The organism is Salinimicrobium soli (genome assembly GCF_048323655.1).
GTDB classification, from domain to species: domain Bacteria; phylum Bacteroidota; class Bacteroidia; order Flavobacteriales; family Flavobacteriaceae; genus Salinimicrobium; species Salinimicrobium soli.
The window spans coordinates 1-57671 of the sequence record NZ_JBLUWW010000003.1 but is presented as its reverse complement, the minus strand read 5'-3'; the positions used below and the strand labels follow the sequence as shown (position 1 = coordinate 57671).

The 57671-nt window shown below is 41.5% G+C and carries 49 protein-coding genes and 1 rRNA gene (1 of these 50 running past the window's edge); 32 read left to right on the top strand and 18 right to left on the bottom strand.

Annotated features, from left to right (window positions below; translation table 11 throughout):
* Positions 1 to 369 carry the 3' portion of a hypothetical protein gene (locus ACNORC_RS09680; protein ID WP_418335440.1) on the top strand. 66 nt of this gene lie to the left of the window's left edge, so only the last 369 of its 435 coding nucleotides appear in the window; the start codon falls outside the window, past its left edge; its stop codon occupies positions 367 to 369.
* A 63-nt stretch (positions 370 to 432) separates the two neighbouring features.
* On the opposite strand, the gene ACNORC_RS09675 is transcribed toward ACNORC_RS09680, so the two are convergent.
* The gene (locus tag ACNORC_RS09675) at positions 433 to 1473 is read right to left on the bottom strand and encodes a WD40/YVTN/BNR-like repeat-containing protein (protein ID WP_418335439.1); all 1041 of its coding nucleotides are present in this window, start codon (positions 1471 to 1473) and stop codon (positions 433 to 435) included.
* A gap of 74 nt (positions 1474 to 1547) precedes the next feature.
* Between ACNORC_RS09675 and ACNORC_RS09670 the strand changes: the two genes are divergently transcribed.
* Together ACNORC_RS09670 and purL are read left to right on the top strand one after the other, a co-directional pair.
* Positions 1548 to 2759, top strand: a complete 1212-nt coding sequence (locus ACNORC_RS09670) for an RsmB/NOP family class I SAM-dependent RNA methyltransferase (RefSeq protein ID WP_418335438.1) — start codon at positions 1548 to 1550, stop codon at positions 2757 to 2759.
* Between the two features lie 190 nt (positions 2760 to 2949).
* On the top strand, positions 2950 to 6618 hold the full coding sequence (purL, locus tag ACNORC_RS09665; protein WP_418335437.1) for a phosphoribosylformylglycinamidine synthase: 3669 nt from the start codon (positions 2950 to 2952) through the stop codon (positions 6616 to 6618).
* 50 nt (positions 6619 to 6668) lie between these two features.
* Here the strand turns inward: purL and ACNORC_RS09660 are convergent, their stop codons facing one another.
* Positions 6669 to 8273 carry a hypothetical protein gene (locus ACNORC_RS09660; protein WP_418335436.1) on the bottom strand — a complete coding sequence of 535 codons (1605 nt, stop codon included), beginning with the start codon at positions 8271 to 8273 and terminating at the stop codon, positions 6669 to 6671.
* Between the two features lie 437 nt (positions 8274 to 8710).
* Between ACNORC_RS09660 and ACNORC_RS09655 the strand changes: the two genes are divergently transcribed.
* The 3 genes from ACNORC_RS09655 (at position 8711) to ACNORC_RS09645 (ending at position 14339) form a co-directional block, all read left to right on the top strand.
* Complete coding sequence (locus ACNORC_RS09655; RefSeq protein ID WP_418335435.1) at positions 8711 to 10486, top strand: AMP-dependent synthetase/ligase; 1776 nt, start codon at positions 8711 to 8713, stop codon at positions 10484 to 10486.
* Between the two features lie 122 nt (positions 10487 to 10608).
* Complete coding sequence (gene mgrA / locus ACNORC_RS09650; RefSeq protein ID WP_418335434.1) at positions 10609 to 11607, top strand: L-glyceraldehyde 3-phosphate reductase; 999 nt, start codon at positions 10609 to 10611, stop codon at positions 11605 to 11607.
* 41 nt (positions 11608 to 11648) lie between these two features.
* On the top strand, positions 11649 to 14339 hold the full coding sequence (locus ACNORC_RS09645; RefSeq protein ID WP_418335433.1) for an SMP-30/gluconolactonase/LRE family protein: 2691 nt from the start codon (positions 11649 to 11651) through the stop codon (positions 14337 to 14339).
* 90 nt (positions 14340 to 14429) lie between these two features.
* Here ACNORC_RS09645 and ACNORC_RS09640 read toward each other — a convergent pair whose 3' ends face one another.
* Positions 14430 to 15404 (bottom strand): type I phosphomannose isomerase catalytic subunit, encoded by a 975-nt coding sequence (locus ACNORC_RS09640; RefSeq protein WP_418335432.1) that lies wholly within the window; start codon positions 15402 to 15404, stop codon positions 14430 to 14432.
* Positions 15405 to 15640: 236 nt separating this feature from the next.
* Here ACNORC_RS09640 and ACNORC_RS09635 point away from each other — a divergent pair, with 236 nt between their 5' ends.
* The 6 genes from ACNORC_RS09635 (at position 15641) to ACNORC_RS09610 (ending at position 23278) form a co-directional block, all read left to right on the top strand.
* Complete coding sequence (locus ACNORC_RS09635; protein WP_418335431.1) at positions 15641 to 16084, top strand: MarR family winged helix-turn-helix transcriptional regulator; 444 nt, start codon at positions 15641 to 15643, stop codon at positions 16082 to 16084.
* 33 nt (positions 16085 to 16117) lie between these two features.
* Positions 16118 to 18523, top strand: a complete 2406-nt coding sequence (locus ACNORC_RS09630) for a 3-hydroxyacyl-CoA dehydrogenase NAD-binding domain-containing protein (protein WP_418335430.1) — start codon at positions 16118 to 16120, stop codon at positions 18521 to 18523.
* Positions 18524 to 18611: 88 nt separating this feature from the next.
* Positions 18612 to 19802, top strand: a complete 1191-nt coding sequence (locus tag ACNORC_RS09625) for an acetyl-CoA C-acyltransferase (RefSeq protein ID WP_418335429.1) — start codon at positions 18612 to 18614, stop codon at positions 19800 to 19802.
* A gap of 42 nt (positions 19803 to 19844) precedes the next feature.
* The gene (locus ACNORC_RS09620) at positions 19845 to 20216 is read left to right on the top strand and encodes a four helix bundle protein (protein WP_418335428.1); all 372 of its coding nucleotides are present in this window, start codon (positions 19845 to 19847) and stop codon (positions 20214 to 20216) included.
* A gap of 68 nt (positions 20217 to 20284) precedes the next feature.
* Positions 20285 to 22099, top strand: coding sequence for an acyl-CoA dehydrogenase FadE (locus ACNORC_RS09615; protein WP_418335427.1), 1815 nt, complete (start codon positions 20285 to 20287; stop codon positions 22097 to 22099).
* A gap of 129 nt (positions 22100 to 22228) precedes the next feature.
* A complete protein-coding gene (locus ACNORC_RS09610; protein ID WP_418335426.1) occupies positions 22229 to 23278 on the top strand; it encodes a mechanosensitive ion channel family protein in 1050 nt (349 codons plus the stop codon).
* Here ACNORC_RS09610 and ACNORC_RS09605 read toward each other — a convergent pair.
* The gene (locus tag ACNORC_RS09605; RefSeq protein WP_418335425.1) at positions 23244 to 25061 is read right to left on the bottom strand and encodes a glycoside hydrolase family 15 protein; all 1818 of its coding nucleotides are present in this window, start codon (positions 25059 to 25061) and stop codon (positions 23244 to 23246) included. The two genes, ACNORC_RS09610 and ACNORC_RS09605, sit on opposite strands and share 35 nt — an antisense overlap.
* 94 nt (positions 25062 to 25155) lie before the next feature.
* Here ACNORC_RS09605 and ACNORC_RS09600 point away from each other — a divergent pair, with 94 nt between their 5' ends.
* From ACNORC_RS09600 to ACNORC_RS09590, 3 genes are all read left to right on the top strand, one after another.
* Complete coding sequence (locus ACNORC_RS09600; RefSeq protein ID WP_418335424.1) at positions 25156 to 27369, top strand: bifunctional alpha,alpha-trehalose-phosphate synthase (UDP-forming)/trehalose-phosphatase; 2214 nt, start codon at positions 25156 to 25158, stop codon at positions 27367 to 27369.
* A gap of 138 nt (positions 27370 to 27507) precedes the next feature.
* The gene (locus ACNORC_RS09595; RefSeq protein ID WP_418335423.1) at positions 27508 to 27774 is read left to right on the top strand and encodes a YtxH domain-containing protein; all 267 of its coding nucleotides are present in this window, start codon (positions 27508 to 27510) and stop codon (positions 27772 to 27774) included.
* A gap of 91 nt (positions 27775 to 27865) precedes the next feature.
* Positions 27866 to 29227: a M28 family peptidase gene (locus ACNORC_RS09590; protein ID WP_418335422.1), complete on the top strand. Its 1362-nt coding sequence runs from the start codon at positions 27866 to 27868 to the stop codon at positions 29225 to 29227.
* A 34-nt stretch (positions 29228 to 29261) separates the two neighbouring features.
* Here ACNORC_RS09590 and ACNORC_RS09585 read toward each other — a convergent pair whose 3' ends face one another.
* The gene (locus ACNORC_RS09585; protein WP_418335421.1) at positions 29262 to 30227 is read right to left on the bottom strand and encodes an App1 family protein phosphatidate phosphatase; all 966 of its coding nucleotides are present in this window, start codon (positions 30225 to 30227) and stop codon (positions 29262 to 29264) included.
* 65 nt (positions 30228 to 30292) lie between these two features.
* On the opposite strand from ACNORC_RS09585, the gene ACNORC_RS09580 reads away from it, so the two are divergent.
* The 5 genes from ACNORC_RS09580 to ACNORC_RS09560 all read left to right on the top strand — a co-directional run bounded on the left by ACNORC_RS09580 (position 30293) and on the right by ACNORC_RS09560 (position 34538).
* A complete protein-coding gene (locus ACNORC_RS09580) occupies positions 30293 to 31186 on the top strand; it encodes a diacylglycerol/lipid kinase family protein (RefSeq protein ID WP_418335420.1) in 894 nt (297 codons plus the stop codon).
* Between the two features lie 146 nt (positions 31187 to 31332).
* Positions 31333 to 31989 carry a hypothetical protein gene (locus ACNORC_RS09575; RefSeq protein ID WP_418335419.1) on the top strand — a complete coding sequence of 219 codons (657 nt, stop codon included), beginning with the start codon at positions 31333 to 31335 and terminating at the stop codon, positions 31987 to 31989.
* A gap of 13 nt (positions 31990 to 32002) precedes the next feature.
* On the top strand, positions 32003 to 32557 hold the full coding sequence (locus ACNORC_RS09570; RefSeq protein WP_418335418.1) for a PRC-barrel domain-containing protein: 555 nt from the start codon (positions 32003 to 32005) through the stop codon (positions 32555 to 32557).
* Between the two features lie 73 nt (positions 32558 to 32630).
* Positions 32631 to 33845, top strand: coding sequence for a bifunctional alpha/beta hydrolase/OsmC family protein (locus ACNORC_RS09565; RefSeq protein ID WP_418335417.1), 1215 nt, complete (start codon positions 32631 to 32633; stop codon positions 33843 to 33845).
* A gap of 90 nt (positions 33846 to 33935) precedes the next feature.
* Positions 33936 to 34538: a superoxide dismutase family protein gene (locus tag ACNORC_RS09560; protein ID WP_418335416.1), complete on the top strand. Its 603-nt coding sequence runs from the start codon at positions 33936 to 33938 to the stop codon at positions 34536 to 34538.
* Positions 34539 to 34600: 62 nt separating this feature from the next.
* On the opposite strand, the gene ACNORC_RS09555 is transcribed toward ACNORC_RS09560, so the two are convergent.
* Positions 34601 to 35911 carry an NAD(P)/FAD-dependent oxidoreductase gene (locus ACNORC_RS09555; RefSeq protein ID WP_418335415.1) on the bottom strand — a complete coding sequence of 437 codons (1311 nt, stop codon included), beginning with the start codon at positions 35909 to 35911 and terminating at the stop codon, positions 34601 to 34603.
* 121 nt (positions 35912 to 36032) lie between these two features.
* On the opposite strand from ACNORC_RS09555, the gene ACNORC_RS09550 reads away from it, so the two are divergent.
* Positions 36033 to 36527 carry an RNA polymerase sigma factor gene (locus ACNORC_RS09550; RefSeq protein WP_418335414.1) on the top strand — a complete coding sequence of 165 codons (495 nt, stop codon included), beginning with the start codon at positions 36033 to 36035 and terminating at the stop codon, positions 36525 to 36527.
* A gap of 5 nt (positions 36528 to 36532) precedes the next feature.
* Complete coding sequence (locus ACNORC_RS09545; RefSeq protein WP_418335413.1) at positions 36533 to 37171, top strand: DUF8845 family protein; 639 nt, start codon at positions 36533 to 36535, stop codon at positions 37169 to 37171.
* Positions 37172 to 37278: 107 nt separating this feature from the next.
* Here the strand turns inward: ACNORC_RS09545 and ACNORC_RS09540 are convergent, their stop codons facing one another.
* Together ACNORC_RS09540 and ACNORC_RS09535 are read right to left on the bottom strand one after the other, a co-directional pair.
* Positions 37279 to 38082: a lysophospholipid acyltransferase family protein gene (locus tag ACNORC_RS09540; protein WP_418335412.1), complete on the bottom strand. Its 804-nt coding sequence runs from the start codon at positions 38080 to 38082 to the stop codon at positions 37279 to 37281.
* Between the two features lie 48 nt (positions 38083 to 38130).
* Complete coding sequence (locus ACNORC_RS09535) at positions 38131 to 38772, bottom strand: NUDIX hydrolase (protein ID WP_418335411.1); 642 nt, start codon at positions 38770 to 38772, stop codon at positions 38131 to 38133.
* Here ACNORC_RS09535 and ACNORC_RS09530 point away from each other — a divergent pair.
* Positions 38771 to 39514, top strand: a complete 744-nt coding sequence (locus tag ACNORC_RS09530; protein WP_418335410.1) for a peptidylprolyl isomerase — start codon at positions 38771 to 38773, stop codon at positions 39512 to 39514. The genes ACNORC_RS09535 and ACNORC_RS09530 overlap by 2 nt on opposite strands.
* Here the strand turns inward: ACNORC_RS09530 and ACNORC_RS09525 are convergent, their stop codons facing one another.
* Positions 39515 to 40228: an RDD family protein gene (locus tag ACNORC_RS09525; RefSeq protein WP_418335409.1), complete on the bottom strand. Its 714-nt coding sequence runs from the start codon at positions 40226 to 40228 to the stop codon at positions 39515 to 39517.
* 32 nt (positions 40229 to 40260) lie between these two features.
* Here ACNORC_RS09525 and ACNORC_RS09520 point away from each other — a divergent pair, with 32 nt between their 5' ends.
* Genes ACNORC_RS09520 through ACNORC_RS09495 form a run of 6 tightly spaced genes read left to right on the top strand, consistent with a single transcriptional unit; the run spans position 40261 to position 46358 of the window.
* The gene (locus tag ACNORC_RS09520; RefSeq protein ID WP_418335408.1) at positions 40261 to 41229 is read left to right on the top strand and encodes a stage II sporulation protein M; all 969 of its coding nucleotides are present in this window, start codon (positions 40261 to 40263) and stop codon (positions 41227 to 41229) included.
* On the top strand, positions 41216 to 42097 hold the full coding sequence (locus ACNORC_RS09515; RefSeq protein WP_418335407.1) for a YciC family protein: 882 nt from the start codon (positions 41216 to 41218) through the stop codon (positions 42095 to 42097). Before ACNORC_RS09520 ends, ACNORC_RS09515 begins: the two co-directional genes overlap by 14 nt.
* On the top strand, positions 42097 to 42831 hold the full coding sequence (locus tag ACNORC_RS09510) for a DUF4129 domain-containing protein (protein ID WP_418335406.1): 735 nt from the start codon (positions 42097 to 42099) through the stop codon (positions 42829 to 42831). The genes ACNORC_RS09515 and ACNORC_RS09510 overlap by 1 nt, the downstream gene beginning before the upstream one ends.
* On the top strand, positions 42824 to 44038 hold the full coding sequence (locus ACNORC_RS09505; protein WP_418335405.1) for a DUF4350 domain-containing protein: 1215 nt from the start codon (positions 42824 to 42826) through the stop codon (positions 44036 to 44038). The genes ACNORC_RS09510 and ACNORC_RS09505 overlap by 8 nt, the downstream gene beginning before the upstream one ends.
* Complete coding sequence (locus tag ACNORC_RS09500) at positions 44028 to 45026, top strand: AAA family ATPase (protein ID WP_418335404.1); 999 nt, start codon at positions 44028 to 44030, stop codon at positions 45024 to 45026. Before ACNORC_RS09505 ends, ACNORC_RS09500 begins: the two co-directional genes overlap by 11 nt.
* A gap of 3 nt (positions 45027 to 45029) precedes the next feature.
* Complete coding sequence (locus tag ACNORC_RS09495; protein WP_418336156.1) at positions 45030 to 46358, top strand: DUF58 domain-containing protein; 1329 nt, start codon at positions 45030 to 45032, stop codon at positions 46356 to 46358.
* 5 nt (positions 46359 to 46363) lie between these two features.
* Here the strand turns inward: ACNORC_RS09495 and ACNORC_RS09490 are convergent, their stop codons facing one another.
* Genes ACNORC_RS09490 through ACNORC_RS09455 form a run of 8 tightly spaced genes read right to left on the bottom strand, consistent with a single transcriptional unit; the run spans position 46364 to position 53417 of the window.
* Positions 46364 to 47671, bottom strand: coding sequence for a cryptochrome/photolyase family protein (locus ACNORC_RS09490; protein WP_418335403.1), 1308 nt, complete (start codon positions 47669 to 47671; stop codon positions 46364 to 46366).
* Positions 47650 to 48435: a TspO-related membrane protein gene (locus ACNORC_RS09485; RefSeq protein WP_418335402.1), complete on the bottom strand. Its 786-nt coding sequence runs from the start codon at positions 48433 to 48435 to the stop codon at positions 47650 to 47652. The genes ACNORC_RS09490 and ACNORC_RS09485 overlap by 22 nt, the downstream gene beginning before the upstream one ends.
* The gene (locus ACNORC_RS09480) at positions 48435 to 49169 is read right to left on the bottom strand and encodes a lycopene cyclase domain-containing protein (RefSeq protein WP_418335401.1); all 735 of its coding nucleotides are present in this window, start codon (positions 49167 to 49169) and stop codon (positions 48435 to 48437) included. The genes ACNORC_RS09485 and ACNORC_RS09480 overlap by 1 nt, the downstream gene beginning before the upstream one ends.
* Positions 49169 to 49636, bottom strand: a complete 468-nt coding sequence (locus tag ACNORC_RS09475) for a sterol desaturase family protein (protein WP_418335400.1) — start codon at positions 49634 to 49636, stop codon at positions 49169 to 49171. The genes ACNORC_RS09480 and ACNORC_RS09475 overlap by 1 nt, the downstream gene beginning before the upstream one ends.
* Positions 49637 to 49693: 57 nt before the next feature.
* Positions 49694 to 50164, bottom strand: coding sequence for a hypothetical protein (locus ACNORC_RS09470; RefSeq protein ID WP_418335399.1), 471 nt, complete (start codon positions 50162 to 50164; stop codon positions 49694 to 49696).
* A 23-nt stretch (positions 50165 to 50187) separates the two neighbouring features.
* On the bottom strand, positions 50188 to 51024 hold the full coding sequence (locus ACNORC_RS09465) for a phytoene/squalene synthase family protein (protein WP_418335398.1): 837 nt from the start codon (positions 51022 to 51024) through the stop codon (positions 50188 to 50190).
* Positions 51008 to 52504: a bifunctional phytoene desaturase/3,4-desaturase gene (gene crtID / locus ACNORC_RS09460; protein ID WP_418335397.1), complete on the bottom strand. Its 1497-nt coding sequence runs from the start codon at positions 52502 to 52504 to the stop codon at positions 51008 to 51010. The genes ACNORC_RS09465 and crtID overlap by 17 nt, the downstream gene beginning before the upstream one ends.
* A gap of 7 nt (positions 52505 to 52511) precedes the next feature.
* Entirely contained in the window at positions 52512 to 53417 is a 906-nt protein-coding gene (locus ACNORC_RS09455) for a MerR family transcriptional regulator (protein ID WP_418335396.1), read from the bottom strand.
* A gap of 250 nt (positions 53418 to 53667) precedes the next feature.
* Between ACNORC_RS09455 and ACNORC_RS09450 the strand changes: the two genes are divergently transcribed.
* From ACNORC_RS09450 to ACNORC_RS09440, 3 genes are read left to right on the top strand one after another with little or no spacing between them, the layout of a single operon-like run.
* A complete protein-coding gene (locus tag ACNORC_RS09450) occupies positions 53668 to 53889 on the top strand; it encodes a DUF6095 family protein (protein WP_386779964.1) in 222 nt (73 codons plus the stop codon).
* 19 nt (positions 53890 to 53908) lie between these two features.
* On the top strand, positions 53909 to 56275 hold the full coding sequence (locus ACNORC_RS09445; RefSeq protein ID WP_418335395.1) for a TonB-dependent receptor: 2367 nt from the start codon (positions 53909 to 53911) through the stop codon (positions 56273 to 56275).
* Positions 56276 to 56278: 3 nt separating this feature from the next.
* Complete coding sequence (locus tag ACNORC_RS09440; protein WP_418335394.1) at positions 56279 to 57079, top strand: DUF4249 domain-containing protein; 801 nt, start codon at positions 56279 to 56281, stop codon at positions 57077 to 57079.
* Between the two features lie 491 nt (positions 57080 to 57570).
* Here the strand turns inward: ACNORC_RS09440 and rrf are convergent.
* A 5S ribosomal RNA gene (rrf, locus tag ACNORC_RS09435) occupies positions 57571 to 57671 on the bottom strand; the annotation flags it as partial.

Genomic DNA, 57671 nt, shown 5'->3' with positions numbered 1-57671 from the left:
GATGAACATCGGGAAAGAATAAAAGCTTTAAAAACGGCTTTTATCACCGAACAGATGAACCTGACCGCTCAGGAAGCTCAGCAGTTCTGGCCTATATATAACGAATTTGAAGAAAAGCGCAGAAACCTTTACCGAAGGGAGCATGCAGATGTAGAAAACCTGGAATGCCTGACAGAAGAAAAGGCAAATTCCAAATTGAACGAATACGTAGAATTAGAGCGGGAAGATTTTCTACTGAAAAAGAAATATTATGATGATCTTAAAAAGATCTTCTCGGCGAAAAGGATCATGCAATTAAAGCACGTAGAAGATGAATTCAATAAAAAACTGATGAGGGAATATCGTGCCCGTCGTGGCAATTCTCAATAATTACTTTTTAATTTTGGTTGGTTAGTTGTTATGGTCCGGACGCTCTTTAGCTCCGGACCATTTCTATTTAAAAATAAGCTTTGCCAGCCTGTTTTTTCCCGCCGCATAGGCTACTGAATCATTCAGGAACCTGATGGTATAGAAGCCTTCATCTGATATCTTTTCCCAGGTTTTACCGGAATCTGAAGAATAGTTGATCCCCGTAAAGCCCACAGCTACGACCTCTTCTCCGTCACTTCCCGGCACATACCTCACGCTGCTCTTATATCCCGGCTCCTGCCCTTCAGCGATTAGCTGCCAGGTTATTCCTCCATCATTCGTAATAGCCTTATTGGCTTTATTCTCCTCAGGCGCAGTATAATCTCCACCTATAATTATACCTTTTTCATTATTATAAAAATCCATAGAATAGGCGCCCTGAGTACTTTTTCCCTGTACTATTGGAGTGTCAAAAACCTTCCAGCTCTTTCCTTTATCAGGACTAAAGAAAACTCTTGATCTCATCCCTCCGGAAATGATCCACGTGTTATCCCCTTCCACCGCAATATTGGAATTGCTGGCTGCAAAGGCGGCTTCTCCCTCTTCTACTTCAGGAAGCGCTTCACAAGACAATTTCTTCCAGGTATTGCCACCATCACGGGTAATTATCACAGAAAGACAATTATCTACAGGATCTCCCATCGCAATTCCTTCCTTGTCATTCCAGAAGGTCATGGCATCATAAAACACCTTTTCGTTCTCCTCCTTATATACCAATTCCATTTGGCCACTTTCCCCGGTCTTGTAAAGCAACGCCGGATTTGCGACACTCAGCATGAAAAAATCATTGGAAGTACTGGCAACTGCCCTAAATTCTGGATAAATAGAATCGTACTTCTGCCTGTTCATCTTCACACGGTTCTCTTCGGAATTATACAGTCCGTAATACCCATTAGAACCGGCAAAAGCTACATTATTGCCCATGATCTCAATGGCCCGGATACTAACTGAATCCTCGAGAAGGGTTTGCACTTCCACTTCAGAAAACGGTAATTTTTCAGGCTTTTTTTCAGTTGAATTACAAGCTGTTAGTGCTACAGCTATAAAAAAAAGGAATTTCTTCATGTTCTTAATTTGCCTGTAAAGATAGATTTTTCCGACGTCAAAAAACCGTACCTTTGCGGCTTCAAACAAATTATATGCGCTTATACAGAAACCTGGTCTTTGCAACCGTAGATGCACTTGGAGAAATTTTTAATGAAGGAGAATACGCCGATAAGGTGATCGCAAAGACCCTGAAAAGGGACAAACGTTGGGGCTCGCGAGACAGGAGCTTTATTGCTGAAACTACTTATGATATAGTTCGCTGGAAAAGACTTTATGCCGAAATTGCGGAAGTAAAAGCACCTTATTCCCGTGAAAACCTATTCCGGATGTTTGCGGTGTGGGCCACATTAAGAGGAATTGAACTTCCAGACTGGAAACAAATAGAGCCTACCCCAACCCGTCGTATCAAAGGAAAATTTGATGAACTCAGCCAGATAAGAAAGTACCGCGAATCCATTCCGGATTGGTTGGATGAACTGGGAGTTAAGGAACTGGGAGAACAGGTTTGGGAAAAGGAGATTCACGCGCTTAACGAGCAGGCGCCGGTAGTACTAAGGACTAACACATTAAAGACCACCAGGGAAGAGCTCCAAAAAGAGCTTCAGAAAGAAGGATTTGAAACTGAATTTGTTAAGGACCATCCTTATGCATTACAGTTAAAGGAACGGGCAAATGTTTTTACATCAGAAGCCTTTAAAAATGGCCTTTTTGAAGTACAGGATGCTTCCTCACAGTTGGTAGCCGACTTTTTAGAAGTGGAACCAGGAATGCGGGTGGTAGACACCTGTGCCGGAGCCGGCGGAAAGACCCTGCACCTTGCTGCTCTTATGCAAAACAAAGGTCAGTTGATCGCCACCGACATTTATGCCAATAAATTAAAAGAACTGAAACGCCGTGCCCGTCGTGCAGGAGCTCATAATATTGAACCTCGAGCCATCGACTCCAACAAGGTTATCAAAAAATTATATGGTAGTGCCGACAGAGTTTTGATCGATGCTCCCTGTAGCGGTTTGGGCGTATTAAGCCGAAATCCTGATGCCAAATGGAAGTTGCAGCCCGAATTTATGGACACCATCAAACAAACTCAGGAAGAGATATTGAAACAGTATTCCAAAATTGTTAAAGACGGCGGAAAAATGGTGTATGCGACCTGTTCCATATTACCTTCAGAAAACCAGGAGCAGGTACAGAAATTTTTGCAGTCAGAGGAAGGCAGCAGTTTCAGCCTGAAAAAGGAAGAAAAGATCCTTTCCAGTGAAACCGGTTTCGACGGATTTTACATGGCCTTGTTAGAGAAAAAGTAAGATTTGGGCTAAAGCCCTTTTTTAAGATAATTCTTATTGCCTCCGGATAAATCCGGAGGCAATTTATTTTTAGCCAAACTCGAAAAGACCTCCGAAAATATCATTTTTGAGACCTCTTATTTTTGTTCTGAGAAGTATAGATGACTTAAAAAATGTAAATTTGCCGTTCAACAACACAAAACTATCCAGGATGATCCTATTCTTCGGAAATAAACCTAATAAGGTATATGCGGTTGAAACGCATAAGGCCGTCTCGGCCGAAAATATTGTCAAGTTAAACTGGCTTTTTGGAAATGCACAATACCTGGATAAATCTGCACTGGCAGATTTTTTTGTTGGTCCCCGTGCGGCCATGATCACTCCATGGAGCACCAATGCGGTAGAGATCACTCAAAATATGGGAATTGAAGGTATTCGGCGGATTGAAGAATTTATTGAGGTAGACGAGCATTTTCATGATTATGATCCAATGCTTTCTCAGAAATACAACGGGCTGGATCAAAAGATCTTCGAGATCAATATTGAGCCGGAGCCCATTCTTGAGGTAGATAATATTGCTGCTTACAACGAAAAGGAAGGATTGGCTCTAAATGAAGAGGAAGTAGATTACCTCGAGAAACTTTCTGGTAGGTTGGGAAGAAAACTTACAGATTCTGAAGTTTTCGGATTTTCCCAGGTGAATTCTGAACACTGCCGACATAAGATCTTTAACGGCACCTTCGTAATAGATGGCAAGGAAATGTCCTCGACCCTCTTCAAACTGATCAGAAAAACTTCCGAAGAGAATCCAAATGATATAGTTTCAGCGTATAAAGACAATGTGGCCTTTGTGAAAGGTCCGCGGGTGGAACAATTTGCACCGAAGACTGCGGACAAACCCGATTATTATAAAAAGACAGATTTTGATTCGGTTATTTCGCTGAAAGCCGAAACCCATAATTTCCCTACAACCGTTGAACCTTTTAACGGGGCAGCAACCGGAAGCGGAGGAGAGATAAGAGACAGGCTGGCCGGAGGAAAAGGTTCGTTGCCGCTGGCAGGAACCGCTGTTTACATGACCTCTTATTCCCGTTTGGAGGAAAACAGGCCATGGGAAAAAGCATTTCCCGAGCGCCCCTGGTTGTACCAGACTCCTATGGATATCTTGATCAAGGCTTCTAACGGAGCTTCAGATTTTGGAAATAAATTCGGGCAACCGCTCATCGCAGGTTCAGTTTTGACCTTTGAACATTCCGAAGACAGAAGAGCTTTAGGATATGACAAGGTGATCATGCTGGCCGGTGGAATTGGTTATGGTAAAGCAAGCCAGGCGATAAAAGATGTTCCAAAAAAGGGAGATAAGATCGTTGTTCTGGGAGGAGAAAATTACCGTATCGGAATGGGAGGAGCTGCCGTTTCTTCTGCCGATACAGGAGAATTCAGCAGTGGGATTGAGCTAAACGCCATACAGCGATCCAACCCTGAAATGCAAAAAAGAGCTGCAAACACCATTCGTGCAATGGTAGAATCAGAAAAGAACCCCATCGTTTCGATCCATGACCACGGTGCAGGAGGCCATCTTAACTGTTTGAGCGAACTGGTAGAAGATACCGGTGGAAATATCGACCTCGATAAATTACCTGTTGGGGATCCTACCCTTTCTGCAAAAGAGATCATTGGAAATGAATCCCAGGAACGAATGGGACTCATTATTTCTGAAAAAGACCTGCAGGAAATGCAGAAAATTGCTGAGCGCGAAAGAACACCACTATACGCTGTTGGAGAGGTGACCGAAGATCGACAATTCACTTTCAAGAGCCAGAAAACCGGTGCTAAACCAATGGACCTGGCACTGGGAGATATGTTTGGAAGCTCTCCAAAAATGATCATGAAAGATAAGACGGTCCGCAGAAACTATGAAGATGTGGACTATTACCAGGAAGACCTGCACGATTACCTCGAGCAGGTGCTGCAACTGGAAGCTGTAGCTTCCAAGGACTGGTTGACCAATAAAGTTGACCGCTGTGTGACCGGTCGCGTTGCGAAGCAGCAAACAGCCGGACCGCTGCAGTTGCCACTCAACAACTGCGGAGTGATGGCACTTGACTACAAGGGCAAGGAAGGGGTTGCAACTTCGATTGGCCACTCCCCTGTTTCGGCCCTTATTGATCCTGTGGCAGGATCCAGAAACTCGATCGGTGAAGCTTTAACCAATATCGTGTGGGCTCCGCTTGAAAAGGGATTGAAATCTATTTCATTATCGGCAAACTGGATGTGGCCCTGTAACAATGAAGGAGAAGATGCAAGGTTGTACCAGGCGGTACAGGGAGTATCAGATTTCGCGGTTTCACTTGGGATCAATGTTCCTACCGGAAAAGATTCGCTTTCCATGAAACAGCGCTATGAAGACGGCAATGTACTGGCACCGGGAACAGTGATCATTTCTGCCGCGGCTCATTGTGACGACATTACTAAAGTGGTCGAACCGGTCTTGCATGAGGACGGTGGCGACATTTACTATATCAATTTCTCGGGAGACAACTTTAAACTGGGAGGTTCCTCTTTTGGACAGATCAGGAATAAAGTAGGAAAAGAAGCTCCTACAATTGTTGATGACCAGCAGTTCGCGGCGAAATTCAATGTGATCCAGAAACTTATAAGGGAAGGTCTTATCCTTGCCGGGCACGATGTGGCTTCGGGCGGATTGATCACTACCCTTTTAGAAATGTGCTTTGCAGAGGTTGATCTTTCAGCGAAACTTGATCTTTCAGCTTTAGGCGAAAAAGACAGTGTGAAATTGCTGTTTTCAGAGAACTGCGGAATTGTATTCCAGGCAAAAAATGCTTCCGTAGAAAGCATTTTAGAAGAGCATAAGATCGAGTTCTTCAAGATCGGAAAAGCTACTGAAGGAAAGACTCTTAAGATAAAGAACGGGGAGCAGGAAATGGAATTTGATATTCCAAAGCTGCGTGATACCTGGAGCAGGACTTCTTACCTGCTGGATCAAAAACAAAGTGGAGTTGACAGCGCTACCGAGCGATATAAGAACTACGCAAAACAGCCACTACACTTCAAATTCCCCGAAGGTTTTGATGGAAAACTTCCGAAGATAGACCCTTCAAAAAAGCGAATAAAAGCAGCCATTATTAGGGAAAAAGGATCGAATTCAGAAAGAGAAATGGCCTACGCTATGGACCTTGCCGGATTCGATGTGAAGGATGTTCACATGACCGATCTTATTAGCGGACGTGAAACTCTGGAAGACATTCAGCTGATCGCTGCGGTGGGAGGCTTTTCTAATTCTGACGTCTTGGGAAGTGCAAAAGGCTGGGCCGGTGCATTCCTCTATAACGAAAAAGCGAAAACAGCTCTTGACAATTTCTTTGCAAGAGAAGACACGCTTTCCCTGGGAGTTTGTAACGGATGTCAATTGTTCCTGGAACTCGGATTGTTACACCCGGACCACGATGAAAAACCTAAAATGCTGCACAACGAATCGCACAAATTTGAATGTAATTTCACCTCTGTTGAAATTGCTGAGAATGATTCGGTCATGCTGCATTCCCTTTCCGGAAGCAGATTAGGTATCTGGGCTGCACACGGCGAAGGAAAATTCAGCTTCCCTTACGAAGAGGAGCGATATAAGATCATTGGAAAATACGGGTATGAAGGCTATCCTTCCAATCCGAATGGATCGCATTACAATACTGCGATAATTGTAAGTGATGACGGAAGACATCTTGCCATGATGCCTCACCTCGAACGTTCTACTTTCCCATGGAACTGGGCAAGTTATCCAAAGAACAGAAAAGATGAAGTGAGCCCATGGATCGAGGCTATGATCAATGCCAGAGAATGGCTTGAGAAGCATCAGAAATAAAAAATCAAAAGCTCCTGTACCAGATAGTACAGGAGCTTTTTTTATTTGATCTATTCCATAATTATTCCGGTCAATACCACTACTTCCACAAGTTCTCCGTCTTCATAGCCTTCTTCTTTTATCAGGCCAAACCCCGGAGCATAATATTTCAATTCATACACATTGGGTTCAAAAGGATTTACATCTTTTGTTACCAGCACGTTTTCATAGGTATCCATGTCGGTAACTACAGTTGCATCCAGTGCTACAACTTCAGCATAATCTTCAGCCTCTCCTTTATAGTATTCCTGATAATAGACCTGCCCTGCATAAGGATCGGCAGGCAACCAATATCCCGGTAAAGCTCCATCTACTCCTGCTTCCCATGAACCTTCGTTATTTACATATTCTCCGTTTTCGTCATAAGTCTTGGAATCTTCTCCCATGTACCAGATATTACCGGAATCATCCTGCGCCAACCAGTCATCGGTATCTTCACGAATAACTCCATCTTCATAAACAGCATCATGTTGAATGACCACAGTAATTCCCATAATTTCTTTGGTTTCTGATCTTCTCTCAATTAGGATCGTTTCTACAGCCTCTGAACCTATTTCCCCTTCTTCTACTTCATAGGCCTCATACTCATAAATTGCAAAGGCGGGTGGCCCATAATAGGGATTTGTAAGGTTAGTAGGATCTGAAAAAATGGCTTCTGAAAAATCAGGAACATCTTCCGGAATTGAGCCGTCTCCATCCTCACAACCAAAGAAAAGATGTTGATAGTCGAGATTGGAGTCACCTTCAAAATTGTCCATTATATCGTCCCTGCTAAGGCTTCCGGAAATAGTCATCTCATTGGCATCATACACGCCTTCCCAATCAAGAAGGGTTATTGTGTAATCAATATAATCCTCCTCATCATCAAACCGGGTCAAATTAGGAAGTTGAAGACACAAGGGGTCAGCATAAGGCTCACCTGCATTAGTTGTTCCTACTGAATTTTCAACACCCCGAAGGAAAGGTTCCCCGTCCACGTCAATATCAATAGAATATCTGGCAGGATAATGACGACCATTTTCATTGCAGTAGTTACCGAAGAAGCAATATTCAAAGACTTCGGTCGGGATTAGATCAAAAAATTCATAGCCATACTGATTAACATCACGGTTATCAAAACAAAGCACTGTGACATCAGTATACTGTTTTACTCCAGCCCGCAAACTGATATTATATGGAAGTACTTCATCCAAAAAATCGGCTAAAACACCTCCTCTTGGAGCCAACCATTTCAACACACCATTGGCATTATACACGGCAAAATACTCCAGAGAATAGTCCCCGGGAACCAATTCCAACTCGGGAACATATTTAGTGAACAATTGACCAGAAACCAGATCTATTCTAAAAGGATCGGCCATTGAACCCACTATTTCGGTATCTCCCTGCATGAGAACAATTTCCACATAGGCAGGTGCATCATCTGAACAATCGGGAAACTCCAAAAGGTCTGATTGTTTATTCTGAGTTCTTTCAGCCAGATCCTGCACTATGGTTCCAAAGGTTAAAGTTGCTTTATTTTGCATCTGATCATTCCCGCCATCATCCTTAGTACATGACGTAAGTGTTAGAGCAGCCATAGCCACACAGACCGCATAAAATTTCCATTTTTCCATAATTGAAACGGTTTAATTAATATTAATTAGAGTGGTTAATCTTCATTACATGTGGGAGGGCAGAATTGCAGTAGCAGCAAATGGAAGAAGCAGGACCTTTAAAAGTAAGTTTAAATATTTCCTCTTTCAATAAGGGAAAACCCTCCTTTTTTGGTCAATGTCCGTTGAACCTAAAAAGACTCTCTCGCTCAGTTGAAATTTTAGTATCTTAAAAAGGAAAAGAAGTGATTATGGTAAAAACAAACCGGAAGTCCTGAAAATGAAGAAAGAAAACTGTCATTATTATTCCTTTAAATCTTTTTATTTGATAGAAGATGGGCTTTAAATCCTTGAAATAGTTTAAAAAAACTACTTAAATATTCACATTCTGTAAATTTTATTTGATATAGCTGCTTCTTTTGCTATTTTGCACAGGCTATTTGTAATTAACCCTATAGATGATAGAGATAAAAAGACTTTTTGATTTCCCCTATTTCCAATTGGAAAATGCCCCTTTGGAGAAATCCCTTGTAACCAAAAAGAACGGAAAATGGGAAGCCGTTTCTTCACAGGAATATATTGACCGTGCTAATGCGGTAAGCCGTGGACTGTTGCGCCTGGGAATACAACCCAATGATAAAATCGCGGTTATTTCCTCCAGTAACAGGACCGAGTGGAATATTCTTGATATCGGAATCCTTCAGGTAGGCGCTCAAAATGTGCCTATTTATCCTACTGTTTCAGAAGATGATTACGAGTATGTGTTGAATCACAGTGAGTCCATCTACTGCTTTGTATCTGACAAAGAAATTCTGGACAAGCTGAATTCCATTAAAGGGAATACTTCCTTAAAAGGAGTGTATTCTTTTGATGAGATCCCCGGCTGCGACAATTGGTCTGAAGTTGAGAAATTAGGACAGGACAATTCGAACAATGAGGAGCTTGATAGCCGCAAAAAAGCTGTTCAGGAAGATGATCTGGCCACTCTCATCTATACCTCCGGAACTACCGGAAGGCCCAAAGGAGTAATGCTTACCCACAAAAATATTGTGAGTGATGTGTTACTGAGTTCAGAAAGAGTTCCTTTTGAATTTGGAGAATATGTCGCTCTGAGTTTCTTACCGGTGTGTCATATTTTTGAAAGAATGATCCTTTACCTATACCAATATTATAGTGTTTCTATTCACTTTGCGGAGTCAATAGATATGATCAGTGATAATCTTAAAGAAGTTAAACCACACGTTATTTCAGCTGTACCAAGATTATTGGAAAAAGTATATGATAAGATCATTGCTAAAGGGACTACCGTTGGAGGAATCAAGCAGAAGCTTTTCTTCTGGGCTGTGGAGCTTGGATTAAAGTATGAGCCATACGGGGCTAATGGTTGGTGGTATGAGACAAAACTAAATATTGCCAGAAAACTAATTTTCTCCAAGTGGAAAGAAGGTCTTGGAGGCCGTATTGAACTTATTGTATCGGGTAGTGCTGCATTACAGCCGAGACTTGCAAGAGTGTTTGCTGCAGCCGGAATTCCGGTTATGGAAGGTTATGGCCTTACAGAAACCTCACCGGTAATTGCTGTTAATGACCAGAGAAATCACGGCTTTAAAATTGGAACAGTAGGAAGAGTTCTGAAAGATGTGGAGGTGAAAATCGCTGAAGATGGAGAGATACTCACTAAAGGGCCTAATGTTATGAAAGGCTATTATAAAGACCCTCAAAAAACAGATGAAGTCATTAATAAGGATGGATATTTCCATACCGGGGATATTGGAGAAATAGATCAGGACGGATTCCTTCGCATTACCGACCGGAAAAAGGAAATGTTCAAGACTTCCGGCGGAAAATATGTTGCTCCACAATTGATCGAAAATCAAATGAAGCAGTCACGCTTTATTGACGAGATCATGGTGATAGGAGAAGGCGAAAAAATGCCTGCAGCTTTTATTCAGCCAAATTTTGAATTTCTAAGAGAGTGGGCGAAAAGAAAACATATACAGGTAGGACCTACTAATGAAGACCTGACCTCTAATAAAGAGGTGATTGGACGTATCCAGGAAGAAGTGGATTTCTATAATCAAAAATTCGGAAGTTGGGAAAAGATCAAACGCTTTGAACTAACCCCCGATGTTTGGAGCATTGAAGGAGAACACCTCACCCCTACTATGAAATTGAAGCGACGAAACATCATCAAGATGTATCAGAAATTATACGATAGGATCTACGAAAAATAGGTCATTTTGAATTCAAGAGATCCGGATCAAAAATCCGGATCTTTTTTTTATCCAGACCTTTCTGTTATAGGTATAAACCCTTAAAAAATCTGTATTTTAGAGGTGCTAAAAATTTCAGCCTCATGAATTCATATACAGCCGCCGAAGACCGCTATGAAAAAATGGAATATCGCCGTTGCGGAAAAAGCGGAATTCTTTTACCCCTTCTTTCACTTGGCCTTTGGCATAACTTCGGAGATATAGACGACTATGATAATGCCCGCCAGATCCTGCGTACTGCCTTTGACAATGGAATAACTCATTTTGACCTTGCTAATAATTACGGACCTCCTTATGGTTCTGCTGAAAAGAACTTCGGAAAGATCTTTGCCGAAGATTTTAAGCAATATCGGGATGAATTGATCATTTCCACGAAGGCAGGCTGGGATATGTGGCCGGGTCCCTATGGAAATTTCGGCTCCCGAAAATATCTTATTGCCAGTCTCGATCAATCCTTACAAAGAATGGGATTGGATTACGTGGATATCTTCTATCACCACCGTCCAGATCCCAACACCCCGCTCGAAGAGACCATGGGCGCACTCGATCACATTGTACGCCAGGGAAAAGCGCTCTACGTGGGTATTTCACAGTATTCAGCTGACGGTACTGCCAGAGCGGCTAAGATCCTGCGGCAACTGGGGACGCCGCTCCTCATTCATCAGCCCCGGTACAATATGTTTGACCGCTGGGTAGAAAAAAGCCTTCTGGACACTCTCGAGAACGAGGGAATTGGAAGTATTGCATTTTCGCCTTTAGAGCAGGGAATTCTGACCGATAAATACCTGAACGGAATTCCGGAAGACTCCAGGGCAGCCCGTGAAGGAGGATATCTGGATAAGGACATCATCACTCCCCAGGTGGTTCAAAAAGTGCAAAAACTGAATGATCTTGCTCAAAAAAGAGGTCAGAGCCTGGCTCAAATGGCAATTGCATGGCTGCTGAAAGATGAAAGGATCACCAGTGTACTCATAGGAGTGAGCAGGGAATCTCAATTGAAAGATAATCTTGACGTAATAAAGAACCGGTCTTTTACTGAAGCTGAATTAAAACAAATTGAACAGATCCTCAAAGAGGAGTAAACCCCGGAAAAAAATATTGCCTTAAAAATGCCCTTTTTGACATGAAATATTTCTCCACTTTTTTACTGCTTATTCTAATTATTCCCGCTGTCGCCCAGGAAAACCTTATCATGAATGTCGATGGAAGAAATCAGGTTTCCCTTAACGGCGAATGGAACTATATTATTGATCCATACGAAACCGGCTTTTACAATTACCGCTTCAGTGAAAGGCAGGAAGACGACCGTGAAGCTTACTGGAACCGGCCCACTGTAAGGAACATTTCTGACAGGTTGGAACATGGATACCAGGAGCCCTATACCATCAAGGTGCCGGGAGACTGGAATTCACAGGCCGAGGTCTTCAAGTACTATGAAGGCACCGTTTGGTATCAACAGGAGTTCGACCTGCCTCCGGTAAAAGATTCCGAAGAGGTGGTTTTATATTTTGGAGCGGTCAACTATGAGGCGCATGTATATCTTAACGGAAAGAAGCTTGGAATGCATAAAGGGGGATTTACACCTTTTAATTTTGAAGTTCCGAAAAGTCTGCTACAGGAGAAGAATAATTTCCTGGTAGTAAAAGTGGATAATAAAAGACATGCAGATGAAATCCCGACCTTGAATACCGACTGGTGGAATTTCGGCGGAATTACCCGCGATGTAAAATTGCTCCTTCTGCCGGAGACCTTTGTTCAGCAATATTCACTTCAGTTGGATCCGGAGCAGGATATCAAAAAGGCACATGAGAGTGGAATATATACTTTATCCGGAAGTATAAAACTAAATGAGCAGCCCAAAAATTCCGAAGTAACTATTGAAATACCTGAACTCAAAGCTAAGAAACAAGTTGAAATCACCGAAGATTCTGCCAACTTCACGTTTCAAGTAAAGGATCTTCAACTTTGGTCTCCCCAAAATCCAAAGCTGTATGAAGTCAAATTAAGTATCGCTGGCAACGAGATTCAGGATAAGATCGGGTTCAGGAAGATCGAGACATCAGGCAAAGACATTATGCTCAATGGAGAAAAGGTCTTTTTACGCGGTATCAGTATACACGAGGAAATTCCGCAGGAAATGCGCCGCGCTAACAGTCGGAAAGATGCCGCCAAGATCTTTGAATATGTGCGGGATCTAAATGCCAATATGGTAAGGCTGGCACATTACCCGCACAACGAAAACATGACCCGGATGGCTGATTCTTTGGGTGTGCTGGTGTGGTCTGAAATTCCGGTTTACTGGACCATTGACTTTGAAAATGAGAACGTCCTTGAAAAAGCAAAAAACCAGCTAAAGGAAATGATCATTAGAGACAGGAACAAAGCTTCGGTGATCATTTGGTCTGTGGGGAATGAAACCCCTGTTAGCGAAGCCAGAACAAAATTTATGAAATCCCTTATTGGTACTGCCCGGGAACTGCACGACACCCGGTTGATCTCGGCTGCTCTAGAGGTGACTAAAGATGATGAAGGGGTGCAGCACGTTAATGATCCTTTGGGACAGTTCACTGATATTGTAGCTGTGAATGAATACCTGGGCTGGTATGGAGCCCTTCCAGATGCCAAGGAAAATTCGACCTGGGAAATCGCTTATGATAAACCACTTTTCTTCAGTGAAACAGGAGCGGGTGCCAAAGCAGGGTTCCACGGAAAAAAAGAAGAACGCTGGACCGAAGAGTTCCAAAAATGGTATTATGAAGAGACTATAAAAATGCTCAGGAATATGCCTGATAACTATTCGGGTGTTTCACCATGGATACTTATGGATTTCCGCTCTCCGCGGCGTAATCATCCAGTCTACCAGGAGGGCTGGAACCGAAAAGGCCTCATCGATAATAACGGAAATAAAAAATTGGCTTTTGATATATTGAAAAGCTACTATAGTAATATAAAAAAAGCTTCGGAAGATAAAAACGAAAAACAGGAACAGCAGCTCATTGCCCCGGGCGCTGAGCTTAAACTTTTGGCCGATGGCTTCGCTTTCACCGAAGGTCCTGCCACAGATGCTGATGGCAATGTGTACTTTACCGATCAGCCTAACAACAAGATCCTAAAATGGTCTGCACAGGATGAAAAGGTTTCTGTTTTTATGGACAATTCAGGTCGGGCAAACGGACTTTATTTTGATAAGGATGGAAATCTTTATGCTGCCGCCGATAATAGATCTGAGCTGTGGAAGATCAGTGACCAAAAGAAAGTCACTATTATTTCTAAGGGCTTTGAGGGAAATAAATTCAATGGCCCCAACGATCTTTGGATAGCTCCCAGTGGTGGCATCTATTTCACCGATCCTTACTACAAAAGACCTTACCGGAATTTTCAAAAGCAGCCTATCAAGGAACAAAAGGTATATTATCTTTCTCCGGATCAAAAACAATTAAAGGTCGCAGCCGATGACCTGATAAAACCTAACGGGATAATAGGAACTCCAGACGGGAAAACATTGTTCGTGGCCGATATCGAAGACAACAAGACCTGGAAATATACTATCGCTGATGATGGAAGTCTTCAAAATAAGACTTTGTTCACGAACCTTGGATCAGACGGAATGACCCTCGACGAAAAAGGAAATCTATACCTAACGGGTAACGGGGTGACAGTATTTAATCCGCAGGGAGAAAAGATCCTTCATATTCCGGTGGAAAAAGAATGGACAGCAAATGTCACTTTTGGAGGGAAAGAAAACTGCACCTTATTCATTACCGCAATGGATTCAGTTTTTGGACTGCAGATGAACGTGAAGGGAGCGAAGTAAAAAAAGCCTTTTAATAATAGATCTCACAGGTTTTGGAAACCTGTGAGGTCTACTTTTTTTAAAACCTACAAGGTTTATAAACCTTGCAGGTTATTTGATATAAACTTCAAGCAGTTCAACTCCTGCTTCAGAATGGATCGCTACATTATTATTTTTGGCAGGTATAAGAACGGTCTCTCCCATCTGAATGGGCTCAGAGTTACCACTTACGGAAATTTCAGCCTTTCCGCTGACGCACATATATATTATAAAAGAATCTAATTGAGAATAGTCCTTTTCCAGCTTTCCCGAGACAGGAAGGTAGTTTGTGGTGAAATATTTACAGCTCGCAATCTCATTTGACGCATTCTTGTTTTTGGAATACTCTCTAAGAAAATCTTCCTTTTTCTCGAAATCAATGGCTTGCAATGCCAGCCCTGTATGTAATTCGCGGGCATTTCCATGCTCATCAACCCTATCCCAGTCAAAAATGCGATAAGTAATATCAGATGTTTGCTGTATTTCAGCCAATAAAACCCCTGTCCCAATAGTGTGAACCTTACCCGGATTGATAAAAAAAGCATCCCCTTTTTTCACTTTTTCAAAGTTCAGTAATTCAGTGATCCTTCCGGAATTTAGATGTTCAAGATATTCTGATTCAGAAATGCTCTTTTTAAAGCCAATATTTATCTCTGCTCCGTTGTCGGCCTGGACGATATACCACATTTCGGTCTTTCCGAAGGAATCATGCTTTTTCCTTGCGATCTCATCATCAGGGTGCAGTTGCACAGAAAGTTCTGTGTTGGCATCAATGAATTTAATAAGTAATGGAAACTCAGAGCTGAAATTTTCAAAATTCTTACTTCCTAGAAATTCAGCCTTGTAAGTTTTTAAAAGTTGGGTAAGAGTTTGGCCTTGCAAGGAACCGTTAGCTACTTCAGAAATGTCATTTTTGACACCCGATATCTCCCAGCTTTCTCCAAGGTCATTTCTGTCAGATCTTTTCTGAAGAACTTCTTTCAGTTTTTTGCCGCCCCAGATCTTCTCCTTTAGAATGGGCTTAAATTTTAAGGGATAATTGAGCATTTAAAAATATTGAAAAGCAAAGATAACCATTTTAGAATCTCATGATCACCTGCTATTACACCAAATAGAAGCCCTGCCCTAAAATTAAACATCTTTAATTATCTGTTAAACTATTAGGACTTAGACAGTTTTAAAGGTCTTTATCTCTTAAATTTATAAGTAGGATTTGCCAATCTCAAAATTTCTTCTATATTTACTATGCGCGCATAATAAATATTTTATAACTTTGAGATCCTATGAAAGACAAGACCATTGACTATGTACTTCGGGCCACCTGGATCTCAATTGCCAAGATGTACAATGAAGAAGCCAGCAAAGAAGGCAGCACTATGGCAACGGGCTTTGCCCTGTTAAGCATTGATCCTGAGAACGGCACCCCCTCTACTTCTCTGGGTCCTAAAATGGGTATGGAAGCTACCAGTTTATCACGTACGCTTAGAACCATGGAAGATAAAGGGCTGATTGAGCGCAAGAAAAATCCTGAAGATGGAAGAAGTGTTCTCATTTATCTCACCAATTTTGGAAGGGAAATGCGCGACTACTCCAAAAAAGTGGTGCTGACCTTTGACGAAGCAGTCAAAAATGAGATCCCTGAAGAAGATCTCGATAAATTCATAGATGTGGCCAATAAGATCATGGAACTTATTGCTTCCAAAAAGATCTACAAGGAAAAAATTTAGAACAGACCTGTTACAAAAAAATAGATTAACAACATGAAACGAAGAATCAACAAAGTTGCAGTTATAGGCTCAGGAATTATGGGTAGCGGTATTGCATGTCACTTCGCCAACATTGGCGTAGAGGTGCTTTTGCTGGACATAGTTCCGAGGGAATTGACAGACAAGGAAAAAAAGAAAGGCCTCACTTTAGAGGATGAAGCCGTGAGAAACAGGATCGTAAATGATTCCTTGCAGGCGGCCTTAAAATCAAAGCCGTCTCCTATATATCATAAAGACTTTGCAAAGCGTATCAAAACCGGTAACCTGGAAGATGATATTTCAAAGGTTTCGGAAGCAGACTGGATCATCGAGGTGGTCGTAGAGAGACTGGATATTAAAAAACAGGTCTTTGACAAGCTGGAAAAGCATAGAAAGAAAGGAACTTTGATCACTTCAAACACTTCCGGAATTCCAATTCAGCAAATGAGCGAAGGCCGAAGTGAAGACTTTAAAAAACATTTCTGCGGAACCCACTTTTTCAATCCTCCAAGATACCTGAGATTGTTCGAGATCATTCCCGGGCCCGAGACTTCTCCTGAAGTACTTGAATTCCTTAATGAGTACGGCGAGAAATTCCTCGGAAAAAAATCGGTGGTTGCGAAAGACACTCCCGCTTTTATTGGAAACCGCGTGGGGATCTTCAGTATCATGAGCCTTTTCCACATGGTAAAGGACATGGATATGACCATTGAAGAAGTTGACAAGCTTACAGGTCCGGTAATAGGAAGGCAAAAATCTGCCACTTTTAGAACGGTAGATGTAGTCGGACTTGACACCCTGGTACACGTTGCCAATGGACTACACAAAGGAGTTCCTACAGATGAGGCCCACAACCTTTTCGCCATGCCAGATTACATCAACACCATGGTGGAAAATGAATGGTTTGGAAGTAAAAGCGGCCAGGGATTCTATAAAAAAATTAAAAATGACGACGGTTCCAGCGAGATCCAATCACTTGATCTAAATACGCTGGAATACCGCCCACAGAAAAAAGCTTCTTTCGCGACACTTGAACTCACAAAAACTATTGATAAAGTAGAAGACAGGTTTAAAGTTCTTGTTGGAGGAAAAGACAAAGCCGGTGAATTTTATCGTAAGAATTTCGCAGCTCTGTTCGCATACGCTTCAAATCGTATTCCGGAGATCACAGATGAGCTCTATAAAATTGACGATGCCATGAAAGCCGGATTCGGCTGGGAACACGGGCCATTCCAGGTCTGGGATGCCATTGGTGTAGAAAAAGGTATTGAAATAATGAAGGCCGAAGGTAAAGAGCCGGCAGCCTGGGTTACTGAGATGCTTGAGAAAGGAAACAAAAGTTTCTATAAGGTTAAGGAAGGAAACACCTATTACTATGACATCCCTAAAAAGGAGTATGTAAAAATTCCGGGGCAGGATGCATTTATCATTCTTGACAACATCAGGGAAAGCAAAGAAGTATTTAAGAATAGCGGAGTGGTGGTCGAAGACCTTGGCGATGGAATCCTGAATGTAGAATTCCGCAGTAAAATGAACACTATCGGCGGTGATGTTCTCGACGGACTTAATAAAGCCATCGATCTTGCTGAAAAGGAATACCAGGGACTGGTTGTAGCTAATGACGGAAAGAACTTCTCTGTAGGCGCCAATATCGGAATGATCTTCATGATGGCCGTAGAGCAGGAATATGATGAATTGAACATGGCCATTAAATATTTCCAGGATACCATGATGAGAATGCGCTACTCTTCGATTCCTACAGTAGCAGCTCCTCATGCCATGACCCTTGGTGGCGGATGTGAGCTTTCACTTCACGCAGATAAAGTAGTTGCGGCAGCTGAAACATACATTGGACTTGTAGAGTTTGGAGTTGGAGTGATCCCCGGTGGAGGTGGATCTAAAGAAATGACCGTTCGCGCGGCCGATACTTTCCAAAAAGATGACGTGGAACTAAATCGTCTTCGTGAGCACTTCCTGACCATTGGTATGGCGAAAGTTTCAACCTCAGCATATGAAGCATTTGATACAAATATCCTTCAGAAAGGGAAAGATATTGTAGTAGTGAATCCAGACCGTCAGCTGGCGATCGCTAAAAAGCACGCCTTATTGATGGCTGAGAATGGATACACTAAACCAATTCCAAGAAATGATATTAAGGTTCTGGGTAAACAGGCGCTGGGAGCATTCTATGTAGGAACAGATCAAATGTTCGCCGGAAAATATATCAGTGAACACGACAAGAAGATCGCCAATAAACTGGCCTATGTGATGGCGGGAGGAGATCTTTCTGAAAACTCTTATGTGAGCGAACAATATCTTCTGGATCTTGAGAGAGAAGCCTTCTTATCTCTTACAGGAGAAAGAAAGACTCTGGAAAGGCTACAACATATGTTGAAAAAAGGTAAGCCTTTAAGAAACTAGTAGTGATAGACTCAAAAGAAGATTTTAAAAACCGTTAGAACAGTAAGTATTTCTGAAAACTTCACACTAACATCATAAAGATAAAGACATGAAAACAGCATATATAGTTAAAGCTTACAGAACCGCAGTGGGAAAAGCACCTCGCGGAGTGTTCAGGTTTAAAAGACCTGATGAGCTTGCGGCGGAAACCATTCAGTACATGATGGAGAAACTGCCCGAATTTGATAAGAAAAGGATCGATGACGTTATTGTTGGTAACGCCATGCCCGAAGCAGAACAAGGACTGAACGTGGGTAGATTCATTTCACTTATGGGGCTGAACATTAAAGATGTTCCCGGAATGACCGTGAATAGATACTGTGCTTCAGGTCTTGAAACTATTGCTATAGCAACTTCCAAGATCCAGAGTGGAATGGCTGACTGTATCATTGCAGGAGGAGCTGAGAGTATGAGTTATATCCCCATGGGAGGTTATAAACCGGTTCCCGATTACAAACTGGCTAAAGAAGGTCACGAAGATTATTACTGGGGAATGGGATTAACTGCGGAAGCAGTTGCTAAAAAATATAAAGTTAATAGGGAAGATCAGGATGAGTTTGCCTTCAACTCCCACCAAAAAGCATTGAAGGCTCAGGCAGAAGATCGTTTCCAAGACCAGATCGTTCCAATTAAGGTGGACCAAACCTATGTGGACGAAAACGGAAAAAAACAGACCCGATCATACACTGTGAACAAGGATGAAGGTCCCCGCGCAGATACTTCTAAAGAAGTTTTGGCAAAATTAAGACCTGTTTTTGAAGAAGGAGGAACTGTTACCGCCGGTAACTCGTCACAAATGAGTGATGGAGCTGCCTTTGTAATGGTCATGAGTGAAGAAATGGTCAAGGAACTGAATCTTGAGCCAATCGCCCGTCTTGTAAGTTACGCCGCTGTTGGTGTAGAACCAAGAATCATGGGAATTGGACCTGTAGATGCTATTCCAAAAGCAGTTAAACAGGCTGGTCTACAATTAAATGACATCGAATTAATAGAGCTGAATGAAGCATTTGCTTCTCAGTCTTTAGCTGTTATAAGAGAACTTGGACTGGATCCCGACAGATTGAATCCTAATGGTGGTGCCATTTCCATGGGTCATCCTTTAGGTTGTACCGGAGCAAAACTCTCGGTTCAGATCTTCGATGAAATGCGCAAACGCGAACTTAAAAACAAATATGCGATGGTAACCATGTGCGTAGGTACGGGACAGGGAGCTGCGGGAGTTTATGAATTTCTGTCGTAAAAAAGAACCACGAGATAAGAATCAAGAGACAAGACAGAGAAAGTGGGTAGACACAATTTCAAAAAATTGAAAATTTGGCAGGAAGGAATGGACCTGGTAAAAGACACCTACTTAATGACCAAAATGTTTCCGGAAATTGAGAGATTTAATTTAGTAACGCAATTAATAAGATGTGCAGTTTCCATTCCCTCTAATATTGCAGAAGGGACAAGCAAAAGAACAGACAAACATTTTATTCAATATTTGGATAGCAGCTTAGGTTCTGCATTTGAGTGGGAAACTCAACTAATTGTCGCATTTACTGAAGGTTATATTAAAGAAGATCATTTTAGAGAAATGGAAATGAAAGTTCAAAAACTTCAAAAAATGATCTCAGGCTTTCTTGACGGCCTTGACAATAAACCTGCATCGTGATCTTGGTTCTTGATTCTGAGATCTTGACTCTATATTAAAAAAATAATAAAACTAATACTACATATACAATGAGCACTGAAACAGAAAATAAAAAGAAAGACCTTATTCGGGGGGGACAATTCCTGGTGAAGGAAACTAAGGCCGAAGACGTTTTCACTCCTGAAGATTTTACCGAAGAACAACAAATGATGAAGGATTCGGTTAAAGAATTCGTCGACAGAGAAATTTGGCCGAAAAAAGAGGAGTTTGAAAAGAAAAATTACAAGCTTACAGAAGACCTCATGAGACAAGCTGGGGAAATGGGCTTTTTAGGAGTTTCTGTCCCCGAAGAATACGAGGGACTGGGAATGGGATTTGTAACGACTATGCTTGTTGTTGACTATATTTCTGGTGCTACAGGATCTTTCTCTACTGCTTTTGGAGCTCATACTGGTATTGGTACTTTGCCAATTACCCTTTACGGAACTGAGGAGCAAAAGAAAAAATACGTCCCTAAACTTGCTACAGGAGAATGGTTCGGTTCTTATGCCTTAACTGAACCGGGAGCAGGTAGTGATGCAAATTCAGGAAAAACCAAAGCGGTTCTTTCTGAAGATGGAAAGTATTACAGCATTACCGGTCAAAAAATGTGGATCTCCAATGCCGGTTTCTGTAATTTGATGATCGTTTTCGCCAGAATTGAAGATGATAAGAACATTACCGGATTCATTGTAGAATACGATCCTGAAAATGGCATTTCCCTTGGGGAAGAAGAAAAGAAATTAGGTATCCACTCCTCTTCAACCCGTCAGGTTTTCTTCAATGAGACCAAAGTACCGGTAGAGAATATGCTTGCCGGAAGAGGAGATGGTTTCAAGATAGCCATGAATGCATTGAACGTAGGACGAATTAAACTGGCAGGTGCCTGTCTTGATGCCCAACGCAGAACAATTACAGAAGGTGTGAAATACGCCAATGAAAGAGTGCAGTTTAAAACTCCAATTGCTCAATTTGGAGCAATTAAATCAAAGTTGGCAGAAATGGCAACTTCGGCTTATGCCGGGGAGTCCGCTTGTTATCGTGCTGCCAAAGATATTGAGAGCAGGATCGAAATTCGCAAAGAAGAGGGTGGTTCACATCAGGAAGCAGAATTGAAAGGAGTTGAAGAATTCGCTATAGAATGTTCTATTCTGAAGGTTGCAGTATCTGAAGACATTCAGAATTGTACCGATGAGGGAATCCAGATCCTCGGGGGTATGGGATTCTCTGCCGATGCACCAATGGAATCAGCCTGGAGAGATGCGAGAATCGCAAGGATCTACGAAGGAACCAACGAGATCAACCGAATGCTTTCTGTAGGTATGCTTATCAAAAAAGCAATGAAAGGTCACGTTGATCTTTTAGGACCTGCTACCAAAGTAGCCGATGAACTAACTGGAATTCCATCTTTTGACACTCCTGATTATTCTGCCCTTTTTGCTGAAGAAAAGGAAATGATCGCTAAGTTGAAGAAAGTATTCTTAATGGTAGCGGGAAGCGCCGTCCAAAAATTCGGACCTCAACTGGAAGATCACCAGCAATTGTTATTAGCATCTGCTGACATTCTTATCGAGATCTACATGGCGGAATCTGCAATTCTGAGAGCTGAGAAAAACGCAAAACGTTTTGGAGAAGAGTCCCAACAGGAACAAATAGCAATGGCTAAACTATATCTTTACCATGCTGTTGATTTAGTTAACCAAAAAGCTAAAGAAGGAATAGTTTCTTTTGCTGAAGGCGATGAGCAACGAATGATGTTGATGGGCTTGAAGAGATTCACCAAGTATAACAATCAGCCTAACGTTGTGAAATTGAGAAATCTAATTGCTGATAAGGTGATCGAGGAAAATAAATATCCTTTCTAAAATTTAATTTGCATCTTTTAAATCTGAGGGCCACCTGATTAGGTGGCCTTTTTATTTTGATAAATTCTTAACAGCCTAATCCGGCCGCATTTTATAGCTTACAGGAGAACAGGTCAACCCTATACCTATATGGAACCTCTTACCCGCTATGTTATTTTCACCGTTCTGGCCCTCATGGCCGTTTATTTTCTGCTTTTCTTTTTGCTTAAAAAACTAGGTAAAGACCCCAATAATGTCTTACCACAGAACATAGCCGGTCGAATAAAAGTTCCCCTCATCGTTTTACTTCTGGCCATTGGTATTCAGGTAGGTCTCATAAACAGGCAGATAATAACAGGAGAATATTATGTCGGTCTCTTTCAACAGATTCGTTCCCTTATGCTGATCTTTAGTTTTGCCTGGTTCATTATTGTTGCCATACGAATAGCAAAAAATCAATTTCTGAAAAGTTTTGATGTAAAGACGGCTGATAATCTTAGAGCAAGAAAATTCTACACCCAGTTCAATATCATTGAACGGATCGCAGTTTTTGTGGTGGTCCTTTTTTCCATAGGTATAGCATTGCTCACCTTCGAAGGTGTGCAGGAGATTGGCGTAAGTTTACTTACCTCAGCCGGAATTGCAGGAATTATTTTGGGTCTTTCGGCTCAAAAAGTAATTGGAGCCATCCTGGCCGGCGTGCAGATCGCCATTGCCCAACCCATAAGAATAGACGATGTGGTGATCGTTGAAGGAGAATGGGGCCGGGTGGAAGAGATAAAACTCACCTACGTTGTGATCAATATCTGGGATAAGAGGCGGTTAGTCCTGCCCACCACCTATTTCATTGAAAAACCATTCCAAAACTGGACCCGTAATTCTTCTGATATTTTAGGAACAGTATATATCTACACTGATTATAATTTACCTATTGATGAACTTCGGAAAGAAATGACCCGCCTCCTCAATGCCACAGATCTCTGGGATGGAAAGGTTAATGTCGTCCAGGTGACAGACCTGACTGAAAAAACCATGGAAATAAGGGCTTTAATGAGCGCAGTTAATTCCCCCACCGCTTGGGACCTTCGGGTATACATTCGGGAGCACCTGGTAAAATTCATTCAGAAAAATTATCCCGAAAGCCTTCCGCAGTCAAGAGTGGTGCTTAAAGAAAATCATCCTCCTGAAGAAGAGTCGTAAGTCTTTCTTCCGTCGAAAGTCCATGAGAGAAATTCATGGCAGTTTCAATTAGCGCCAAATGCGAATACGCCTGTGGAAAATTCCCGAGTAAACTCTTGGTCTTAAAGTCGATATCTTCACTAAACAGCCCCAGGTGGTTACTGTAAGACAGGAGCTCATCAAACATAGCTATGGCTTTCTTGGTTTCCCCGATTTTGTAAAGGCTGTTGATCAACCAAAAAGTACAAATAGTAAAAGATGATGAAGGAATACCAAAATCGTCTTTGTTCTTATAGCGAAACATCAATCCCTCATGGCACAATTCCCGTTCTGTAGCTTTTACGGTACTTACAAATCTCGGATCTTTAGCCTTTATAAAACCATAGGTCTCCATTAATAAGGTGGAAGCATCAAGATCTTTAGAACCATAGGATTGGGTGTAAGCCTGCATCTCTTCATTCCATCCATTCTCATAAATGTCATCGTAGATCTCTTTTCTGAGCTCCTTCCATTTATCGGCTTTTATTCCGTGGCGGAGGATCTCTCCTATTTTGACAGCCCTGTCAACCGCTACCCAGCAAAGCAATTTTGAAAATGTAAAATGTCTTTCTTCGGTTCGAAATTCCCAGATCCCTTTATCGGGTTGTCGCCAATGTTCTTCAACGATACGCACAATTCCGCGTACCACGGTCCAGATCTCTTCACTGTTCTCAAGGGTGGTTTCGAACTGAAGGAACTGTTGATAGATCACCTCCATTAAAATTCCGTAGATATCGTTCTGCTTCTGAATATATGCAGCGTTCCCGATCCTTACCGGCTTAGAACCTTCATATCCATCCAGATGGGTAAGAATGTGTTCTGTGAGTTCCTTTTCCCCGTTGATCCCATACATGATCTGAAGTTTTTCATCCTTATCGGGAATAAGGCTGAGGATAAAATCCAGAAATTTGTGCGCAGATTCTCTATGACCGAGTCCGGCCATTACTTTGATCACCATGGAGGCATCCCTGATCCAGCAAAAACGATAATCCCAGTTCCTGACTTCTCCAATAGTTTCGGGAAGCGAGGTAGTAGCTGCAGCTAATACAGCCCCGGTCTTTTCATAACTCAGAGCCTTCAATACCAAAGCACTCCGGTTGATCACCTCATTATAATGCAGATACTGGGTAGATTCCACGCTCCAGTTCATCCAATAGGTCTTGGTGCGCTGAAATTTCAAATAAGCCCTATCCAGATTCTGTTCCCTTAATTTTTCATGGTATCCCATTAAAAAATAGGAATTCCCCATGAGAGTGATCTCCTCACCATTCTTCACGTCATCAAGCCCAAGATTTGTATAGAGATACAGGGAATCATATTTACCCTCTTTGGTGTAACTCTTAAGATAATAACGGTGATTTTCTGTATAGGTCTTTTCCCGTGCATAATCCAGTTTCGGATTATATTCTACACGTATCTTAGGTTGTCCCTTCAAGATCCTTATAAATCTTATCACATCTGGCGGGGCATAAAAAGTGCCGTTCTTTTCCTTATAACGTGGCATGAAATCAATGAGCTGAAAACCTGCATCTTCAGATTCAAAAGTGGTGCTTAACACATTGGTTTGCCAAAGGTATTTTTGATCAATTGTGTAGCTGTCATCCACAACTATTTTAAAATGTCCGCCTTTTTCTTCATCCAACAACCTGGCAAAGACAGAAGCTGAATCAAAACTGGGCAGACAACACCAGTCCAGTGAGCCATTTTTGGATATCAACGCTGCACTTTTACAGTTTCCTATCATGCCATAATCTAACGTCCTCATAAGTCTTAAAGTTCTTTTAAAATGGTGGTCTCCCTCTTTAAAATTTCGGAAATTTAAGGAAAATGAATTAGATAGAACGCGCTGAAAAATCATTATGGGCAAAACAATAATTATCTCAAATCGCCTACCCTTGCAAATAAACATTTCCGATAACAAAATTGAAGTCACACCCAGTGTTGGTGGTCTGGCTACCGGTCTTAAATCCTTCCACCAGGAAGGGGATAGTATTTGGATTGGCTGGACCGGGCTTTCTTCGGAAGAAATTCCCGAAGATCTCCAGGACGAAGTGGAGAAAAAAGCAATGGAACAAAATTGTGTTCCTGTCTCCCTCACTACTGATGAAATAGAAAGATTCTATTATGGTTTTAGCAATAGGACCATTTGGCCACTTTTTCATTATTTCATGGAATACACCGAATTTCAACCCGAGCATTGGGAAGGTTATAAGACGGTGAATAAAAAATATTGCGAGGCAGTGGTGGAACGCTTAGACGATGGGGATACAGTGTGGGTCCACGATTATCAATTGTTATTACTCCCTGAAATGATCAGAAAAAAGAAGCCCAATGTTACCATTGGCTTTTTTAATCACATCCCTTTTCCTTCTTATGAAGTGTTTCGAACCCTACCGTGGAGGGAGGAAATTCTTCGCGGCATGCTGGGTTCAGATCTTATCGGGTTTCACACTTATGACTATGAAAGACATTTCTTAAGATCGGTGAACCGCATTCTGCGCCATGATATAAACTTTAATTCTGTAAACATTGGGAACAGGATCGTAAAATCTGATTCCTTTCCCATGGGAATCGATTATAACAAATTTCGAGATGCAGCTTTGGAACATCGCACGAAGCCGCGTAGTGAGAATACAGATATTCAGAAGAAACTTGACTATCACAAATACGTCACCCGTAACACCAAGCTTATTCTCTCTATAGACCGCTTGGATTATACCAAAGGAATTGCGAACCGTATCAGAGCTTATGGTTATTTCCTCGAAAAATATCCGGAATATCAGGAAAAGGTAAGACTGATCATGCTGGCTGTACCTTCCAGAACTAATGTTCCGCAGTATCAGCTGCTTAAAAAGGAAGTGGATGAACTTGTGGGAAGGATCAACGGAAAATTTGCAACCGTGAACTGGACTCCAATTTGGTATTTCTACAGGTCAATGCCCTTTGAAAATTTGATCGATCTGTATTGTTCGAGTGAAGTGGCCCTTATCACTCCTACGCGTGATGGAATGAATCTCGTGGCCAAGGAATATATATCTACCAGAATTGATAATACGGGAGTCCTTATTCTGAGTGAAATGGCCGGTGCGGCCCACGAACTGAACGAGGCATTGATAATTAATCCAAATAATTTCGAACAAATTGTTGACACTATAAAGCAGGCCCTTGAGATGCCTGAAGAAGAACAAATACGAAGAAACAAGGTGCTTCAAAGAAGGTTAAAACGCTATAGTGTCGAAAAATGGGCAGAAGACTTTATGACAAATCTGAAAAATACACGTAAAACACGTAAGGCCTTTAAAACGATTCAGCTAACAGAGAACATCAAAAAAGACCTTTTTGACAAGTATAATTCGGCACAGCGCAGAATATTATTCCTCGACTACGATGGCACCCTCGTAAATTTTGTAGACAAACCAGAAGATGCAAAACCGGATGAGGAATTGAAGGAGTTGATCAACAAACTTGGGCAACAGGAAAACACCAGGGTGGTCATGATTAGCGGCCGGGATAAGGAGACATTGGGGAGCTGGTGGAAAAGTATTCCCATAGAATTAATTGCCGAACATGGGGTATGGCTCCGACCAGTTGGGGAAGAATGGCAGCTTTCAGAAAACCTCAACAATAGCTGGATGAAAACAATCCGACCCGTTCTGGAAACTTTCGTGGACCGCACTCCAGGAACTTTTATTGAAGAAAAGAACTATTCCCTCGCATGGCATTTTAGGAAGGCCAATCCTGAACTGGGCGAAGTGCGAGCCAATGAACTCTCCAATGTTTTGAGGGATATGATCTCCAACCATGGCTTGAGTGTACTGCAGGGAAATAAGGTTCTGGAGATCAAAAATAGTGGTGTAAATAAAGGTAAAGCCGCCAACAAAAGGTTAACCGAAAAATACGCCTTCATTTTTGCCATTGGAGATGACTGGACAGATGAATATTTATTTTCTGAACTCCCAGATTATGCCACAACAGTAAAAGTGGGAATGAACAAAACCGATGCTAAATATTATTTAGAGAATGTAGAACAGGTAAGGGAGTTGCTGGAAGAATTTGCGAGTCTTACCCATTAAAGGGCTTACTTGTTAAAAATGAGTGAATTCTACTAAAATTTTAATTATACCTTAACTACGTAATCCCCTACAAAACCTCAATTTTGAAGTATCTTAGAGCATTGCTAAAACAGAAAATCTAACTTTAAAACAATTAAAATGAAAGCAGGAAAAATATTATTAGGCATCCTTTCAGGAGCTGCTGCTGGTGCGGCACTCGGTATGCTATTTGCGCCAAAAAAAGGTAAAGAAACCCGTAAACAAATTGCTGAAAAGAGCAATGAGTATATGTATGACACAAAAAGCAAATTCAATGATTTAGCTGATAATCTTTCACATAAATATGATTCTGTTAAATCTAAAGTAAGAGGATCGTCTAAAAAAGTTCAGGCTAAGATGGATGGAGATGATAAGATCATCTATTAAGCTTCGGACTAAAGTCTTTGAAAAAGCTGCTGTAAAGCAGCTTTTCTTTTTTTTTCAAAATTCACTACTTTGGAAAACCAAAAAAAATAAAATGAGTAAAACGTTCATCGCCCCGCTAATTTTTCTTTTTTCTTTTGCTTTAACCGCTCAGGAAAAAGCTCCACCGCAAGTTGATCTTCGGCTATATGACATAGTTGATGCTGTTTCTGCAGATAGTATTAAAGCAGATATTACAAAACTTGTGAGCTTCGGAACACGTAACACCTTTAGTGATACCGTTTCCAAAACACGGGGCATAGGCGCTGCCCGTCGATTTATAAAATCGGAATTCGACCAGCTTTCCAAAAAGTGTAATAACTGTCTCGATGTTTTTTATCAAAAGGATTTTGTCACAAAAGAAGGAAACGACCGGGTTCCAAAAGACGCCTGGGTAGTGAACGTTGTGGCTGTGCAAAAAGGGAAAAAATTTCCGAACCGCTATATCATCATGAGTGGGGACATTGATTCCCGCGCCAGTAATACGATGGATTTCACCACAGATGCTCCCGGGGCCAATGACAATGCCAGTGGAATGGCAGGAGTAATGGAAGCTGCCAGGGTTCTTTCCAAATATGAATTCGACAGTAGCATAATTTATCTGGGACTGTCAGGGGAAGAACAAGGCCTTTTTGGAGGAAAAGGATTTGCTGAAATGGCTAAAGATAAAGGTTGGGACATCATTGGGGTGCTTAACAATGACATGATAGGAAATATCAAAGGAGTTGACGGAGTAATCGATAATCGTACTTTCCGGATCTTTTCTGAACCGGTTCCTCCTACCGAAACGGAGCGAGAAAGAACTATGAGAAGATTTTACGGAGGAGAAGTAGACGGTATTTCCCGGCAATTAGCGCGGTATGTTCACAAAACCACCGAAACCTATATGCCGGAAATGAACCCGATGATGGTCTACCGGTTGGACCGGTTTGGTCGTGGCGGACATCATCGCCCGTTCAATGACCTTGGTTTTGCAGGTATCCGTATCATGGAAGCCCACGAAAACTATAACCAGCAGCACCAGGATATTCGTACAGAGAACGGTATTGAATATGGTGATGTGCTAAAACACGTGAATTTCGACTACGCTAAAAAATTGACAGCTGTTAATGCAATTAACCTGGCAGCATTAGCGTGGGCACCACCGGCACCAGAAAATGTGGCTATTGGTGGTATTGTAGAACCTTCGGCTAAATTAAAATGGAAAAAGGCTGGTGGAGATGACGTTGCGGGCTATAAGATCTACTGGCGCGATACTACCAATCCGCAGTGGCAATATTCCCGATATGTAGGTGATGTTGATCATTATACCCTGGATGGAATAGTAATCGATAATTACTTTTTTGGAGTAGCCGCCGTTGGAAAAAATGGCAATGAAAGCATGGTTGTCTTTCCTTCTGAAACCTTCAGGGACTAAACATAAATTCAAAACAAAAAAGAAGATAGGGATCCTAAACGATCCCTATTTTTTTTGAGTGATCAATGGCTTTTCCGCTTTCGTCAAAATAACAGGTGGCAACACCAAGATCTTCAATGTTCTGGAGAACTTCCTGTACTTTACGCTTCTGTCGGCGAGAAGTTTGCCTTATATAGATCGCTTTAATATTCTTCGGAAATATTTTACAGATCCGTTCGTAAAGGTGCGGATCCTGCTGAGAATCATCTCCCATCAATACATACTGAAGGTGGGGATAAAAAGAAACAATATCCTTGATCTTTATAAATTTATGGTCGTGCCCTCCCCTTCCGGTAAAAAGAAAATCGGCCAGGCCCGTCTTGATCTTTTTCAGCTTAATGATGGCTTTGGGTAACTCATGCATTCTGGCAAACTGAAGTATGAACTGGTAGAGATTCCATTCGCTGCTGGACACATAGAAGAAGGAATTAAATGCTCCTTCTTCCTCCTGTCCTGCCCGGCTCAAAGCCTGGTAGTGTGGCACCACATCATCATAGATCTCCCTGTTATTGATGTTTTGAGTGAGTATTACATAAAGTTTCTTGAAAATATTATTTGTGTGGGAGATAAGAAAGGTGTCATCAATATCAGAAATTATTCCCAGCTTACTTTTAAAGGGCTTTAGCAGCTCCCCCTGCTCCACTATTCCTTTCCCATTGATATAACATGAAACTGAATATTTATGCCAGCCACTTTCGAGAAATACATTATACGGAATAGTAAACCTGAAGTAACCATCATCAAGGGTCTTTGTGGTAACAGTCAGATCTTTGAATTTAAGGGTGATCTTCACATTTTTAATGGGATCAATGGTGAACATCTTTATAACCGATTTTGCATGTCTGTATCCCCTGCGATCAATTTCATACTTATCGGGAGCCCAGGAACTAAAAACATGACCAAAAACAATTAGCTCCTGGTCATTTACATAGCCCCGATATAATTTGATATCTAACTTCATATTTAGATTTCATTAACTGACAATCCTTCCCAAAATACTTAATTTTAGCAACAAGCTAAAGCAGAATGTCCACAAATAAAAGGGTTTTACTGGTTGTCAACCCCATATCAGGCGGAAAAGACAAAACACCAATCATTGATCATATTACAAAAAGGTTAGAAGAGGAAAAAAAGGAACTCCGTATTTACAGGACCACCGGGGAAAGGGATAAGGAGGAACTCAGAGAGATCATTGAAGATTATGAGCCACACCGGATCCTTATTGTCGCCGGTGACGGAACGATTAAACTCGTCGCGGAGATCCTTAAATCTGACGCTGTTCCCCTCGGAATATTTCCGGCAGGTTCTGCCAATGGTTTGGCTGCAAACCTCGACCTCCCGTCAAATACCAAAGAACTTACTGATATTGCCCTCAGCGATAATTTCGTTTTACTGGACACTATCATGATCAACCATGAATTGTGTATCCACATTAGCGATATAGGATTAAACGCTGCTCTCATCAAAAATTATGAAGAAGGAAACATCAGGGGTAAACTGGGATATTTCATTCAAACTATTCCTACTTTGATGAAGAGCAATTTCCCATTCCAATTTAAAATTGACAATAAAGGCACTACTCTGGAACGCCAGGCAGTGTTACTGGCGATAGCCAATGCTCGAAAGTATGGGACAGGCTCTACAATCAATCCTCATGGAAGCTATGATGATGGTAAATTTGAAGTGCTGGTCTTCAAGGAAGTTAATTTCTCAGAAATTTTAAAAACTTTCTCCGAAAATGCGGAGTTGAGTAAAGATTTCGTAGAGATCTTTTCAGCTTCCGAAGTGAGTATTGAATGCGATAGGAATATTCCTTTTCAAATAGATGGAGAATACCGTGGAGAGGTGAGAAAGGTACATGCTGAGATCTCTCCCATCAAAATAAAAATTGCAGTTCCCCAAAAAAAAGCCACTTTTTAGTTAATCTTCTAACAAAACTTTAGCAAACATCCCTTTTTAATGCTTAATTAACAATACTTTAGGCTGGCATTATTTAAAAAGGGAGGCATAATCTGTAAATTAGGGTTAATTAATAATCTAACTGAAAACTATAAAAAACTCTAATTATGGCAGAAATCAAGATTGAAAAGAAAAAACCAATTTGGCCGTGGATCATCCTGGTCCTCGTCATTTTGGCGTTGTTATACTTTCTGGTGTTTGCAGATGACGATGATGACATGGATGACATGGACGACGTGACTACCGAGCAAGTAGAAGAAGAAACTGCCTGGGATGACGAAAATGACACTACCACCTGGGACGATGAGTCTGAAGACGCGTGGGATGATGAGTCTGATACTCTTGCGGGAACTGCAGCGGTTTCAGGTTATTTGGCTTACGTAGCTGACAAATCAAAAATGGGTGTAGATCATGAGTATACTAATAAAGCTTTGATGGAACTCATGAAGGCAATTCAGGCTAAAGCCAACGAGATGAACTATGATATTTCTGCAGACATGCAGGCGGTGAAGCAGGATATTCAAAAGATCGAAAAAGATCCAACTGCTTTATCACACGCGAACACTATCAAAAGTGCTGGCCAAAAATTGGCTAATGTCCTTGAAAAAATGCAGAAACAAAAGTATCCTGATCTGTCCCAGGACGTTCAGGAAGTAAAGACTGCCGCCAGTAACATTCAGGGATCTGTGCAGACTTTAGAACAAAAAGATCAAATAAATAAGTTTTTTGACGAGGCAGCCGATGTCTTGAGAAAAATGAGCTAAAAAAAGAAAAATTATGACAGATAAAGATAAAAGACACTTGTATTATTTGGATGAACTATCAGATTATAAAGTTGATAGCGATGATCCGGATGTAAGAGGATGGGAAGTGAAGGATGCAGACAACCGTGTAATTGGTAAAGTAGACAATCTTCTGGTCAATAAAGAGAAGAAAAGAGTGGTTTACCTGGACGTGGAAGTAGATAAATCTATTATCGACGCCAATCATAAACCTTATGGGAAACCCGCCTCTGGAGATGTACACGAATTCATTAATAAAGATGGTGAAAACCATCTGATCATCCCTATTGGGCTGGCTCATTTAAATACCGATGAGAAATTTGTCTATACGAACAGAGTCAACCATGAAACATTTGCTGAGACCAAACGAATGGAGAAAGGCGCACCTGTTCACAGGGATTATGAAGTGGTAGTAATAGAAACTTATAACCGGGATCTTACTGAAGAGGAAAGAGCTGAGCGAAACCGTAAGGCTACCATCTCTAACGATGATTCTGAATTTTATGATCGTCCGGAATTTGACCGGACCAAGGATAGACACAAAAGGTAACCTAATACGCCTTTTTAGAACAGAAGGGAATCCCGTATGGGTTTCCCTTTTTTCAATTAATAATTTCTGAAGTATGAATTATTCAAAAGTAACTTTTTTAAACGCTGAAGGAAATGAGCTTTCAGGATACCTGGAACTTCCTTTGAACCAGGAACCTCATAGTTTTGTCCTTTTTGCCCATTGCTTCACCTGCAATAAGAATTTCTTTGCGGTCAAAAATATTGCCCGTTCCCTTTCAAAAAATGGATACGGAGTACTGCGCTTCGACTTCACCGGGTTGGGTGAGAGTGAAGGGGATTTTTCAGACACCAATTTCTCCGGAAATGTAGAAGATCTCATAGCTGCAGCCGATTTTCTGAAGAAAGAGCACCAGGCGCCCGAGCTATTGATCGGGCATTCTTTGGGCGGCCCCGCTGTGATCTTTGCCGCGGAAAAGATTCCGTCAGTAACAGCAGTGGCTACCATCAATGCTCCTTCCTCTCCAGATCATGTTCGACACGTATTCAAGGATGACCTTTCTGAAATAAAGGAGAAAGGGCTGGCCACGGTAAATGTGGGTGGTAGGGATTTCACGATAAAAGAACATTTTGTGGAAGATCTTAATACCAAAGAACTTAAAAACCTGGTGAAGGATCTTTCGGTTGCTCTTCTAATACTTCATTCACCTCAGGACCCTATCGTGGAAATAAAAAATGCCGAAGAGTTGTATCTAGCCGCTAAACACCCAAAAAGTTTTGTCTCCCTTGACGGGGCTGACCATTTGCTGACAAAAACATCAGACTCTCAATATGCTGGAGAAGTTATTGCGGCCTGGGCCACGAGGTATCTCAGTATACCTGAACAGGACGAGATCTCCACACTACACGAAGTGGTAGCCAACCTGGGAGAAGAAGGTTTCACAACCCAAATGAAGGCCGGCAAACATTACTTTATTGCCGACGAACCCGAAAAAGTTGGAGGAAATAATTTTGGCCCTTCCCCCTACGACTTTCTTTCGGCTGGATTAGCTGCCTGTACCTCTATGACCATTCAAATGTATGCCCGTCGCAAAAAATGGCCTCTCAAAAATGTACAAACCCACGTCAATCATCATAAAACCCATGCCGACGATTGTGAGAACTGTGAGCGAAACACTTCTAAAATAGATGTATTTGACAGGGAAATAGTTCTTGAAGGAAACCTGGATGAAGCTCAACAGGAAAGGATCCTTGAGATAGCCGATAAATGTCCTGTCCACCGAACAATAAGCAATAAAGTCACAATTAAAACCGCTCTCAAAAAGTCCTGAAAAAGCTTGCTTTTGTTAAGCTGGACTTAATTTTTTGCCAGTAGCAGGCATTCTGTCTAATTTAGTAGCACTAACTATAACAATTACAAAATGAAACGAATTTTTTTATCAGGAATCTTAACACTGGCCTTTGTCTTCACCGGTTGTAAAAATGAAAATACAACAGCTGAAGAACGGGTGGATGAGAATACAAATCTTACTCAGGAAGATTCAGACATGATGATGGAGGAAGAAGAGGAAGTCAAAGAAATTACTGTACAATTCCAGGCTAAAAGTGGCAGCACCCTTTCAGGTAACGTTACCTTTATGGAAGAAGATGGAGAAGTTACTATGAACGCTAAGTTCTCCGGACTGAAGGAAGGAATGCATGCCATTCACCTTCATGAAAAAGGAGATTGCTCTGCTGATGATGGAACTTCTGCAGGGGGACACTGGAACCCATCTAATAAGCAACATGGAGAATGGGGAAGCGCTAAGGGGTACCATAGCGGAGACATTGGTAACTTTGACGTGAATGCAGAAGGAAAAGGAAGCATCACTTTCACCACAGATGAATGGTGTATTGGTTGCGACGATGCCAGTAAGGACATTTTAGGTAAGTCAGTGATCGTACACGAGGGGGTAGATGATTTTTCATCTCAACCAAGTGGTGCTGCAGGAAAAAGAATAGGTTGCGCAGTGATCAATATGTAATAAGAAGAATTTAAATATTGTAAAAGCGGCTTTTTAAAGCCGCTTTTTTAATTTCAATAACCTCACACTTTTTTTTGATCCACCTCCAGATTTGCTTTGTTGCTTTTGAAAGGTCGAATGATTAGCCGCGAAGCCTTGTCAAAATTCACATAGTTGTATACCCAGTTAAAAAAGGTAATGAGTCGGTTCCTGAAACCTATCAGGAAGTAGAGATGAATGAACATCCAGATGAACCAGGCAAAAAACCCTCCAAATTTGAATTTCCCAAGATCAACTACGGCCTTGTTGCGACCTATTGTCGCCATAGTTCCTTTATCAAAGTATTCAAAAGGCTCTAATTTTTCCCCTTTTAGGAGCCGCTTAATATTACCTGCTAAATGTTTCCCCTGTTGAATAGCAGGTTGGGCTACCATAGGATGACCTTTCGGATATTTTTCATTCTGCATAAGAGCTATATCTCCAATGGCAAAAATATTTTCATAACCTTTGACCTGGTTGAAAACATTCACCTCATACCTGTCGGCTTTTTCAACCAAAGCCGAAGCATTCAGTCCCTTTACGGGAGCTCCCGAAACTCCTGCTGCCCAAATAAAGGTGGAAGTTTCGAAGTTTAGATCTTCCTTATTTGTTGTAACTGTTTTACCATCATACTCCTGCACCATAGTATTGAGATGGATCTCCACCCCCAATTCTTTTAAGAACTTTGTCGCTTTACGGGAGGCAGTTTCACTCATTGGCGGGAGTACCCGGTCTAATCCCTCCACTAGATGGATCTCGATCTCTGCAGGATCCAGATCCCGAAAATCACGCGGCACAATATGATTGCGTACCTCTGCGATCGCACCGCATAGTTCTACTCCGGTAGGTCCTGCCCCGGCCACCACAAAATTCAACAGCGTTTTCCTCTTTTCAGGATCTTCAGTGATCACCGCCTGCTCGAGGTTTTCGAGGATAAGGCTGCGTATGTTCAATGCCTGCGGAATGGTCTTCATCCACATAGCGTGCTCTTCTATGCTTTCATTTCCGAAGAAATTTGTCCGGGAACCGGTAGCCAGCACCAGGTAATCATAGGAAAGTTCCCCAATAGAGGTACGGATCTTATTTTCTTCGGGAATGATCTGCTGTACTTCAGCTAACCTAAAATAGCCTTCTTTACTGTGCCGGGTGATCTTCCGAAGGGGATAAGCGATCGAATCCGGTTCCAGGCCCGAAGTGGAGACCTGGTATAACAGGGGTTGAAACGTGTGATAATTATGCCGGTCCAGTAGTATTACCTGTAAATGCTCCTTCAATAGCTTCTTCGCCAGAGAAATTCCGGCAAATCCACCGCCCACAATAACGATACGAGGTCTTTCAGAAATAGGAATATTCATACAAAACTGATAATTTCCCCTAAGTTATTGTTTTCGGAAGAAGTGGCCTTAAATGAAAATAATTTTAAGCTTTTTGTAACAGGACATCTCTTTTCACTACCTATAGAAGCTAACCATTACTGTGGAGGAAAAACTTGAACATCAATTTGTAAGTAATCTTGAGAAGCACCAGAACATTGTGCACAAGATATGCCGTATGTATACAAATGATCAGGAGTCTCACAATGACCTGTTTCAGGAAATTACCATACAGCTTTGGAAGGCGTATCCCAGGTTTAGAGGAGATTCAAAATTTAGTACCTGGATGTATCGGGTGGCGTTAAACACCGCGATCACACTGTACCGCAAATCTAAAAAGGATATCAGGACCCAGGATTTTGATGACGTAAGCTTTCGTATAAAGGCCGACGAATACAACGATGAAACCGAGCAGCAGTTAAAATTGATGTATAAAGCAGTCAAAGAACTGAGTGATATAGATAAAGCGCTTGTATTTCTGTACCTGGAAGATCAGTCCTATAAAGACATTTCTGAAACTCTGGGTATCTCAGAAGTCAACGCACGGGTGAAAATGAACCGGATCAAAAAAGCCCTTAAAAATATTTTAAATCCCTGATACGGATGGATGAACTGGATTTTTTAAAACAAAACTGGAAAAAGCAGGAAGAAAACCTTCCGCGGCTTTCCTATGACGAGATCTATAAGATGTTGTGGAAACGTTCTTCTTCCATAGTGAAGTGGATCTTCGTGATAAGCATTGCAGAGCTTTTTATCTCTACTATGCTAAGCATTTGGTTGGCCGATGCAGATTACTGGAACGATATGGAGAATATTGGCCTTACCAATTTCACCATAGGACTGTATATTGTAAGTTATCTTATTACCTTCTTTTTCATCTATCTTTTCTATAGAAATTATCAAAGGATATCTGCTACAGATGATGCGGCTACTCTAATGCGGAATATTCTGCGTACACGAAGAACTGTAAAGAATTATATCGCCTACATCCTTATTTCTGCGGGCATTTCAGCCGTTGTTGTAACCTGGTTTACCATCCAAAACCACCAGATGATCCAGGAGGTACAAAATACCACAAAGTATACATTTGATACCCTGGATTGGGCTAAGTTCATTGTGGCGGGAACAATTCTTCTGGGGCTATTTCTGGTTTTAATATGGGTATTCTATAAACTGCTTTACGGAATCCTTCTTAGAAGGCTTCGAAGAAACTACAGGGAGCTTAAAAAACTGGAAATGTAATTCTTTCGATAATTAAATTACTAAACGGATATTATCTGGATAAAAAAGCGAAGGCAGAAGGTCCTTAAGTTTAAAGTAGGGAGATAACTATCTTAAAAAGGCCTTTTTTAATACTCCCACTGCCGCGTCTTATTCAGGGCTTCAATAGCTTCCAGTTCTTCCTGCGGAATTACTTTTAGAAACGAAGGATGCTGCTCAATGGCATATTCCAGTTTCTCGACGATATCTTCTATAGATTCATTTTCGTAATCGATCATCAGGGGCTCCTTGATCTGGAACGTCTGAAGAATTCCTCTTTTTTTGATGCGCAGTCCCTTCTTGTCAAATGACCTTCTGAAACCGTCGATAACGATAGGAATAACAATGGGTTTATACTGCTTAATTATATGCGCAGTCCCTTTTCTAATTGGCTTAAAAGGCTTTGTGGTGCCCTGGGGGAAAGTGATCACCCATCCATCTTTAAGTGCAATACCTATATTTTTGGTATCCTCAAAATTAACTTCCCTTTGTACTTCCTTTCCCTTCTCTCTCCATGTTCTTTCAACGGTAACCGCACCGGCATAAGCCATTATCCTGGTGAGAAAGCCAGCTTTCATGGTTTCTTTGGCAGCCACATAATAGATATTGAGTTTGGGTTGCCATAGATACCCCACATTTTTGATGGAGTCTACTCTTCCACTTAAAGCCGCGTTGAATACGTGAAACATGGCGGTCACATCAGCAAAATATGTTTGGTGGTTGGAGACAAAAAGAACATTCCTGTCCGGCAGGTTCTTGATAATTTCAGAACCCTCGATCTGCAGTTCATTAAAGCCTCTGTACCTGCGGTGGGACAGGACGCCAAAAATTCGGATCAACCACTTTTTGATAAAAAGATAATGCCCGAAAGGATTCTTTTTCAATAACCCCATATTTCCCTTACATTTTTTAAAGAAGTACAAAGATACTTATTTCTGCAGTTACAGCGCCTGCTTCAAAATTTCTTTCATTTCACTGAGCATCATAGCAGTAGCTCCCCATACCACATGTCCGTTCAAAAGAAATGCAGGGACTTTAATGTTTTTAGCATAGGAGGTGCTAAGGGTTTGGGTGGTAAGACAGGAATCGCTTAAAAAATCATCCAGATCTATTTCGAGCACTGATTCCACTTCGTCTTCCTGCGGAACCAGAACAGGGGTGCGTTGCATCAAACCCATATACGGATGCACCCAAAAATTACTTGGGGGGATATAAAGTCTTGTAAGTTCCCGAAGTACTTCCACTTCGTGACGGGGTATTCCCACCTCCTCCTCGGTTTCACGTAAAGCTGTATACAAAAGATCAGGATCAGACTGCTCAACCCTTCCGCCAGGGAAAGCCACCTGGTTTGAATGAACCCCCTTATAGGTCTTTCTAAGAATAAGGACAAAGCGGGTTTCCTCTTTTTTACCCGGATAAAAAACAGCAAGTACGGCTGCTTGTTTCGGTTTCTTTTGTTCGATGTTGAGATTTTCGAGTTCGCGCAGCCGCAGAAGAGGTGCCAATTTATGATGGGCTTCCTCCCCCGGAAGATGAATTTTTCTTAATTTCGGACTTCTATATAAAAACTCCTGAAAATCCATGGCACGTTACCTTTTTTTCTTCTCCTGTTGTTTTATGCTGCTCACAAGTTGTGAAGATAGGCAATCTTCCACAGAAAAAAACACTGCCAAACCGGTGGAAGAAGTAAAAAGTAAGGATTCAGCTGCCGAAAATAAGACCACTGAAAAAGATATTTCTGAAAGCTCAGAAAAAGAAACTGCAATTTCTGATGGGCCCCTTTTGGTGCAGGAAGAATTGATCCCGTTTCTTACCGAATACGGGAAAAAGAATCCGGAAGATAAGATCCGTATCATCACGCGCTTCGGGAATATTGACGTGGAACTGTTTCATGATACTCCGCTACACCGCGCTAATTTTATTTTTCTCGTGAAGCATGATTATTTTGATAAGACCTTTTTTCACCGGGTGGCTGAAGGTTTTGTGGTTCAGGGAGGAAATTCAGATAACCCATCAACTAACAAAAAAAGGCATCATATAGGCGATTATTTGATCCCCAGTGAATTTGAAGCAGGACATAAACATGTGAGAGGAGCTTTTTCCGCAGCAAAATACGCAGAACAAAATGTGAGTAAAGCCTCTTCTCCCTATGAGTTCTTCATTGTTCAAAGTAAGACAGGTGCTCATCACCTTGATAATGAACATACCGTTTTTGGAAGAGTGATAGATGGCATGGATGTGGTTGATGAGATCTCAAAAGTGAAGACAGATCAGAGTGAATGGCCCTTACAGAACATTTATCTGGATGTGGAGATCATTGATTGATCATTGCTGCGTGTAATAATTATAGTCCTTTATTACCGTTTTAAGAAAATCGGAAGGATTTTCTTCGGGAGTCACTTCCAACAACCCAGCCACCTTTTCAGATAATGACCTGATCACCCTGAAATTGGAATTCCGCAGTGAATCCTGGTACAACTCTTTAATATCCTGCACATCTTTATCAGTCAATACTGTCACCTGGGGATAAACTGGTTGATAATTCTCCGGAACATTTACCATTAAGGTAGCCTCTAGATCCGGTTTTTTCTTTTCAGAAATTACGGTTGTTGTTGCAGCCATGTCTCCCAGCCGCTGCCCTTTTCCGCTCATAAGAATACTCACCACTGCCACACTTCCACTGGTTAAAGTAATATCTACCATTCTCAATAACCACCTCACCAGATAATTTGAAAAGGCAGGTTTAGAACCATCGAGTTTCACCACTTTTATATCGAGTGCAGCCTTACCTGGCGTCTTTCCGTTCCAAAAGGTTTCCCACAACAAATGATATAAAAATAACGGCAGACCTATCACCAGGTAAAAGACCCATTCTTCTCCTGCTGATACGTCAAGGGCTCCGGCGAGAAAACTTACAATTATCACATAAGCCAACATTATCAATCCGTCGATCAAAAACGCAAGGATACGCTCTCCAACCCCCGCCACATTTTGTGAGATACTGATATTTTGGGCGGTTTCAATTTGAAAATTATCCATTTAATACGTTTCTTTGATCAAATTCTTCGGAAATGCGTGAGGCTGCTTTTGTCAGACAAAATAAAGACAAATGGTCAAGATTTGAAAGTGCACTGCAAAATAAGGCTTTTATCACTCCCGATGAACTTTCTGCTTTGTACCTCGAGATAACCGATCACCTTAGTTACGCCCAAACTTTCTACCCCCGAAGCAATACTGTAAAATACCTGAACACCCTTGCCTCACAGGCTCACCATAATATTTACAAGACTAAAAGGGAGTCACCCAACCGGGTGATCAGCTTTTTTACCAAAGAGTTTCCGAAGGAATTTTATAATTACCAGAAGCAGCTTTTGCTGGCCTTCGTCGTGTTTTCCATTTTTGTAGCAATCGGCAGTTTTTCTGCAGCCAGTGAGGCCGGTTTCGTACGAGCGATTTTAGGTGACGCCTATGTGAATGCTACCCTGGAAAATATTTCCAAACAAGATCCCATGGCGGTCTATAAACAAATGGGAGAATTTGATATGTTCCTGGGAATTACTATTAATAATATTAGGGTGGCCCTATACGCCTTCGTACTCGGTATTTTTGCAGGGATGGGAACTCTATATATGGTCATGCAAAATGCGATTATGCTGGGCTCCTTCCAGTATTTCTTTTATGAAAAAGGTCTTTTTTGGGAATCGGTAAGAACCATCTGGATACACGGCAGTATTGAGATCTCCGTCATCATAGTTGCCGCCTGTGCAGGATTGGTGGTTGGTAAAAGCATCCTGTTTCCCGGCACCTATACAAGGCTAACTTCTTTCGTTAAAGGCGTCAAGGCAGGGTTAAAGATAGTAATAAGCACGGTGCCATTTTTTATTATTGCCGGATTTCTGGAAGGATATGTTACCCGCCATACTGAAATGCCTGATTGGCTTGCCATAATTATAATTGCACTTTCCCTGTGCCTTATACTTTTTTACTATGTTTATTACCCTATCTATTTAAACCGAAAACTTCCTCATGACCCACAATAAAATTAACTTCCAGAAACGCCGTGATCTGGGAGAGATCATTACTGATACGTTCGGCTTTCTGCGAGAAAATCTAAAGCCTCTCTCAAAAGCCATTTTTAAGATCACCGGCCCGGTCTTTTTGATCCTGTTGCTGGCGATTTCCTATTATTCATACCTCGGAATGGATCTCCTGGAAAATTCAATTTTCGAAATGGCTGAAGAAATGTCTTCAGAAATGTATCTCATTTCGATCTTCATCCTGGGAGCAGCAATTTTTGCTTTTTACATCCTGCTGTATGCGACTATTCTTCATTACATAAAATCTTACGTGGAACATGACGGTATAGTCAATGAAACAGAAGTTTATCAGGGGGTGAAGGACAACTTTGGAGGAATGCTTGGCATCTTATTCTTGTCCACCATTATGGTGGCAGTCGGGACACTCTTATGCATACTACCCGGAATATATTTATGGGTTCCTCTTTCTATTGCCCCTGCCGTGCTGGTTTTCTCCCAAAGACCTGTTATGGATTCCATTTCGCACACCTTTGATCTTGTTAAAGATAATTGGTGGACTACATTTTTTTCCTTTTTCGTCATCGCCCTGTTGATCTATATTATCGGACTGATCTTTCAGTTTCCCATGATGATCTACTTTTTTGTCAAGGCCATAACCAGTTCACAGGAAGGCAGCCTAGCAGATCCCGGATCTCTTATCGATTGGGTCTACGTGGTATTCAATGTGGTTTCCTCCCTTGCCCAATATCTGCTCACTGGAATATTGATTATTGCCAGCGCCTTTATTTACTATAACCTGGATGAAAAGAAGAACTTTACCGGGTCGTATCAAACTATTTCAAATTTAGGTTCCCAGGAAAACAACAACTAATGCGTTTTATTCTCGTGGTATTATTGCTTTTTTCGGGATTGAAAGGTCTTCCTGCGGAAAAATTCTATCCTCAAGATGAGCAGGAAAAGCTGGTACCACTGGAATTCAATGAAGATAAATTAGCTGATCACCGGAAGGATCCCGCTTTTGATTATTCCGAAAAAGTGGAGGAAGAGAACTGGTGGACCAATTTCAAAAGGTACATAAGTCTTCAATGGCAACGATTGATCCGGTGGTTATTCGGGGATTACGAAGCCTCTGCATTACTTGTATTTTTTCTGAAAGTTTTACCCTATTTACTGCTGGCCGCTCTCCTTGGGTTTATCTTATATCTGTTTTCCAAATTGAATCCCGGGGCCTCTTTGCTGAGATCCTCTCAGAAAGGAGATGTTCTTTTGCATCAGGATGAGGAGATCATCAGGTTTGGGAATATTAAAGAACTAATTTCCGAAGCCATAAAAGATGGAAATTATCGGCTGGCCATCAGGTATCATTTTCTTTATGTGCTTCAGCAATTATCAGAAAAAGGTCTTGTACACTTTGATGCCGGGAAGACAGATGAAGATTACCTTGGGGAGATCGCACATGAAGACCTCAAAATTTCCTTCCGGAAGGTTAGCAGGATCTACGATTTTATCTGGTATGGGGAATTTTCGGCAGATGCTGAAGTTTATGAAAAGGTAAAAACAGATTTCCGAAAAGCAGAGAACCTAATTTTGTCAGCTAATGAGTAAAGCCTATAAATTCACTCTTTTTCTGCTGGTCGCACTTTTGGTTTTACTCACCTATCTGGAAGCGAGTGAACCGGATGAAGTAAACTGGAGGCCAAGTTTTGCTGCTTCTGATAAAATTCCACTGGGGGCTTTCGTTCTGTACGAGAACCTGAAGGAACAGGACCTGGAAACCAGAAGTGTCAATATTCCTCCTTTTGAATTCCTGACAGATTCGGCTCCTGACGGCACCTATTTTTTTCTCAATGACCAGCTGAATATTGATAAAAGTGAATTAAAGCGACTCTTCCAGTGGATAGAAAAAGGAAATACAGCTTTCTTGATAGCTAATAGCTTTGGAAAAGCACTCATAGATACTCTTGATCTCAAGATTAAAATGGAGATCCCTAAAACAGGTATTTCCTCCAAACCGCTATATAATTTGAGTGATCCTGATCTAAAGCGTGAAAATGCTTTTCTTTTCGACAGGAACAATTACAATTTTGTCATTTCTAAATACGATTCTTTACAACAGGAAGCATTGGGAGTAACCGATCTTTATAAGGACACTTTAAGGATCACAGATCCCTATGTTAACTTTCTTCGGGATTCTATTGGAAAAGGCCTCCTCTACCTGCATACCGCTCCGGAAGCTTTCAGTAATTATTTTTTACTTTCCGAAGTGGGAAATGAAGAGTATGTGGAAAGGGTTCTGGCATATCTTCCCGCGGGAAAGACTTTATATCTGGACCGTTATTACAAAGCGGGAAAAGCTTTTAATACCTCCCCCCTTTTCGTGTTACTGCGGAACAGACAATTGAGGTGGGCCTACTATACATTGATGATTGGAAGTGTACTGTTTCTGTATTTTGAAGGAAAAAGAAAACAACGGAGTATTCCCGTCATAAAGCCACTCAGAAACCAAACCTATCACTTCACACGCACTGTTGCCGGTCTCTACATTGACAGTAAAGACTACAAAAGCATAGCAACAAAAAAGATTAACTTATTTTTGGAATACCTGCGTTCCAGATACCGAATGAATACAACAGAGGTCCGGGAAAGCTTTTTTGAGAGGCTGGCCAGCGTGAGTACCACACCTGTTGAAGAAGTAAAAGACCTCTGGACTTTGATGGACCGGTTGAAGAGGCAGGATACAGTATCAAAAGAAGAATTAATTCAGCTAAATAAGGCCATCAGTGCCTTTAAAAAATATAAGGATGGAAAATAACGAAACCGGAAACGAAGAGATCAGCTTTGAAAACCGCATTCCGCTTGAAGAACTAAAGGAAGCCGCTGAGGATCTAAAATCACAACTTTCCCGAATCATCATAGGTCAGGAAGATTTCATTGAGTTCCTTATCATTGCCTTGCTGGCAGATGGGCATGTGCTTATAGAAGGAGTGCCGGGTGTTGCCAAGACCATAACTGCAAAGCTTTTTGCCCGCACCCTGGACACCAAATTCAGCAGGATCCAATTCACTCCGGACCTAATGCCGAGTGATGTGCTGGGGACTTCAGTACTTAATCAAAAAACTGCCAGTTTTGAATTTATGCCAGGCCCCGTATTTTCTAATATCGTGTTGATCGACGAGATCAACAGGGCACCGGCAAAAACCCAGGCTGCCCTTTTTGAGGTAATGGAAGAACGCCAGATCACTATTGATGGTAAAGAACATTCCATGCCTCCGCCGTTCATGGTGGTTGCCACTCAAAACCCAATTGAACAGGAAGGCACCTATGCCTTGCCGGAAGCTCAACTGGACAGGTTCCTTTTTAAAATAAAAGTAAATTATCCTGCTCTCGAAGATGAAGTGAAGATCCTGCAGACTCACCATGAAAGAAAAGGAGCTTTACCACAACAGGAAGTTTCTGCAGTACTCACCCCGGAAAAGCTGGAGGTGTTGCGACAACAGATCAAAAATATTCGCGTTGAACACAAATTACTGGAATACATCGCTGAAATAGTTTCCAGGACAAGAAAGCATCCGCACCTATTTTTGGGAGGCTCCCCAAGAGCATCTATTGCAGTAATGAATGCTTCAAAAGCCGTAGCAGCCATAAAAGGAAGGGATTTTGTCATTCCTGAAGACATTAAAAAAGTACTTGCACCGGTACTGGGCCACAGAGTCATCCTCTCACCCGAAAGGGAAATGGAAGGCACTACAACAGAAAGTGTGATAGGAATGATCACCCAATCAGTTGAAATTCCGCGATAAGTGATAAAATTTTTAAAAAGGCTGTACCTGCACGAGCGTTTCTTTTATGCCATTTTTTTTCTGGCGGCAGGTTTTCTTTTTTCCTTTTGGATACAATGGCTTTACCCTCTCATTTGGGTATTGACAGCCCTATTGTTTCTGCTGTTAACCTTTGACATTTTTGCCCTTTTTTCGCCCTCTGCAGTACGTGCGGAACGGGACCTGCCGGAAAAATTTTCCAACAGTGACGAGAATCCGGTCAGGGTAAAACTATGGAACCATTACCCTTTTCCCGTTCATTTTGAGGTTATAGACGAAGTGCCGGTGCAGTTCCAAAAAAGGGATTTTAAGAGGTCTCTTTCCGTGCCCTCGCGTTCAGAGGCCACTTTTGAATACTTCCTGCGCCCCGTGCTGAGGGGAGAGTACCGGTTCGGGAACCTCAATATTTACTGCTCTACCCATTTAAAACTGGCAAAACGTCGCTATACCTTCGGAAAAGAGCAACTGGTAAAAGTTTATCCTTCTTTCATTCAGATGAAGAAGTACGATTTTATGGCTGTCGATCGCAGGACCTTTGACCCGGGACTCAAAAAGATCAGGAAGATTGGACATACCATGGAGTTTGAGCAGATCAGGGATTATGTGCCCGGTGATGACGTGCGAAGTATCAACTGGAAAGCTACGGCCAAACAAGGCGGACTCATGGTCAACCAGTATCAGGATGAAAGATCTCAACCCGTCTATTCGGTGATCGACACTGGCCGAACTATGAAAATGCCCTTTGAAAATCTGAAATTGCTTGATTATGCCATCAATTCAGCTCTTGCATTTTCCAACATCGCTTTAAAGAGAAAGGATAAAGCGGGACTTATTACTTTTTCAAATAAGCTGGAAAAGATCGTACCTGCAAGTTCAAAAAAGACACATTTAAACCTGTTGTTAGAAACGCTTTACAATGTGGATTCAAAGTTCCTCAATTCAGATCCCGGCTTACTTTATACACACCTCAAAAGAAGGCTTCCGCAGCGGAGTTTACTTTTACTCTACACCAATTTTGAACACATAAGTGCTCTTCATAGGCAGCTTCCTTACCTCTCCGCAATTGCCCGTAAACATCTGCTGGTAGTGATCTTTTTTGAAAATACGGAATTAGAGCAGCTGGCACAGAAGGAGGCCAGGAATATTCCTGAGATATTCGATCAAACCATTGCTGAACAATTTGCCTACGATAAAAAGTTAATGGTAAAAGAACTTCAGAAACACGGTATTCAGTCCATTCTCACAAAACCGGAAGAATTGACCGTCAATACGATCAATAAATATTTGGAGATCAAAAAAAGGGGAATTCTCTAACTGCTTCAGTTATTCAGCGCCTTTTTGTAGGCCTCCAAAGCTCTCGCACGTGCAAATTTATGTTCTACAATGGGTTCAAGATATCCCGCACGAAAATCTTTGATCCACGTTTTTACATATTCCAGCTTTGGATCAAATTTTTTCAACTGCGTCTCCGGATTAAAGATCCGAAAATATGGCGCAGAATCACAACCAGTTCCCGCAGCCCATTGCCAGTTTCCGTTATTGGAGGAAAGCTCATAATCCACCAGTTTTTCAGCAAAGTAAGCCTCTCCCCATCGCCAGTCGATCAAGAGGTGTTTGGTTAGAAAACCCGCTGTGATCATGCGTACCCTGTTGTGCATCCAGCCCGTTTCGTTCAGCTGGCGCATGCCTGCATCAACCATGGGATATCCGGTTTCACCCCTGCACCACAACTCGAATTCGCGTTCATTATTACGCCATTGGATACGATCATATTTTCTTCGGAAGTTATGCTCCACCACCTCCGGAAAATGGTAAAGGATCTGCATGAAAAATTCCCTCCAGATCAATTCATTCAGCCAGATTTCATTTTGCTGAAGTGCCTGTTTTACCAGCCTCCGAATACTTACAGTCCCAAATCGAAGGTGAACGCTGGCATAGCTGGTGCCATGAACGGCGGGTAAATTGCGCGTCTTTTCATAGTTTCTGATCAATCCTTCGGAGAGATCCGAATCAGGAACTTCAAATCCGCTGGGCTCAAAACCCATGTTCTCCAGGGAAGGCAACGCTACTTTTGCCCTTTTTAGCAGGTGATCAAGACGAGATTCACTTGGATATTCCGGAATAGATTCCTGGTGAAGACGTTCCTTCCATTTATTGGAATAGGGCGTAAAAACTGTATAGGGAGAACCATCAGGCTTCATTACTTCAGACCTTTCAAAGATCACCTGGTCTTTAAAAGTTTGAAAAGGAATATTCTTTGACTCCAGCAAATCGTTTATTTCACGGTCTCTTTCCAAAGCATAAGGTTCATAATCCCGGTTCGTAAAAACCTCCTGAACATCAAAATTGGAAAGCAGCTCTTCAAAAGCCTTTTTTGGAGTATTGTGATAAACAAGAAGAGAGGAATTATATTGATGTAACTCACTGTTTATCTTCTCAAGTTGCCGGTAAATGAAATCAACCCTTTTATCTTTCTTATCCTGAAGCTTATCGAGAATATTCTTATCAAAAATAAACATGATCAATACCTGTGATCCGCTATTCAAAGCATGGTACAGGGCAGCATTATCAAACAATCGCAGATCCCTTCGCAACCAAACGACCGCTACTTTTTCAGCTTTGCCCATGGGTTTGTTTCTCGATTCTTATATCCATGAATACCGCTGCTTATAAATAAAATTCCTGCTGTCACCACGGCTACAACCACGACAGTAGATTGAGAATTCCAATTAGCGATGGCAATGGCCAACAAAGCCCAAACTCCTACAAGAGAAAACTCGCGCATGTTTCGGGTCCAGGTGATAACAAGGTTTATTATTCCGGCAATGAGGATCATAACAACTGTCCAGGCCACTTCAGAAATTCCGAAGCCATTCCAGCCCAGCGCGGTCAAATAAGCCGCTGTGTTCGCAATGAGGGCCACAGTGATCCAGCCAGAATAAAAGGAGAACGGCCACCATAAAAAGGCAATAATTGACAACGGCTCATCATCTAACTCCATGCGGGTATTCACCACAATTTTTAGCAAACAGAACAGCAAAAATATCATGATCACCACCGAAAGTGCGATTTCTTCATTCAGCCATGCGAATATCCACAGAATATTAGCCAGGCAGGAGAGAATGAACCACCACCCCACTTTTGTGATTACCCAGCTGAATTCAGTTTTCTTGAAAACCCCTACGGCCTGGAAGATGACGAAGGCGAGTAAAGCCAGATAGATAAGACCCCAAATGGAGAACGCATAACCGGCCGGCGTAAAAAGGTTCTCATATTTTGCCGACACTGTTGCCATAGTATTTTCATTTATCACTCCGGTATTGGAAATGTAGTTAACAAATACCATGAGGAGAAAGGCAAGAATATTTAGTACAGAAAGAAGCTTTTTCATCAAAGAATATTTTGAGAAACTCTTGAATTACGATGTTGTAATGATGGCACCTTTCTTCGGCTTAACAGAAATCTATAGATCAACAGGTTCAAAAGGATCAATTCCATTCCGTAAAATATATCCTCGACGGGAATGGTCAACAACCGGATGCCCATAAATTCTTCGGAATTGTACCAAACCACTTCCTCCTCTATTCCGGTACCCGTAAGAACACCATTGACTATAAAAAATGGTATCAGGAGAACCGCGTAGACTATATAAAACCTTTTCAACCATGGAATCTTGAATAGGAATTCTGATATCAAAAGCAAAATTCCCAGGCTCAAAAAAGTGCTGGCCGTGTAGTATTTATCCAGATTAAGCACGCCGATAATCAACAAGATGCTGGCAAAAAATAAAGTTGTGTTCATTTGCCCTTTTTGACCCACCTTCTTCCTAAGAAGTAGATCCAGACAGTGAAAAGTAAAAACGCAGGCGTAGGGAATACAGAAAAAGAACAACACCTCCTCAAGTGGAAGGTTTCCAATATTGATCCCTGTTAGATAACGTTCGTTAAAGCCCCAAACTCCCATTGAAGTGAACCACATATCCCAGAGAACAAATAGTAGTCCGGTGAAAAAGACAGCCGGAAAAAAAGCACCCCAGGTCTTGTCAAATCTCAGCTTCGGATGAAATGAGAACAAGAACGGTACAAGAATGGTAAAAAAATTGACGAGCAGATACGTGTATTCCATCAGGCTTTTTTTCTCTGATCCCTGAAGTATTTCATAGGCACCCACAGCATTCCGAAGCATTCCCCGTCCTCTTTATCTAAATGTTTGTGATGCATCTTATGGGCTCTGCGAATGGCTTTAAAATAAAAATTGTCAGCCTTCCGCAGAACTTTGAACCGTTGATGAATAAAGATATCATGGACGAAAAAGTAGGCCATCCCATAGATAGTTATGCCCAGTCCTATAAAGAAAAGGTAGTTGTACCCGGCCTGCATTCCGAAGAAAAGAGCGGTAATTCCGGGAATGGCGAAAATGAGAAAAAAGAAGTCGTTATGCTCAAAAAACCCGGAGGTTTGCTTGTTGTGATGGTCTTTGTGCAAAATCCATAACAACCCGTGCATGATATATTTGTGCGTGAACCAGGCTACTCCTTCCATAGCGATAAAAGCAGCCACAACAATGAGTATATTAACTATTACTGATTCCATATTTACTTATTTTCAGAAATTCAACACCTTCTAAAATACTGAATTTCAATAACTTTTTTATTTCAATTTTTCTTTCTCTGCGGAAGATAAACCATCTGAAGAAAGCAGATATTCCACGATCATTTTTTTAAGTCCAGGATCCTGAAGTTGCTTAGTATTTTTAAGCAACAGGGTCTTATCCTCCTCCACATTTTGCTTGTAGCCAAGAAAACCCGGTGCTTCGGACTGTACTGAATACCTGAGAAACCGAAGTTCCATATTCTTAGGATCAGCCTCAATAGCCGCGGAATAGATCTTTTTCCCCTTGTTGAAATGAGACATCTTGGTGAATGGATTAATCACATGTTTGGCCATCATCATATGCGCCGCTCCTTTGTATGCAAACAAAACCGGATCTTCTTTTCTGTAATCTTCAGTGATCTTCAAGAGCTCTTTAGCAGCAGTTTCCCTTTCGGGTGCCCGCTGGTACAGGTTACGAATTTTAGACAACTCGTTTTCCTGTCCGGAAACTACAGTTGAAAATATCATGATTAAAATTACAGCATATCTCATTAAACCAGGTTCATTTTACATTCTACCAGACTGTTGATCATGAGTCCGAATTTTTTTCCGTTGTGGATGCGCACCCTTCCGGAAAGAATCCTTTGGGCCGGCAATCTCTTGATCTTTTTGAAAAGAGACTGGTAATAAACATACGCCAGATAAACGCCTCCTTTCGAGGATGAAGGTAACATTTTTATTCCCTCTAAAGCAATTCTAAAATCTTCCTCGATCTCTTTTTCAATCTGTTTTTTAGCATCTGCCGAAAAATTGGTCATATCCACACCAGGGAAATAGGTCCTTCCCAATACATGATAGTCATCTTTAAGGTCACGAAGGAAATTTACTTTTTGAAAGGCTGCCCCCAATTTCATGGCGTATGGTTTCAATTCTTCAAATTTTACATGATCTCCTTCAGTAAAAATATGCAGACACATTAAGCCAACTACTTCTGCAGACCCAAGAATGTACTGCTTATATTTTTCACTATTATAATCCACTTTTTGGAGGTCCATTTCCATACTCTTCAAAAAGGTATCAATAAGGTCCAAATTTATATTGAAGTCATGCACCACTTTTTGGAAGGAATTGAGAACAGGATTGGTTGAAATGCGCTGATCAATAGCTTCATAAGTATCATTGCGGAACTTGGTGAGCAGCGCCTCCTGGTCATAGCCTTCAAAACTGTCAACTATCTCATCTGCGACCCGCACAAATCCATAAACAGAATAAACGGGATCCCTCAGGCGATCGTGCAGGAAATAGATACCAAGGGAAAAGCTGGTACTGTAGGAGCGCGTGGTCATTCGGCTCACTTCCAGAGATAAGTTATCAAACAGTGACTTCATGTTTCTTCTTTTTTAATTCTTTTTCTACCTGTTCTGCAGCTATTTTTCCGGAAATAAGGGAAGGCGGCACTCCCGGACCGGGAACCGTTAGCTGACCAGCATAAAAGAGGTTCGACAGTTTTTTGTTTCTGATCTTGGGCTTCAATACAGCGGTTTGAGTCAAGGTATTTGCCAGGCCGTAAGCATTACCCTTATAGGAATTGTAATCTGTGATAAAATCACTCACACAATAGCTCCTTTTATGGTCAAGATAAGGCCTGATCTTTCTTCCTATTTGTTTCTCGAGCCTATCCATTATAATATGGAAGAATTTCTCCCGAAGCTTGTCCCCGTCTTCAAGTCCCGGAGCCAATGGCATGAGCAGAAAGAGATTTTCGTGACCTTTTGGTGCTACCGAAGGATCTGTTCGGGAAGGGCAACAAACATAGAATAAAGGTTTACTCGGCCATTTTGGATCCTTGTATATCTCTACCGAATGTTCAAAAAGATCTTCGTCAAAGAAGAGCGTATGGTGCTCAAGCTCCGGAATTTCCTGTGAAACCCCCAAATAATATATCAGGCAGGAAGGAGCAAATGTCCTTTTATCCCAATAAGTGTTTTTATAATTTCTGAATTCTTCTGGTAATAATGCATTTTCAACATGTTGGTAATCTGCAGCCGCCACTACCGCATCAAAATTCATTTCTTCATTTCTTACCCGCAGGCTTTTTACCTGATCACCTTCTGCTGAAATATATTCAACCGGCGAATCGAAATGGAAACAAACGTTATTATCCTTGGCTACCTTGACCATGGAGTCTATTACTTTACCGAAGCCTCCCTGTGGATACCAGGTCCCCAATTTAAGACCGGCATAATTCATCAAACTGTACAGAGCCGGGGTATCTTGCGGCATGGCTCCCAGAAACAATACTGGAAATTCCATCAGGGCGATCAGCTTTGGATCTTTAAAATATTTTCGAACGTGCTTGCTAAAGGAAGAGAAAACCTGTAAGCGCAATGCCCCTTTTATGAGGTTCATATCGGCAAACTCTGCTACAGACAGCCCGGGCATATATACGAGGTTTTCCATTCCCTGCTCATACTTGTACTGAGCTTCCTCCATGAATTTATCCAGCTTTAACGCACTGCCCGCTTCCACAGACTCGAACATTTCTCTCAAAGCCGCATAATTCTCCGGAATACTTAATTTTTCATTATTCTTATAGACCACTTCAAAAGAGGGATCCAGCAACTCAAGTTTATAAAGGTCAGAAACCTTAAAACCAAAATCAGAAAAATATCTTTCAAAGACATCGGGCATCCAATACCAGGAAGGTCCCATGTCAAAAGTGTAACCATCGGCAGTGCTTATCTGCCGTGCTCTCCCACCGGGGATGCTGTTCTTTTCAAATATGTGCACCTCATGACCAGCCGCCCCTAAATACGAGGCTGCACTCAAACCTGAAAAACCTGCTCCTATTACTGCTATTTTTGCCATACTACCTTTATTCAGAGGCTTCCAAAGCCTGCGGATTTAATTCTTTTTCCAGATCCTTTACTGAGAATAACCACTTCACTCCCTCTTTTTCGGTCAATGCTTCAGCACTTTCCATATTCCCGGCAATGAATAGATTTCTATCTTTCGAAATTTCTTTGAGGGATAAAAGATATTTGTCGACATTTTCAGGAAGGTCACGGTGTACCAAAAATAGCAGCAGGTTCCTAACCGGATAATCGGAAATGGTGTTTTCCACTGAGGAAAGTGGAACATTCGGACCCAAATAAATAACCTTTTTGCCACCCGCCCTTATCATGTAATTAGCAAAAAGAAGCCCTATTTCATGGAATTCCTCTTCCGGAAGGAACAGAATCCAGGTATCAGCTTCTTCAGTTCCCAGAGGAAGAGAATCAATTGCCGTAAACAGCTTCTGCCTTAACAGGTTGGTTATGTAATGCTCCTGCGAAGGAGGAATTGTATTGCTGGTCCACAACAGGCCAACTCTGTTTACCATGGGATATAATATCTCCTCATACGTCTTCTTAAGGCCGAAACGCAAATGACAGTGAGAAAATATTTTGTCGAAATTTAATTCGTCATAATTCATTCCGGCTGAAATCAACTGACTAATGAAATATTCATAATCATTATCCTCTACAGCGCTGTCATAATACTCCTTCTGAAGATCGAACAATTCCTGATCACTCATCTTGCAAAGCCTGGAGATCTTGTGATCTGTTTTCATCAAGCTTACAATATTCAACAACCTTCTCAATTGAAGGCTGTCATAATAACGGGTATTCCCTTCAGATCTGTGAGGTTCTAAAGCGTTATAACGCTGCTCCCATATCCGAATGGTGTGCGCCTTGATTCCCGAAAACTGGGCGAGCTGTGAAATGGAGAATGAATTCATTTGTTTAAATTATTGAATTCAAAATTAAACATAAATTATTAGGTAGAATGTTAATTTCGTTTTAATTTTGTCTACCTCTAACTTAGATCTTTAAATATCAACTTTTTAAACAGGTTATCCAAAATAAAAATTTTAAAGGTGTATTAAGTGACATATTAGGTTTTAAGTTTTAATAGATAAATCTGAACAGTCTAATAATCAGAACGAAAAAAAGTAGATTGATTATCTTTGAAGTCAAACTTCCGCAGAAATGAAACACACGAATAAAACAGTTTTAATGAAAGGCATTAAATTACTGGCCGCAGCCTTACCTCTTTCTTTTATAGGTCCTGTGGTGCTATTCAGCTCTTTTAAGAATCAGGAGCACAGTTGGTTCATTCCGGTTTTAATATTTGCGCTGCTCGCAATGGCAGGAGCCATCTATTTGATGTTCAAAGGGATCAATACAGTCATAAAAGCACTTTTTGACTGAATTTTAAAAACCACAGCCCTTGAAAATCCACTTTTCACTATTGCTTTTCCTGACCTTTTCCTTTTTGCAAGCTCAGGAAAAAGTAGTTCTCAATGGAACCATCACAGATGCCACCAATAACGAAACGCTTAATGGGGTAAATATTCTCTTTCCTGATCTGGGAACCGGAACTGTCACCAATGAATATGGCTTTTATTCCATAAAAATCCCAACAGGAAACCACCAGATCGTGGTTAGCTATTTAGGCTTTGCCTCAGTCAAAGAGAACATCAGCCTAACAGAAAACACTACCCTGAATTTTGAACTCCTTCCTTCTTCCGAAGATCTTAAAGAAGTGGTGATCACAGAAGATGTGGAACGCCTGAACATTTCCAAACCGGAAATGAGCGTCAACAAATTGGAAATTCAGACTATTCAAAAACTTCCGGTGGTTTTTGGGGAAGTTGACATCGTAAAATCTCTTCTTCTGCTACCCGGAGTTTCCAACGCGGGAGAAGCATCTTCCGGATTCAACGTTCGGGGAGGAGCTGCAGATCAAAATCTTATCTTACTTGATGAAGCTACCATCTATAATGCGAGCCATCTCTTCGGACTTTTTTCTGTGTTTAATCCTGACGCAATTAAGAACCTGAAGTTATACAAAGGTGGAATTCCTGCGAATTATGGCGGTAGGGTATCATCTGTGCTGGATATCTATCAAAAGGATGGCAATAGTAAGAAGTTCTCTATGAATGGCGGGATCGGACTTATCTCCAGCCGTTTGCTAGCGGAAGGTCCTTTAAAAAAGGATAAAAGTTCCTTTTTGATTGGAGGCCGCAGTTCTTATGCGCACCTCTTTTTGAAATTGGCCGATAATCCCAACTCAGCTTATTTTTATGATCTGAACACCAAGATAAGCTGGCATCTGAATGACAGGAACAATCTTTTATTTTCAGGCTATTTTGGTCGGGATGTCTTCAATATCAGTCAGAGTTTTGAGAATACCTACGGGAATTCTGTCTTTAATCTGAGATGGAATACCGTCATTAATAAAAACATGTTCAGTAATCTTTCACTTATTTATAGTGACTACTATTACGGACTAACGTTGGATTTCGTAGGCTTCAACTGGAACAGCGGAATTGACAACCTCAATATTAAATATGATATAGACCACTACATTAGTGATGGACTAAATTTGAATTACGGACTCCAAACCACCTTCCATGAGTTCAATCCGGGCGAGATCGAACCAAATTCGCCCAGTTCGGGAATAATCCGTTCCAAACTTACCAAGAAATATGCTGTTGAAAATGCGCTCTACTTTTCCGCGGAAAAAAAGTTTTCCGAAGCAATTTCTATTCAGGCCGGACTCAGGTACAGTAATTTCCTAAGATTGGGTCAGGATGAGTTGAATTTATACGAGAATGGGCAGCCGGTAATTTATAATTCAAAATTCGGTATTTATGAAAAGGCAGATCCAACGGGTAGCTTTTCTTTAGATAAGAATAAGGTTGAACGTACCTTCGGCAATTTGGAACCCAGACTGGCAGTGGCCTACACAATAGATGAGGATCAATCTGTAAAGTTCAGTTACAATCGAATGACCCAATACCTGCATTTGATCACGAATACCAGCTCTCCAACTCCCCTTGATGTTTGGGCACCGAGTGGTCGTTATATTGAACCGCAGTTACTGGACCAGGTTGCAGGTGGTTATTTCAGAAATTTTCTTGATCAGGAATATTCACTTGAGGTAGAGGCCTTTTACAAAAATTTGAAGAACAGGTTAGACTATATTGACGGAGCCAATTTAATAGCCAATAATGCCATAGAACAGGTTATTCTGCCCGGCAAAGCACAGGCCTACGGACTGGAATTATTACTTCGGAAGAATTACGGACAATTCACCGGTTGGCTGGCATATACCTGGTCCCGTTCAGAACAAAAGACCCCCGGAAGAACAGATGCCGAACCCGGGATCAACAATTCGAACTGGTATCCCACGGCTTACGACAAACCACACGATCTATCTCTGACTGTTACTTATGAACTCAGCAGAAAATGGGACCTGAACGCAAATCTAATTTATCAAACCGGGTTACCGACAACTTATCCGACAGGCCAATATCGTTTTGAAAATCTAACTATTCCGGTGTATTCTCCGCGCAACAGCAACCGGCTCCCTTCTTATCACCGATTGGATCTCTCGGCAACCTACACACCGAAAAAGAAGCCAAACCGACAATATAAGTCCAGCTGGAATTTTGGGATCTATAATGTCTACAATAGAAAAAATGCGGTTTCCCTAAGTTTCAGGGAAAATGAAGATACTATGGTAAATGAAGCTGTACGCCTATCAATTTTTGGGATCGTTCCTTCAGTCACATATAACTTTAAATTTTAGGAGATGAAAAAGCTGTTTTTATTGATACTATTAGGTATTGTTACCAGCTGTGAAGAGGTGGTAGAGGTCGACCTGGAAACAAGTGCTCCACGATTAGTGGTAGAAGCTTCTTTAGTCTGGAATCCGGCACTGGAAGAAAATGTTCAGTACATCCTTCTGACCACGACAGCTCCTTTTTTTGATGATGAAGTTCCCCCTGCTTTGGACGCCAATGTTTCAGTATTTGACCAAAATGGAGAGGAATATGTATTCACAGAAATTGAAGATGGAATATTTCAGAATTCAGAAATAGAACCGGTTCCAGGAATGACATATGAATTGGTTCTATCGTATGAAGGCGAGGTCTATACGGCATCTGAAAAATATGTAACGGCTCCTCAGCTCGAATTTGTAGAGCAAAAGAATGATGGAGGTTTTGACGGGGAGGAAATCGAGTTGAAAGCTTATTACACAGATCCGGCGGAAACGGAAGATTACTATCTTTTCAAGTTTTACCATGATCAGTTAGCCTTACAGATCTACGACGATGAATTCACCAATGGCAACAGGACCTTTGCTTTTTACTCTGATGAAGATCTGGAGAGTGGAGACAGTGTAGGTTTCGAGATCCAGGGGATCTCTGAAGATTTTTACGAATACATGTTCATTCTGAGATCACAGGCCGGGACCAGCAATGGAGGTCCTTTCCAAACTCAGCCTACGATCGTAAGAGGAAATATTGTGAATACTACCAATCCGGATAATTTTGCCTTTGGATATTTCAGGCTATCTCAAGCCGATTTCTTTGGATACGAATTGGAATAAAATCCTTCATTGTCACCCCATTTTATACAGGAACCCAAACCCTCCGCATCCTTTCGGACACCTACACCCTCACTGGAAGGCAGGGGACTTTGATTATGTTTCGAAAGTGTCATTTTTGAGTATAAAAAAGACATTGCTTTAGGCTCTTCTAAAAAAACCTGCCTCCTTCCGGTAGATAAACCCGCCGGCAGGCACACTGCGCTCAGGACAGCCCCCCGATTAGTCCCGATAGCTATCGGGAGGGCTCCCACGAGATGCAGTACTCCCGATCCCGACGGTTCGGGAGGGACGCGAACAGGCCTCAATTTCTCTGTTGAATTTATTACATAAAAAAACCCTTCACCAAATAAATGATGAAGGGTTTAAAAGAAAGCCTGCCTTCCACCGATAGATAAATCTGCCACAGACATAGTTACTTTGATTAAGTTCCAAAAATGTCATTTTTGAGTATAAAAAAACCCTTCATCAAGTTCATGATGAAGGGTTTAAAAGAAAGGCGGCGACATACTCTCCCACGAGATGCAGTACCATCTGCGCTAACGGGCTTAACTTCTCTGTTCGGAATGGGAAGAGGTGAGCCCCGTTGCTATAA

Coding starts and splice junctions, on each gene's coding strand:
- crtID (WP_418335397.1), bottom strand. CDS start 52,504: ATGGCAAAAATAGCAGTAATAGGAGCAGGTTTTTCAGGTTTGAGTGCA.
- ACNORC_RS09465 (WP_418335398.1), bottom strand. CDS start 51,024: ATGAAGTCACTGTTTGATAACTTATCTCTGGAAGTGAGCCGAATGACC.
- mgrA (WP_418335434.1), top strand. CDS start 10,609: ATGAATTCATATACAGCCGCCGAAGACCGCTATGAAAAAATGGAATAT.
- ACNORC_RS09480 (WP_418335401.1), bottom strand. CDS start 49,169: ATGGAATACACGTATCTGCTCGTCAATTTTTTTACCATTCTTGTACCG.
- ACNORC_RS09535 (WP_418335411.1), bottom strand. CDS start 38,772: ATGGATTTTCAGGAGTTTTTATATAGAAGTCCGAAATTAAGAAAAATT.
- ACNORC_RS09485 (WP_418335402.1), bottom strand. CDS start 48,435: ATGAAAAAGCTTCTTTCTGTACTAAATATTCTTGCCTTTCTCCTCATG.
- ACNORC_RS09540 (WP_418335412.1), bottom strand. CDS start 38,082: ATGGGGTTATTGAAAAAGAATCCTTTCGGGCATTATCTTTTTATCAAA.
- ACNORC_RS09505 (WP_418335405.1), top strand. CDS start 42,824: ATGAGTAAAGCCTATAAATTCACTCTTTTTCTGCTGGTCGCACTTTTG.
- purL (WP_418335437.1), top strand. CDS start 2,950: ATGATCCTATTCTTCGGAAATAAACCTAATAAGGTATATGCGGTTGAA.
- ACNORC_RS09545 (WP_418335413.1), top strand. CDS start 36,533: ATGGATGAACTGGATTTTTTAAAACAAAACTGGAAAAAGCAGGAAGAA.
- ACNORC_RS09655 (WP_418335435.1), top strand. CDS start 8,711: ATGATAGAGATAAAAAGACTTTTTGATTTCCCCTATTTCCAATTGGAA.
- ACNORC_RS09600 (WP_418335424.1), top strand. CDS start 25,156: ATGGGCAAAACAATAATTATCTCAAATCGCCTACCCTTGCAAATAAAC.
- ACNORC_RS09675 (WP_418335439.1), bottom strand. CDS start 1,473: ATGAAGAAATTCCTTTTTTTTATAGCTGTAGCACTAACAGCTTGTAAT.
- ACNORC_RS09455 (WP_418335396.1), bottom strand. CDS start 53,417: ATGAATTCATTCTCCATTTCACAGCTCGCCCAGTTTTCGGGAATCAAG.
- ACNORC_RS09555 (WP_418335415.1), bottom strand. CDS start 35,911: ATGAATATTCCTATTTCTGAAAGACCTCGTATCGTTATTGTGGGCGGT.
- ACNORC_RS09490 (WP_418335403.1), bottom strand. CDS start 47,671: ATGGGCAAAGCTGAAAAAGTAGCGGTCGTTTGGTTGCGAAGGGATCTG.
- ACNORC_RS09575 (WP_418335419.1), top strand. CDS start 31,333: ATGGCAGAAATCAAGATTGAAAAGAAAAAACCAATTTGGCCGTGGATC.
- ACNORC_RS09630 (WP_418335430.1), top strand. CDS start 16,118: ATGAAACGAAGAATCAACAAAGTTGCAGTTATAGGCTCAGGAATTATG.
- ACNORC_RS09635 (WP_418335431.1), top strand. CDS start 15,641: ATGAAAGACAAGACCATTGACTATGTACTTCGGGCCACCTGGATCTCA.
- ACNORC_RS09625 (WP_418335429.1), top strand. CDS start 18,612: ATGAAAACAGCATATATAGTTAAAGCTTACAGAACCGCAGTGGGAAAA.
- ACNORC_RS09595 (WP_418335423.1), top strand. CDS start 27,508: ATGAAAGCAGGAAAAATATTATTAGGCATCCTTTCAGGAGCTGCTGCT.
- ACNORC_RS09610 (WP_418335426.1), top strand. CDS start 22,229: ATGGAACCTCTTACCCGCTATGTTATTTTCACCGTTCTGGCCCTCATG.
- ACNORC_RS09590 (WP_418335422.1), top strand. CDS start 27,866: ATGAGTAAAACGTTCATCGCCCCGCTAATTTTTCTTTTTTCTTTTGCT.
- ACNORC_RS09515 (WP_418335407.1), top strand. CDS start 41,216: ATGACCCACAATAAAATTAACTTCCAGAAACGCCGTGATCTGGGAGAG.
- ACNORC_RS09670 (WP_418335438.1), top strand. CDS start 1,548: ATGCGCTTATACAGAAACCTGGTCTTTGCAACCGTAGATGCACTTGGA.
- ACNORC_RS09500 (WP_418335404.1), top strand. CDS start 44,028: ATGGAAAATAACGAAACCGGAAACGAAGAGATCAGCTTTGAAAACCGC.
- ACNORC_RS09645 (WP_418335433.1), top strand. CDS start 11,649: ATGAAATATTTCTCCACTTTTTTACTGCTTATTCTAATTATTCCCGCT.
- ACNORC_RS09525 (WP_418335409.1), bottom strand. CDS start 40,228: ATGGATAATTTTCAAATTGAAACCGCCCAAAATATCAGTATCTCACAA.
- ACNORC_RS09660 (WP_418335436.1), bottom strand. CDS start 8,273: ATGGAAAAATGGAAATTTTATGCGGTCTGTGTGGCTATGGCTGCTCTA.
- ACNORC_RS09450 (WP_386779964.1), top strand. CDS start 53,668: ATGAAACACACGAATAAAACAGTTTTAATGAAAGGCATTAAATTACTG.
- ACNORC_RS09640 (WP_418335432.1), bottom strand. CDS start 15,404: ATGCTCAATTATCCCTTAAAATTTAAGCCCATTCTAAAGGAGAAGATC.
- ACNORC_RS09615 (WP_418335427.1), top strand. CDS start 20,285: ATGAGCACTGAAACAGAAAATAAAAAGAAAGACCTTATTCGGGGGGGA.
- ACNORC_RS09580 (WP_418335420.1), top strand. CDS start 30,293: ATGTCCACAAATAAAAGGGTTTTACTGGTTGTCAACCCCATATCAGGC.
- ACNORC_RS09470 (WP_418335399.1), bottom strand. CDS start 50,164: ATGATATTTTCAACTGTAGTTTCCGGACAGGAAAACGAGTTGTCTAAA.
- ACNORC_RS09565 (WP_418335417.1), top strand. CDS start 32,631: ATGAATTATTCAAAAGTAACTTTTTTAAACGCTGAAGGAAATGAGCTT.
- ACNORC_RS09520 (WP_418335408.1), top strand. CDS start 40,261: ATGCGTGAGGCTGCTTTTGTCAGACAAAATAAAGACAAATGGTCAAGA.
- ACNORC_RS09440 (WP_418335394.1), top strand. CDS start 56,279: ATGAAAAAGCTGTTTTTATTGATACTATTAGGTATTGTTACCAGCTGT.
- ACNORC_RS09530 (WP_418335410.1), top strand. CDS start 38,771: ATGGCACGTTACCTTTTTTTCTTCTCCTGTTGTTTTATGCTGCTCACA.
- ACNORC_RS09605 (WP_418335425.1), bottom strand. CDS start 25,061: ATGAGGACGTTAGATTATGGCATGATAGGAAACTGTAAAAGTGCAGCG.
- ACNORC_RS09475 (WP_418335400.1), bottom strand. CDS start 49,636: ATGGAATCAGTAATAGTTAATATACTCATTGTTGTGGCTGCTTTTATC.
- ACNORC_RS09585 (WP_418335421.1), bottom strand. CDS start 30,227: ATGAAGTTAGATATCAAATTATATCGGGGCTATGTAAATGACCAGGAG.
- ACNORC_RS09570 (WP_418335418.1), top strand. CDS start 32,003: ATGACAGATAAAGATAAAAGACACTTGTATTATTTGGATGAACTATCA.
- ACNORC_RS09510 (WP_418335406.1), top strand. CDS start 42,097: ATGCGTTTTATTCTCGTGGTATTATTGCTTTTTTCGGGATTGAAAGGT.
- ACNORC_RS09560 (WP_418335416.1), top strand. CDS start 33,936: ATGAAACGAATTTTTTTATCAGGAATCTTAACACTGGCCTTTGTCTTC.